We start from the raw sequence: 44966 nt of genomic DNA on the forward strand, positions 1-44966 counted from the left end.
CGGGGGTGGGGACAGGGGAGGGGGGATGCTCCCCCTCCCCTGCAACCCCTCCCCCAATTGCGATATTCCCACGGTCCACTGCATCGGGATATTTTCTCGCTTCACTCGCTTTGTTTGCCGAACAGCAAACGCCTTTGGCCTTCTCAAACTCCGGTTCTTCGCACCTGACGGTGCTCACGCTCCGGTTCTACGAACCGTCGTACGTTCCGACAGTCGGCTGCTGCGGCCTCGTGGTTGTTTTATAGGATCGTAGTTACGCCGGGAACGTCGTCTTGGTCAGTTGCGCTCCGGGACACGGATTTTCACCCTGACCATCATTTGATGCGAGTTGCGTTCAGAGTTCGTACCGCTTCAAGAACTCCCGGATCTTCCGGGACTCCGTCCACTCCCGGTCGAGCTCGCTGATCCGCGTATTGATCCGCCGGACCTGCTCCCGGAGTTTCTCCGCGACCACCTCGTCCTCGAGGAGATCCGCGACCCCCATGACCACCTGGAGCGGGTGGCGGATCCGGTCGGCAAGGAAGGCGAACTGCTCGATATTCCGCTCGGTCATATCGAACGCCTGCTCCCGGAGCCGTTCGTGCAGGATCCGCTCGGAGATGTCCCTGCCGACGACCTGGAACCCCACGATTATCTTCTTCTCGACGATCGGCGACTCGTTCAGTTCCAGTATGGCGGTCTCCCCGTTCTTTCGCCTGACCTCGATCTGGAGTCCTTCGACCTGCTCGCCCCGGAGAACTCTTCGCCGCCCCTCTTCCCAGGCCAGAAGGCTCGTCGGAAGGATGTAGTCCTCCCAGTCTGTTCCCACCATCTCTTCGGGAGAGTACCCGAGGATCCGCTCCATCGCCGGCGAGACGTAGTTCAGCCCGCCGTTCAGGTACGACGTGACGATGAGGTCGAAACTCCGCTGGGCAATCCCCCGGAACTTCTCCTCGCTCTCCTCGAGCGCCGCTTCCACCTGCAGCCGCTCGATGATCCGGCCGAGCCGCTTCGTGACGGAATCGAGCAGCATCTGTTCTTCCGGCAGGAACGGCCCTTCGCCGCCCTCAGGGATCTCCGCAAGGTACCGCACCTCGACCTCACCGACCCGTCTGCCGTGGACGACGATCGGGCTCTCCTGTTTCCAGGGGGTATCCGCCGGACCGCCCCGGTAGTAGTCCCGGCCGTCGACGGTGATCCGCACCCCGGTATACTCCGGGTACTGCCATCCCACGGGAAGGGTGTCGGCAACCGCCTGCAGGAGTTTGTCGAGCGTCATCCCGGGCGTCTCGACGAGGTGCGCAATGGTGTACAGGCACCGGAGTTCGTCCATCCGTTTCTTCAGTTCGTGCGTCTTCTCCCGGAGCGCCACCTCCACCCGGTTCCGTTCGGTCACGTCGAAGGCCGTCCCGGCAACGCCGACGATCTTTCCCTCCGCATCCCGAAGCGGTTTGAGCGTCAGGTCGCGGACACGCCGTTCGCCTGCGACGGTGAACGTCACCGCGGCCCGCACGGTCTCTCCCGTCTCAAGAACCCGCCGTTTGAGCGCGGCAAGATGCCCGGCGTTCTCGGGAAAGGCATCCTCTTCGTGCATCCCGATGATAGACGCATCCGTGGACCCCAGCTGCTGGTTGTACGACCAGATGTAACGGAGTTCTTCATCCTGCACAAACACGACCACCGGTGACTGGTCGAGCGCGGCCCTGAAATGATGCGCATTCAGATCCGCGGTGGCGTCCCGGATCTTGATGAGCCGCTGCCCGGTCACGGCGAAAGCCTGTTTGCTCGATATCGAGAGCCAGCGCCGGGTGCCGTCGGGGGTCCGGGCACGGCAGAGAAGAGAAGGCAGGTCCGCGCCGTTCTCAAGGACATGACGGAGCAGCCGCACGGAATCGTCGTCCTCGATGATCGGCAGGAAATATGCGTCGAGAAGGGAACTCATCTCCATCCCGATGGCGTCCGCATGCCGGATGCCGAGAGTCCGTGCGAGGGACGGGTTGTACCAGCTGACCTTCCGGTCGTCGCTAACCACAAGAAGTCCGTCTTCGAGAGCGTTGAGCACCGCACGATCAAAGGGTGCCCGATCCTGGTGCGAGTCCGTCATTTCCCACCGGCGCCGAGATACAGTCGCTGTAGTGGTTGTGCTCCGGGGACACTAAAAAGATTACTATCCGATTATTGGGCGAAAATCAGGTTTTCCTCGACCTCCCGGATGATTGCGCGACGCTTCCGGGTTCCCGGGGGAGTGGACTGGAGGTCCGGAGGGAGATGCCTGCAGGCGGGGGACCCGCGAGGCCCGCCTCGCCAAGGTATAAATACCCCCGGCAGGCCATAGCCGGAGTCCATGATGACGGATACCGAGCCCATCGAGATCTTCTCCGTGATCCGGGAACGCCGGAGCGTCAGGAACTATACCGACCGGGACGTCCCGGACGAGGCTCTAAGGGCGATCATCGCCGCAGGCATCCAGGCCCCGACCGCCCTCGGGCTTCAGCCCTGGCAGTTCGTGATCGTGAAGGACCGGGGCCTGATGCGGCAGGTATCCGACTACTGTAAACCGATCCTTGTGGAGAAGATCGGAGAGGAGGCTCGATCAGGGACGGAGGAGTTTCTCGCGGCGCTCAAGAGCCCCGGCTTCAACATCTTCTACAACGCCCCGGTGCTGATCCTGGTCCTCGGCGCACAGGAAGCCGTATCGAGCGTCCTCGACTGCACGCTCTGCGCGGAAAACATGATGCTTGCCGCCTGGGCGCTTGGTATCGGCAGTTGCTGGATCGGTTCGGCGGCTCTCGTCCAGCAGAACCCCGACCTCCTTGCGGCGCTGAAGGTTCCGGCCGACCACCAGATCGTGGCGCCGTTGATCTTCGGTTATCCCGGCCCCCTGTCACCGAAAGCGGTGCGCCGGGAGCCGCAGGTAACGTGGATCGCCTGACCGGGACCGGTAATGACCGCAAAGGGAAGCAGTTGTCACGGACGTCGCGCTCTTCGCACCTCGAAGCCCAAGGCTTCTCATGCTCCGGACATTGTCCGTCGCGCCTCGGAATGTCGCTCTTCGCGTCTTTCGCGGCTTCGCGTGAGATAACGTACAAGGAGAAGGACAGGTCCTCACGCGAAGAACGCGAAGCCGCGAAGACCTGTTCGGTTGTGAGTTGCGCCCCTGTTTAGCCGGTGGCAGGGCACGCGACCGCTTCCACGGGGATGATCGGGAGCGTGAGCCGCCGCCGGTCCCGGACAATCGTCAGGGTTGCCGGTTCCGCGATTGGCCAGGCGGCAAGGAACCGGTGCAGGTCGTCGACGCAGGTTACGCAGGTATCGTTGATCGCCACGATCAGATCTCCCGCCCGGAGCCCGGCCCGGCCGGCGGGGCTGGCCCGGTTCACCGAGACGACCTCGACCGCCTGGTTCGCGGCGAGGCCGAGCGCCAGAGCAACGTGCTGCGGGAGCGGCTGCGACTGGCCGGCGATACCGAGGTACCCGCGCCGTACCCTGCCGTCGGCGACCAGCTGCGGGAGAACCCACGAGGCGGTGTTCGAGGGGATCGAGAAGCAGATGCCCTGCGCCATCGGGATGATGGCCGTGTTGATCCCGATGACCCGGCCGCGGGAGTCGACCAGCGGGCCGCCGGAGTTGCCGGGGTTCAGGGGAGCGGTGTGCTGGATGATGTTCTCGATCAGGCGGCCGTCCCGGCTCCGGAACGCCCTTCCGAGAGCGCTCAGAACTCCCGTCGAGACGGTCGAGTTAAAGCCCAGCGGGTTGCCGATGGCTATCGCGAGCTGCCCGACCGCGAGCTTCCCGGAGTCGCCGAACGACGCGTAGGCGAGATCCGCGGTACCGGTGCGGAGCACGGCGAGGTCGGTCGCCGGATCCGCCCCGGCCAGGCGTGCGGGAAGAGCGGTTCCGTCCGCCGTGCGGACCTCGATCCTCCCCGCCCCCTGCACCACGTGGTTATTGGTCAGGATGTAGCCTTCCGGTGACACGGCCACGCCCGAGCCCGCTCCCGCCTGCTCGCCGCGCCGGCCGTGGGAGTTCTTCTCCACGACCACGCTCACGACCGCGGGGCCCACGGACTCGACGACCCGTACGACGGCGCGGGAGTAGGCGTCGAGGAGGTCGGCATCGGAATCCCCGGGATCGGGGATCGCAGCGTGCCTTTCCGGGACCGATTCCGAAGGAGAACCTCCGGTGTGCTGGAAGAGTCTATGTCCCATTTTATTCATCGTAGTTTATAATTTGTAATCAATAGTAATGTACTTTCCGCACGGGTCTACGAAGCAACGCTGTCGCCGTTACGCGGGATCGCTCCTCGCACGGGCGCGCGGAAACCTCCCTGCCGCAAAGGACAAATAGGCCCAATCTCTATTGCTCCCCATGCTCGGGACGGCTGCAATTGAAGTGGAGGGTGCGAGAGTCGACGTGCACCCTGCGGATGTCGGGCGGACCCGGTTCTCTCCCGTCGCTCCTCCGAGGAGATCTACCGGCGTACCGGCGAACCCCGGCGGCTGATCGTCTACGAAAGGGCGGGGCACACCCTCGACGAGGCGGCCGGGAGCCTCTACGTCGGAGGTGAAGGCGTGGCTCCTCAAGCACCTCCCGGGGACGCCTGTCTGACCGATGCATCAAGGTACCGCCGTGCAGCGCAGGGATCGTCGGTTGAGAACCCGTCGATGCCGAGCCGGAGCGCTTCACCGATATCGTCTTCCGTGTTCAAGAGCCAGGGAACGACGAGCAGCCCCGCCGCGTGTGCCTCCTTCACCAGTTCACGCGAGACCCGGTCCCATCGCGGGAGGATGAGGTCGGCCTGCACCGAGCGGGCGAGCGCTACGGGACCGCCGGTCTCCTGCGAGTAGATGAGGCCCGCCTGCGCTCCGGGAAGGAGGTTCTTTGCCGTCGCAACGCTTGCGGGGTGAAACGAGACTAAAACGAGCCGTTCCGGCATCATCTCCATGAGCGCCGAGACGATGACCGCCTCCGTCCCGGGCTCCTTGATCTCCACGACAAGCCCGGTATCGCTGTGGACGAGGTCGAGAATCTCTCGGAGCGTCGGAATCCTCTCGCCTTCGCCGGCGTCCAGTCCGGCCAGGTCTTCGACGGTATACCCCTTGACCGGCCCGGTCCCGTTCGTCGTCCGGTCGAGGGTTGCATCGTGGATCGCGACCACGATACCGTCCCGTGTGAGGCGCAGGTCGACCTCGACGAGATCGGCGCACGCCATACCTCTTCGGAGAGCCCCCAGGGTGTTCTCCGGCCCGAGAGCCCTCGCCCCCCGGTGTCCGATGATGAACATGCGACGCCATGCATCCGGGGATCAGATATAGATGGCGGGTCGCAGGCTTTTCCGGCAGAGCGGTCCATACCAAGCCTTCCAGGCACGGTGCAGCCCGGCTGCCTGCATGGCTCCCGGCACGGAGCGCCGCCCTGATAACCGGTTGCTTCAGAGGCAGGCGCCGCCTCCGGCACCTGTGTGCGGCTGAAAAAAGGGTTATTTCTGCTGGACCTTCTGAAACTCTGATTTGATGTCTTCCTGACTGTTGTACTGCTTATCTTCAAACTGGTTCAACGTGTCGAGGAGACCCTGGGGTGCTCCGCTCTCCTTCGCCTGGGAGATAAGGTTGTCCTTCGATGCGGGGAAGTTGATCCTCGAAGCGATCTGTTCGATGATCCGGGGGTCGAGTTCCTGCAGGGACCCGGCGACTTTCGACATCCCGCCCATGGCGGATTCTTTCATGCCTTTCATACTGCTCACCGTCCATATTCGCGTTCCCTTTCCGGGAGGCGGTCCCAGGGGGGTAAGATACAATAAATACCTATCGGCCATACTGCGGCGGGGATGGTTGCCCCGGTGCCGGCCGAAGGCGACCGGACCTCTCCTGCTGTGAACGCCGGAGGCTTCACCGGTCCGAGCGGAAGGGCGGCAGCAACGGCGAGAATTTGCTCCGAAACGAAAAATTCTGACGGCTGTCAGGCCAACCGCCCTATCAGGCAGGGCCAAAGCAAAAGGTTAATTTTACTCGTCAAACTAATCCCTTCCTTATGAAAAAGCATGGTATTCTCACGCTGCTCGCATGTATCGTCGCAGTGCTGGCAGTCGCAGGTGCAGGGTGCACCGGCACGACCGAACAGACCGGCGGAGCGGAACTGAAAGACTCCTACATCGTCGGTATCGACGGCGCGTATCCCCCCTTCAGCTACATCGACAAAGACGGGAACGCCCAGGGATTCGATGTCGATTCCATGAGGTGGATCGCCGAGAAGAAAGGCATCGAGGTGACGTTCATGGCGGTCGACTGGGACGCCATCATCCCGACCCTCCAGGCGGGGAAGATCGATATGGTCTATGCCGGAATGTCGATCACCCCCGAGCGGCAGGAGAAGGTCAACTTCAGCAACCCCTACTGGTCAATCAACCAGGACGTCGTGGCCCGCGAGGACTCGAACGTGACGCTTGACGACGTCCTTGCCGGAAAGGTGGTCCTCGGAGCGCAGCGGGGATGCACCGCCGCCATCTGGATCGAGGACAACCTGATCGAGACCGGGAAGTTGCCCAAAGACAACCTGAAATACTACCCCGACACGCCGGCTGCCGTCAGTGACCTCGAGATCGGCAGGATCGACGCAGTCATGTATGACGACGTCTCCATCCAGGACATCATCGCAGGCAAGCCCCTGAAGACCATCGGCTCCGTCGAGACGCAGGAGCAGGAGCAGTTCGGCGTCGCCATCAGAAAGGAGGACACCGCGCTCCTCGAGTTCATGAACGAGGGGATCGCGGAACTGCAGGCCGACCCCTACTGGGAAGAACTCAAAGAGAAGCACAACCTGAAGTAACCGGGGACGATTCGCCCCCCATTTTTCACGACATTCAATCCTCCCGGAGGCAACTCTCCTGTACCCGCGTAAACCCGCCGCTATAGAGAACGGATCCACCCTGACGCAATACCGGACACCCGTCCTCTGTGCGCTGGCGACAGCAGTCCTGATCGGCGGGAGCGCCCCGTTCACGAAACTCCTCCTCGCCGATATCGGGCCGCTCGCTCTCGCCGCACTGGTCTCGCTCGGGAGCGGCTGCGGCGCACTGCTCTTCTCCCTCGCCGGAACGGCGTTGGGAACCCGGCGGAGCCACATGGAGGCGCCGCCCGGGCGGAACGAGATCCCCTGGCTCATCGGCGTGACGCTCTTTGGGGGGCTTCTCGCGCCGGTCGCCCTGGTATACAGCCTCCCGGGAACGCCTGCGGCGACGGCGGCCCTCCTCCTGAACTTCGAGGCCGTTGCGACGACGCTGATTGCCGCGACGATATTCGGGGAGTGGGTGAGCCGCCGCGTCTGGGCTGCGCTCGGGTGCATCACCGCATCGTGTCTCCTCCTCACCTGGAACCCGGCCGCCGGACTCGGGTTATCCCTCCCGGCGCTCGGCATCCTGCTCACCTGCCTCTTCTGGGCGGTCGACAACAACCTGGGGCAGCGGCTCTCGGCAAAGGATCCCCTCCTCGTCATCTCCGTAAAAGGAATCGGCGCCGGCACCGTCACGCTCCTCATCGCGCTCGCCGCCGGGGAGCACCTCCCGGGCCCGGCCACGACTGCCGCCGCCATGGCGGTCGGGTTCCTCTGCTACGGGGGACTGACGAGCATCCTCTTCCTCCTCGCCCTCAGGGGGATCGGCGCAGCCCGGGCGGGTTCGCTCCTTGCCGTCTCCCCGTTCTTCGGCGTCCTCTTCTCGCTCCTGCTCTTCGCCGAACTTCCGGCAGGCGCCTTCTACGTCGCGCTGCCCGTCATGGCGTTCGGGGCCTGGCTGATGGTCTCCGAGGAGCACTCCCATCCCCACCGGCACCCGGCAACCGTCCACGAGCACCGCCACCGCCACGACGACCTCCATCACGACCATGACCACGAGGCCGGCGACCCGCCGCTCCCGGCGACCGGGGAGCATTCCCACGTGCACGCCCATACCGAACTCGCCCACGAGCACCCGCACCAGCCCGACATCCACCACCGGCACCTGCACCGGCGGTAGGGCCTCCGCTTACCCCCCGTAGAAGATGCTCGCGATCTTGTAGAGGTCCATATCCACCGTCTTGAGGTTCGCCACCGCCTCCTCGAGCGGGACCGCGACGATATCGTCCCCCCGGAGCGCGACCATCTTCCCGAAGTCCTCATCCCTGATGAGGTCCGCCGCCGCCACCCCGAACCGGGTCGCGAGCACCCGGTCGTGCGCCGTCGGCGAGCCGCCGCGCTGGATGTGCCCGAGCACCGTCACCCGCACCTCCATGTCGAGCCGTTTTTCGAGTTCGTCGCGCAGGAAGTTCCCGACGCCGCCGAGGGTGACGTGGCCGAACTCATCCGTCCGTGCGGACTGCGCGATCGCCTCCGCCATCCCCTTCGGCTGGGCGCCCTCGGCGACCACGACGATGCTGAACTTCTTTCCCCGCTCGTAGCGCGCCCGGAGGTGGTGGGTGACCTCGTCGAGGTCGAACGGGATCTCGGGGATGAGGATCTCGTCGGCTCCCCCCGCGATTCCGGCCACGGTCGCGATCCATCCGGCGTGCCGGCCCATCACCTCCACGACCATGACGCGATGGTGCGACTCCGCCGTGGTGTGAAGGCGGTCGATCGCCTCCGTGACGATAGAGACGGCGGTGTCGAACCCGAAGGTGTAGTCGGTCGCGCCGACGTCGTTGTCGATGGTCTTCGGGACCCCGACGACCGGGATGCCCATCTTCGAGAGTTTGTTCGCGACGCCGAGGGTATCCTCGCCGCCGATGGCGACGATCGCGTCGATCCCGAACTTCCTGATGTTGTCGCGCAGCCGCTGAACGTCAGCCTCGTTCTTGAAGGGGTTCGTCCGCGACGTCCCGAGGATCGTCCCGCCCTTCGGGAGGATACCCGTCACCGAGTAGTCGGTGAGCGGCTCGACGTTCCCGGCGACCAGCCCGAGCCATCCGTCCCGGATCCCGATCGCGTCGAACCCGTGCTTCGCCCCCGTCCGCACGACCGCCCGGATCACCGCGTTCAGGCCCGGGCAGTCTCCTCCTCCCGTCAGTATGCCGACCGTCGTCATGCCCTCACTTACCTCCCTCGTAGATCCCGACCGCCTCGGCGACGCCCGCATCGTCGAGGGTGATCGCCGATATCGCGTTGCAGAACCGGACGGCCTCGTCGAGCGGCCGCTGGTGGATGTTCCTGCCGGTCGCGTTCCCGACCGTGCCGCCGACGTGGATCTGGTCGTGGAGCTGCTGCAGGAACTCCGGCGCGTCGGCATGCGAGCCGCCCGCACAGACAACCCCCGTCCTGCCGCCGGCCGCCGCCGCCTCCCGGAGCAGCGCGGCGTCCATCGTGCCACCCGCCTTCGGCGGGTTCACCTTCACAAAATCGCTCCCGAGGGTCGCCGCGACGCCCGCCGCGCCCGCGATCAGGTGCGGATCACGCTCGTCCTTGACGGCCTTGCCCCGGGGGTACATCCAGAGCACGGTGGTGAGCCCGTTTGCGTGCGCGTTGTTGACGATCTGCGCCGCCTGGAAGAGCATCATCGGTTCGTACTCGCTCCCGAGGTAGATCGTGTAGCCGACACCGAGGATTGCAAGCCCCGTGCGGTCGCGGAGGTCGACGACCTGCCGGACGAGATGGAGTTCCGAGCTGAGCGGATCGCGCTGGGTGGTTCCGACCAGGTTGGTCTTGGAGTTGAGCTTGACGAGGTAGGGCACGTCCCGGTAATCCTCGCCGTAGCGGGCGATCATCCCGAGTTGCGTCGCAAAAACCCCGATCCTCGCCCGGCTTGCGATCCGGAAGAGGTGTTCGGGATCGGCGTCGTCGGGATGGATGCCTTCGCCGTAGAAATCGTCGTTGAGGTGCTCGACCTTCTGGTCCCCGGCAAAGAGCATCAGCCTCCCGGTGCCGTGCGTGATTGTCCGGTAGTTCTCCCGGTACCTCTCCTGCTCCTCGGAGGGCACATCGAGAGGGATCCTGATATCGGGTGCAGGTGGCATACCCCCTCTTCCCCCTCCCCCACATACTTAAGTGTTGCTGGAGCCCGCTGGAGCGTGGCGTGGAGGGTGTTTGCAGCGGATACGGTCGAATCCGCCTCCGGGGATAATAACATCCCGCTGCTGCGAGCGGTCGTCCTGCTCAACCGGGGCGGATTTGACAACGTTTATTTTGCTCTCCGTCAGATTCATGCATAGAGTACCCGGCGCCGTTCTTGCAGGAGACAGTGCCGTGCAGTGATTCAGGGATAGCCAAATGGACATTTTGCCGATTCTCATCGACTGGTTACCGTATCTCCTTTCAGGCATCGCCTCTACCCTCGGCCTTGTCCTCGCCGCTCTCGGCCTCGGAGTCCTTCTCGGACTCCCCATGGCGCTCGGCCAGGTCTACGGGGCGCGGCCGGTCCGGTGGGTCGTCGGGATCTACGTCTGGTTCTTCAGGGGCCTCCCCATCCTCGTCCTGCTCTTCCTCTTCTGGTTCGGCATATTCCCCGCGCTCGGGCTCGGTGAACTCTCGGCGTTCATCGTCGGGGCGGTCGTGCTGGGCCTCCGGGGGGCGGCATACCAGTCCCAGATCTTCCGGGGAGCCATCCAGTCGGTCGGTGAAGGACAGATGATCGCGGCGCGGTCCCTCGGGATGAGCAGGCTCACCGCCATCCGCTCCGTTATCCTCCCCCAGGCGATGCGCATAGCGCTCCCGGGCTGGTCGAACGAGTATCCCAACATCCTGACCGATTCGGCGGTCTGCTACGCGATCGGGGTCGTGGAGCTGCTCACCATTACGTCGCGGATGGTCACGCAGACCCACATAACGATGCCGATCTACCTCGCTGCGGCGGGGATCTTCATCGTCCTGAACTACGGGGGGCTCAAACTCCTGCACAGGCTGGAGAAGAGGATAGCAATCCCGGGATTCGGAACCGGAGCGATGTAGAGCATGAACAACAACGACATTGTGTTGAGAGTCGAGGACATACACAAGTCCTTCGGGGATAACGAGGTGCTGCGCGGGGTATCGTTCGACGTTCGCCGCGGCGAGACGAAGGTCTTCATCGGTCCCTCGGGGACGGGGAAGAGCACGCTTCTCCGGTGCATCAACCAGCTGACGCCGCCCGACCGCGGAAGGGTCTGGCTCGACGGGGAGGAGGTCACGAACTCGGGGGCGCGGATCAACTACTTCCGGCAGAAGATCGGGATGGTCTTCCAGAACTTCTTCCTCTTCGACCACCTCACCGCCGTCAAAAACGTCGAACTGGCGCTCCTGAAGGTCAGGGGCATGGGGAAGGCGGAGGCACGCGAGAAGGCCCTCACCGAACTCCGGCAGGTGGGGATGGAGGATTGGGCCGACCACTACCCGGCGGAACTCTCCGGCGGCCAGGCCCAGCGGGTATCCATCGCCAGGGCGCTTGCCATGGACCCGGACGTCATCCTCTTCGACGAACCGACCTCCGCGCTTGATCCCGAACTGACGAGGGAGGTGCTCGAGGTCATGAAGAAACTGGCCCGCAACGGGATGACGATGCTCGTCGTCACCCACGAGATGGGGTTTGCCTGTTCGGTTGCAAACGAGGTCCTCTTCATGGAAAACGGCGTGGTTGCCGAGCAGGGGTCGCCGGACCTGCTCCTGCATGACCCGCGGTTCACCCGGATGAAGGACTTCATCGGCCGGATCGATTCCCGGATGGATGACTGAGGAGCGGCATGGATCAGGCAGTATTCTTCTTTGAGATTCTCCTCCCGGCGCTGATGCAGGGCCTGGTCGTGACATTGCAGCTGATCGCGTGCTCCGCCCCGTTCGGTCTCGCGCTCGGGGTCGCCGTCGCGGTGGGGAGGCAGTACGGCAACCCCGTCGTATCCTGGCTCTGCAAGACGTATGTCTTTCTCATCAAGGGTACGCCGCTCCTCCTCCTCCTCTTCATCCTCTACTTCGGGCTCCCGTCGATCGGGATCACCTTCACCGCGTTCGTGGCGTCGGTGGTCGGGTTTATCCTCTGCAACGGGGCGTATAACGCCGAGTACATCCGGGGCGCCCTCATATCGATCAAGGAAGGCCAGATGGTTGCCGCCCAGGCGCTCGGGATGACCCGATGGCAGGCGATCAGAAACGTCATCCTGCCGCAGGCGCTCCGCCGGGCGATACCGGGGCTCTCGAACGAGTTTATCTACCTGATCAAGTACTCGTCGCTTGCCTACATGATCACGGTGATCGAACTCTCCGGGGCGGGAAAACTGGTGGCGACGAAGTACTTCACCTACACGGAGTCGTTTGCGGCCGTCGGCATCGTCTACCTCGTGCTGGTCTCGATCACGACCATCGCCGTCACCATTCTTGAAAAGAGAGTGGCCGTTCCCGGGACGGTCAGGGCGACCCCCTCGGCCCAGTTGTAACTTTTTTCCGGGACGGTTCCGGACATTCCGGTGCGGCCCGCCCCGACCTCCCGGGCGCAGGTATTATACGGCAGAACGGTATGGAACTGCAACGGAGACCCGGCAAAAGACCGGAGGCCGCTCCTCAACAGGACCCATACCATGAGCATAGCAGACTGCTGCAGGCGAACCGTCGCCTTCACCCGGGATATCATGCGCCAGCCGGCGACGGCGAGGAGCGATCTCGGGTTCTCCGACCTCGCCTTCTTCCTCCGGTTCGCCCGGCCGATCAGGATGGTGGGCGTGCTGGCCCTCGCGGCGACCGCTCTCGTCTCGGCAGCAAAGACCGTGCTCCCGCTCAGCATCAAGTTCTTCATCGACAACATCCTGCTCGGCGGGACGGAGGCCTCCGGCGCCGCCCTCGCAGGGGCCGGTGGACTCCTCTCGTCGCTCGACACCCTCATCGCCGCCCTCCTGGCGCTCGGGCTTTTCACCGGCGGCATGGACCTCGTCCGGAACTACTGGACGGCCCGGTTCCGGGAAGGCTATGCCTTCAATCTCCAGACCGCCCTCGTCGAGCACGTCCTGAGTTTCCCGCTCTCGTATTTCAAGTCGCAGCAGACCGGCTACATCATGTCCCGCCTCTCCGACGACGTCCAGATCCTGCAGTACACCGTCTCCCAGTATCTCCCCCTGATCATCGCAAACGCCCTCTACGTCACCTTCACCCTCGCCGTTCTCTGCATCTTAAGCCTCAGGCTGACCCTCGTCGTCGCCGCCTTCATCCCGCTCTACCTGCTGGTCAACGCCGTCTTCATCCGGCGGATCCGCGCCGCCACCCACCGGGAGCGCGAACGGCAGGCCCACGTCTCCCGCGACATCCAGGAGGTGATCTCCGGCATCGACACGGTAAAGACGCACGCCGCGGAGGACCGGGAGGCGCACCGGGTCTCCACGACGCTTGCAAAGGTGGTCGATGCCCGGATCAGGAACACGATGCTCTCGGCGTTCTCGGAGTACTTCAGGATCGGCACGATGTCGCTCATGCTGATCGCCGTCTTCTGGGTCGGGGGGAACGAGGTGCTCGCCGGGGGCATGACCGTCGGGGACTTCGTCGCGTTCGCGGTCTACGTCGTGACGTTCGCCCCTACCGTCAACACCTTCTTCGCCTTCCCCGTCGTCATGCAGCCGGCGGCGACGTCCGCCGCCCGCCTGGGCGAACTCTTCTCGATGCACGGGGAGCCGGCCGGCGGCGGGGTCGTGCCCGCCGCGGTGCAGGGCAGGATAGAGTTCTCCGGCGTCCGGTTCGGGTATACGGAGTCGGAGCCGGTTCTCGCGGACGCAAACCTCGTCATCCGTCCCGGCGAGGTGGTCGCCGTCGTCGGGAGAACGGGTGCCGGGAAGACGACGCTCGTGAACCTGATCCTCCGGGGGTTCTCGCCGCAGGAAGGCACGATCACCCTCGACGGCCGCGATCTCGCGGCGCTCGACCCCCGCTGGCTGCGGCGGCAGGTGTCGCTGGTCTCGCAGGATCTCTTCCTCTTCCACACCACCATCGAGGAGAACATCCGCTACAGCAGGCCCGGCGCCACCTTCGAAGAGATCGTCAATGCCGCACGGAAAGCGCAGATCCACGACGACATCACGGGGTTTCCGGACGGATACCGGACGGTCGTCGGGGAGCGCGGAACCCAGCTCTCCGTCGGTCAGCGGCAGCGGGTCGCCATTGCGAGAGCGTTCCTCAAAGACGCGCCCATCCTCATCCTCGACGAGCCCACGTCCGCGCTCGACATGCAGACCGAGGAGCAGATTCGCCGGACGCTCCGGCTCCTGGTCCGGAACCGGACGACCATCCTCGTCTCCCACCGTCCGTCGCTCCTGACGCTCGCCGACCGCGTCCTCGCGATCGAAGGCGGGCAGGTGCGGGAACAGCAGGGAACGGATCTCCCGCCGGGACCCGATACCGGGCGCATACACCGCCCCGGCCAATCCGCGGCCACCTGATTCACCGGGCCAGAGGATTATGGGATACGGCGACACACCCTATGGCATGGAGCATAAGGCAGGATGCCTGATCTGCGGCAGGGATCTCGTATACGGCGAGGAGCCCCGCGACCTTGCGTGCGCCGTCTGCGGGGAGGTCATGGGTACTGCGGTCGCCTGCGAAGCCGGGCACTTCGTCTGCGACCGGTGCCACGGCCTGGAGGCGCTCGACCTCATCGAACAGTTCTGCATCGCAACGGATCTCGAGGACCCGCTTGCCATCGCCTGTATCCTGATGCGGTATCCGGCGGTCAGGATGCACGGGCCGGAGCACCATTTTCTCGTGCCCGCATCCCTCATCGCCGCCTACTGCAACCACCAGGGGGAGCCGGGGCGAAAAGGGGAACTGCTTGAGCGGGCCCGCACGAGGGCCGGCATGGTTCCGGGCGGGGCCTGCGGAACTCACGGCACCTGCGGGGCGGCGGTCGGCACCGGCATCTTCGTGAGTCTGATCACCGGGTCAACGCCCTTAAAAAAGCAGGAATGGTCGCTTGCAAACCAGATGACCGCACGGAGCCTGATGACAATAGCCCGGCACGGCGGCCCCCGGTGCTGCAAACGCGACTCGTGGCTTGCCATCCGCACCGCGATCACGTTTCTTGCCGAGCGGTTCGGAGTAGACCTCCCGGTAGAGGAGACGGTACGGTGCGAATTCAGCGATATCAACCGCGAATGCCTGCGGGAGGAGTGCCCCTTCCACGCGGGCTACCCGACGGGGTGACCCGCAACCCGGAGAACGGTTACGATGATAAGGTAGCCGGCAACGGTTCCGGCAAGCGTCGCGGCGACTGCGATCAGGCCGTCGCCCCAGTGCATGCGGCTCCACCACCCCGCCGCGCTGCCGATGAGGAACGAGGCGAAGATGATGAGGATCTCCTGCCGATCAAGCGTTGCCATAACCCGGAGAGTTATCGTCGCTCTCCGGCCATATCGTTTGCCCCACCCCGAACAGCAGGAATATAACCACCGGCATCGTCTTCATGAAAAGTGTTCGTCGCCTGCCACCTCTTCCTCGGCCTCATCCTGGGCCTCGCGATCGCCGGACGCCTGGACGACCGGCGTCTCATCGGCTTCTGTGCTCTCGGGGCAGTTCTCCCCGACCTCATCGATAAACCGGTCGGCCACATTCTTCTTGCAGGCACCCTCAATTCCGGGCGAATATTCGGGCACGGGCTGCTCTTTCTCGCGCTCCTCGCGGTTGCGGGCATCGTCCTGTACCGGAGACGGGAATCTTTCGCCCTCCTCGCCGTCGCCGCCGGCGCACTCTCCCACCGGTCCTCGACGCGATGTGGGCGATGCCCGTCACCTGGTACTTCCCGCTCCTCGGCCCGTACGAGGCTTACGAGTACACCGGCTACTTCGGCGGCGCCGTCATGGCGGAAGTGTCGTCGCTCTCCGAATGGATATTTCTCGCGGCATCGACCGGGATCGCCCTCGCCGCCTGCAGGGGCTTTTGTTCCGGCACTTCCAGGATCGCCGCGGCGCTCGTCCGCATCTCCGTCCCGCTCCTCGGAGTCCTTGCCCTCGTCTCCTTCCTCGCCTGGGCGGCCTGCATCCCGGAGAGCATCCTGATGGCCGGGGCAGGCCCGGAAGATTACCTGCTGCTTGCAGTGGTGAGTGCTGTCGGGATCATCGGGGTGATGCGGCACCGGAAGATCCTGGATGCCGGGTAGAGACGTCAGTCGAGACGGGTGAACGTGGTGATGCTGCCCGGCACCGTCCTCTCCACCCGGAGCACCGGCCTCCCTGCCGGCTTGATCTCGATGGCAAACGTCCGGTACGACCTGCAATCCGACCGGTTGACCGGCGAGATGTTCAGTACGTACTGTTCGCCGGCCTCCAGAAGATGATCGGAATCGGCGTTCAACCGCTCCTGGACACTCCAGCGCCCGATTGTGGGAACGGCGTCGATGAGAGGATCGTTCTGGTAAATCGTCTCCTTGTGCGCGGGACCGATCAGGCGGACGGAGACCGTGGTGATGTCGATCGGCTCGCTGCCGGCGGCGAGACCGACCGGGACGATGATGGAATCTATCCTTCCGGGAGTGTTGCTGATGCCGTATACGCCGCCGGTCACGGTGAGGCTCGACCCGGCCTCCTGGATGCCCTGGTGAACGACGGATCGGCTCTCCTCGGAGAAGAGGATACCCGCCCCCAGGACGACGTACGCAAAGACGGCTGCAACGACGACGAATGCTATGAGCACGATCGCAGCCTCGAGTCCGGTGAACCCGGCTTCAGAAGAGTTCGACGTAGACATTCTTTCCAATACCGGCGGGAACGTTTCTGGTCAACGCAGCGGTCTCCCCGCCTGCGGCGGTCATCTGGATCGTGAACGTGTCTCCGCGCCCGATCTCAACACTTTCCATCTCCAGTCTTACCGTGACGACCTCACCCGTCTCAAGGAGGGGGCCGCCATCTTCCGGATACCGCCAGGTGACGTTTATGGCGGGGTCGCCGGGGGGGAACGTGATGAGGGTCTCCTTCGTGGCGATGGTGTAGGTCATGCTCCCCATATCGATGACGGCGAGATCGGTCGCGGTCTCGAGATCGAACTCTATGAAATCGAGAAAACCCTGATCGTTATCCAGCTTGGCAATGACCGATTGTCCCGGGCGGAGGGCGGATCCGGCTTCCCCGAGAGCAGCATACATCGTCTCCTGGCTCTTCTGCGACGTGGTCATGCCCACCCCGAGAACGACGTACGCAAAGACCGCTGCGACGACGATAAAGGCGATGAAGACGATGGCCGCTTCCAGTCCGGTGAACGCCCGATCGTCCCAGTCTTTCCGGGGCATATGAATGCGGGTTTGTCGCGCTTCGATTAAAAGGTGCTGATTTTTCCCGCAGTCCCGTCTTCATGGGCTCCAGGAGTCCGTATCCCCCAAACAGGCCCTCACCGGAGAACCTATTTATACCATGGCTTTTTATGGGGTAACAGAATGACAGCCGAAACCACCGCAGGCCTTCTCATCGGTTCCCTGGATCCCCGCACCATCCCGCTGGACTTAAAAGGCGTCTATCTCTGGGCCCTCCTCGCCCTTGCCGGCATTTACGTCCCGATCATCAGCGAGAGCCCCCTTCGTGTGGTCGTCGTCCTGCCGTTCATCCTCTTCATCCCCGGCTATCTCCTGACCGCGGCCCTCTTCCCGGCAAGAGACGACCTCGACGGAATAGAGCGCATCGCCCTCTCGCTCGGGGTCTCCATCGCCGCCGTGCCGCTCTTCAGCTTCGCGCTCAACTACACGCCCTGGGGTATCCGGCTCGACTCCATCGCCGTCACCCTCCTGGCGTTCAGTCTTGTCGCCGGCCTTATCGCGCAGTTCCAACGCCGCAAGCTGCCAGAAGAGAGCCGATTTGCGGTTCCTTTCGGCACGTGCCTCGCCGCGATAAAGGAGGAATTTTCCGGCGGTTCTCCATCCCGGTTCGACCGGGTCCTGAGCGTCGTCCTCATCGCCGCCGTCCTCGTGGCCATCGCAACGACGATCTTCGTCACCGCGGTCCCGAAAGAGGGAGAGAAGTTCACCGAGTTCTACATCCTCGGACCGCGAGGAAAAGCAGCCGATTACCCGACCGAGTTCATGTCCGGAACGCCGCAGACGGTCATCATCGGGATCGGGAACCACGAATACCAGGATATCACCTACACGGTGGAGACGTTTGCCGTGGAGAGCAGGTTCAATAACGCGACGAACCGGTCGACGATCGTCTCGGCGACGCTTCTCGACCGGTTCTCCGTCACGGTGCCGCACAACCGGACCGTCGAGCAGCCCTACTCCTTCCGGATCATGGACCCGGATACGAACCGGCTTGAGTTCCTCCTCTTCAAGGAGGCGCCACCCGACAACATCGCCAGGAACAATCTCACCGGCGCCGGCTACCGCAACCTGCACCTCTGGCTGCGGGTGCATTGACCGGAAACGGGCTGCACGCGGGAGTTTCTGCGCCGGGTCACGGGAGGCGAAACACCCATGATCCCGGAGATACCCCTCACCCGGATCTTTCGAGATTCTCTATTTTCAGAAGAATGCAGCATGAAAATCAGTTATCGAGTTGTTAGACCCAGAGAAGGTTTTCCAAATGATTAAATATCCAAACAGTATATGGTTCACCGAGGTACACGAATGAGACGCGGAATTCCGGTCGCCTCCCTCCTGGTCCTGGCTCTTATGGCGGCACCTGCCGGGGCATTCACCACGGATAACCTTCTGATAGCTGTGGACGAGGACGGAAGCGCAGATATCACCATTAACTACACCCTCTCGTGGATCGAGAGGATCGCAGTCTTCTTCAAGATCGCCGATCCGGAGCGGGAGCTGAAGTCCGCGCTCGAGGATGCGCTGGGGGTTCCCGTAACGGTGGTCTCGGCCGAGAGCGATGTCGCTATATTCTCCGTTCAGGAGTTTGCGGAGATCGACGGCACCGACGGAGGACGGGTCTACTCGACACCGGGACTCGACTTCACCGGGGCGCAGGAGGTAATCGACGGCTACTGGTTTGCATCGCTGGTCGAGACGGACCTCTCCCCGGGCCTGACGGTGGTCCGGTTCCCGGACGGCCACGAGGAGACGTTCTCCGACCAGAGCGCAATCCCGCCCCTCTCCCACACGGTTCCGTGAACGGGGCTTATCTCTCTTTTTTCGCACGGAAAATCGTAGTTAAACCGGAAGCAGGCTACACTCATTCACATTCCCTGATGCGGGTTCCTGCCTGCCATCAGGGAGAGGGGATGCAATAAAACGAGCCGCCGGCAGCCATACCGGACTTCGCGCGTGTCGCGGCTCAAAGACCTGTGGTCTTCTCACGCTTCGCTAACCATCCACCAATGCCGGAGAGCCATCGCTAACCGGTCGCAGCCTGCTAAAAAAAGGGAGAGATTTCTCCTTACTCGAAGATGTTGAAGATCTGGTCGCTGCCGGTGTCGGAGAGACGCTTGCGTTCCGTCTGTTCCTCGACGAGCGCGAGCACCGGGAGCTCCATGTCCACACCCGGGGTGTGGCCGAACATCTCCTCGAGATCGACCTGCAGAGCGTGCATGAAGAGCGCGTTCGGGATATCCATCGCGCAGTTCTCCTCGCACTGGCCGCAGTTGATACACGAGTCCGAGATGTGGGCGTAGCGGATCAGGTGGAACATGAAGGGCGGCGGGACCTGACCGGGCTCGACCAGGTAGGCCTTCTTCGTGCTGCACTCCACGCAGTAGCAGATCGGGCAGTTCTCGATGCAGGCGTAGCACTTGATGCACCGGCTCGTCGCGTCCATGATCTCCTTCAGGCGGTCCTTGCCCTCGCCGAGCGCCTCGAAGTCCTTCTTCCGCCACTTGTCGCCGAGTTTCAGCATCGCGTTCTCGACCTTGCCGCGGATCTCGATACCCTTCGGGTTCGCGGCCTCGGTCTTGAGTTCTCCGGCCTTTATGGCTGCATCAAGGAGGTTTGCACCCTTCTCGGAGCAGACCTCGACGAAGGTGGCCTTGCCGGCCTTGTCGCCAATGACGCCCCAGTTGCCGCAGGCGAGATCCGCCTGGCGCGGGACTTTCATCTTGCAGCGGCGGCAGTTGCTGCGGCGGCCGTAGCCTGCCTCCTCGAGTTCGTCCATCGAGATGCCCTTGTGCTGGCCGTCCTTCGTGACGATGATGAACTGACCCTTGTCGATCTCTTCCTTGACGACCGAATCGGGGTCGACCTCGAACTTCTCGGCGATCATCTTGCGGGCGGCGACCGGGCTGACGGACCCACCGCAGTTGAGACCGATCAGCAGGAGGTTGTCCAGGTTGACCTGGTTGCGCTTCGCGAGCTCGTAGAGGCCCATCGCGTCGCAGCCTTTCACCGGAACGGCGATCCGCATATTCTCGGCGCCGTCCAGGTACTTCTTGACCAGTTTCGAGAGCAGGAGCGTTCCGCAGTGGAGCGAGCCTGCCGTCTGTGCGATCTCGGCCGGGTCGGTGATGAGTGTGGGGACGGCATCGTAGAGATCCTGTCCCTTCTTTACGGCAAGGACAGCGTCCACCATGCCGGACTTGAGCGCGTGCGTCAGCAGAGCGGTGACCGCTCCGCCGCACTCGCCCTTCTCCTGGCAGGCGGCGTCGGCTGCCCATGCGTAGACCATATCGCCAATTGCAGCCATCTTCAGGCCTCCGTAATCTTCTCGACCTTCACAGCACAGGCCTTGAACTCGGGGATCTTTGCGATCGGGTCGAGCGCGTTGTTCGTCAGGACGTTCGCTGCACACTCGGCGAAGTGGAACGGCATGAACATGACGCCCTTCTTGATCTCGTCGGTCACTTTCGCTTCGACTTCGACCGATCCGCGGCGGCTGCTTGCCCTGACCATTTCCTTGTTCGCTATGCCGAGTTCTTTTGCGTCCTCGGTGTTGATCTCGATCCAGCCGGTCGGAACCTCGTTATCGAGCGTCTCGGAGCGGCGGGTCATGGACCCGGTGTGCCAGTGCCAGATGCACCGTCCGGTGGTGAGGATGTAGGGGTACTCCGCGTCCGGGACTTCCGCCGGGGGTTTCCACTCGATGGGGTGCATCACGCCCATTCCATCGGGGTGCGAACACTTGCCGATGTGCAGGATAGGCGTGCCGGGGTGGTCAACGGACGGGCAGGGCCAGTGGAGTGCTTCGGGCCGGTTGAGCCGCTCGTAGTTCATGCCGGCATAGGACGGGGTGACCTTCGCGATCTCGTTGAAGATCTCCTCGGCGCTCTGGTAGGGGAACTGGGCGGCGTAGCCCATGGCGGCTGCCACTTCGCAGAGGATCTGCCAGTCGACCTTTGCCTCGCCGGGCGGGTCCTGGGCCGTGCGCCACATCTGGACGCGCCGCTCGGTGCTGGTCTGGGTGCCTTCCTTCTCTGCGTAGCAGGAAGCGGGCAGCACGACGTCCGCGTGCTGGGCGGTCTCGGTCAGGAAGATGTCCTGCACCACCAGGAACTCGAGCTGCTCGAGTGCGTGCTCCGCGTGGGTGAGGTCCGGGTCGGAGAGCATCGGGTTCTCGCCCATGATGTACATCGCCTTGAGCTCGCCGGGGTTGTCGGTGAGGACGTTGAACATGACGGTGACCTCGTAGCCGTTCTTCGGCTCGCAGATGCCGTCGGGGAAGCCCCAGGCGTCGGCGAACTTCTTGTGGACGGCCTCGTCGATGACCTTCTGGTAGCCGGTGAAGACGACGGGGAGACATCCCATGTCGCAGGCGCCCTGCACGTTGTTCTGGCCACGGAGCGCGTTCACGCCACCGCCACGCTTGCCGATGTTTCCGGTAAGCATCTGGAGGTTTGCGGTCGACTTGACGTTGTCGACGCCGACGGTGTGCTGGGTGATGCCCATCGAGTAGAGGAGCGCGGTGGACTCGGCGTTACCGATCCATTCGGCTGCGGTCTTGAGGTCCGCAGCGGGAATACCGGAGATCTTCTCGACGTTCTCGGGGAGATAATCGTCCTTGAGTACCGTCGCTTTGAGTTCCTCGTATCCCTTTGCACGCTTCGAAACCCATTCCTTGTCCTCCCATCCGTTCCTGATGATCTCTCCCATCAGGCAGTTGAGGATGGCCACATCGGTGCCGGAGTAGAAGGATGCATAGAGATCCGCCTGCTTCGCGGTCGGCGTGTAGCGCGGGTCGAATACGATGACCTTTGCGCCGTTCAACTTGGCCTGAACGATCTTGCGGCCGATGAGCGGGTGCTGCTCGAATGTGTTGGACCCGATGACGAAGACGCACTTCGACTCGGCGATGTCGAGGATGGAGTTGGTCATCGCGCCGGAGCCGAACGAGGCGGCGAGGCCAGCGACGGTGGACGCGTGGCAGAGCCGGGCGCAGTGGTCGACGTGGCGCGTCTTGAAGACGCCGCGTGCCAGTTTCATCAGCAGGTAGTTCTCTTCGTTCGAGACACGGGCTGAGGAGAGGCAGGCGATCTCATCGGGCTTATACGACTTGAACTTCTGTGCGATCAGGTCGTAGGCCTCGTCCCAGGTCGCCTCGACGAACTTGCCGTCCTTCTTGATGAGCGGCTTTGTGAGGCGGTCCGGGCTGTTCACGAATTCGTGAGCGTAAGTGCCCTTGGGGCAGACTTTTCCCTCGTTGACCGGAGAACGCTTGTAAGGTTGTGTGCCGACAACCTTCCCGTCCTTCACGACGAGGTTGAAGCTGCACCCCGTACCGCAGTACGGGCATGTAGTCTGTACATACTTGAGATCCATGGTAAAAACCTCGGATACATAGAAATACGAGGTCCAGGATATTTAACTATAGTGATTAACACCCACATTTTTGATGAATAAGTGTGGGCCAGGGCCTGCCTTTTGCCGGGAGCCCGGTACGATATCGACCCTTCTTGCCCGAACAGGCATTCCGGAGCATGGAACCAGCCTGATCCCGGATGCGCTCAGGAATAATGCATCAGGCAAAAAATGGTTAGTTGGTATAGGGCGCCTTCCCGAGCTTGGGTTCGAACGCGGTGTCGCCCTCGGATCTGACGGCGTGGGAGAAGAGCGCAAGCGGGATATCCATCGGGCAGAGTTCCTCGCACTGGCCGCAGTTGATGCAGGAGTCCGAGATGTGCGCGAACCGCCGCAGGTGGAACATCGGGTTCGGCGGAACCTCTCCCGAGACGACCATCCGGGACTTTCCCTTGAGTTCGTCCGCTGCCGGGAAGCAGACCGGACAGTTCTCGATGCAGGAGTAGCACTTGATGCACCGGCCGGTCTCGCGGGCGATGGTTCCCCAGAGGTCGGAGGCGAGCGCTTCGAAGTCCTTCTTCCGCCACTTGTTACCGAGGTTCAGCATGGCGCCTTCGACCTTGCCGCGGATCTCGATACCCTTCGGGTTCGCAGGCTCCGTGGCGACGGCTCCGGCTTTTGCTGCCGCATCCAGGAGTTTTGCCCCCTTCTCGGAGCAGACTTCGACGAACGTGGCGTTGCCGGCTTTTTCCCCGATGACGCCCCAGTTCCCGCAGGCGAGATCCGCCTGGCGCGGGACCTTGTAGAGGCACCGGCGACAGTTGCTGCGGCGGCCGTAGCCCTCGTCCTCGAGGTCGTCGATCTTGATCCCTTTATGACCGCCCTCGTACTCGATGATGAACTGGCCCTTGTCGATCTCCTCTTTGTGGACCGCATCGGGGTCGACCTCGAACTTCTCGGCGATCATCTTGCGGGCCAGGACCGGACTGACGGAGCCGCCGCAGTTCACGCCGAGCAGGAGGAGGCGATCCATATCGACCGCATTCCGCTTCGCGAGCTCGATAAGGCCCATCGTGTCGCAGCCTTTGACGGTGACGCCGAGCTTTGCGGTCTTATTGGCATCAAGGTAGTCCTTCACCAGCTTCGAGAGCAGGAGCGTTCCGCAGTGGAGCGAGCCTGCCGTCTCTGCGATCTCCGCAGGATCGGTGATCACGGTCGGGACCGCGTCGTAGAGGTCCGCACCCTTCCTGACGGCAAGGACAGCGTCCACCATGCCGGACTTCAGGGCATACTGCTGCAGGGCGGTGATCGCACCCCCGCACTCTCCCTTCTTCAGCACGTCGGCATCCGCCGCCCACGTGTAGAACATATCGCCAATCGCCGCCATCTTCAGGCCTCCGTAATCTTCTCGACCTTCACAGCACAGGCCTTGAACTCGGGGATCTTTGCTATGGGATCGAGTGCGTTGTTCGTCAGGATGTTCGCTGCGCACTCCTTGAAGTGGAACGGCATGAACATGATGCCCTTCATGATGTCACCGGTCACCCTCGCGGGGACGTCGACCGACCCGCGGCGGGTGACGGCACGGACCTTCTCCTTGTCCCTGATGCCGAGCGCCTTTGCGTCCTCGGGGTTGATCTCGATCCAGCCGGTCGGGACTTCCGCATCGAGGGTCGCGGAGCGGCGGGTCATCGTGCCGGTGTGCCAGTGCCAGAGGACACGGCCGGTCGTGAGCACGAACGGATACTCCGCGTCCGGGACTTCCGCCGGAGGTTTCCACTCGATGGGGGCAAAGACCCCGAGCCCGTCAGGGTGGGCGAACTTCGCCGTGTGGAGGATCGGGGTTCCCGGGTGGTCGGCGGCGGGGCAGGGCCAGTGGAGTGCTTCGGGCCGGTTGAGCCGCTCGTAGTTCATGCCGGCATAGGACGGGGTGACCTTCGCAACCTCGTCGAAGATCTCCTCGGCGCTCCGGTAGGGGAACTGGGCGGCATAGCCCATCTTCGCGGCGAGTTCGCTGATGATCTTCCAGTCTTCCTTCGCCTCGCCGGGCGGGTTCTGGGCCGTGCGCCACATCTGGACGCGCCGCTCGGTGCTGGTCTGGGTGCCGTCGCGCTCCGCGTAGCATGCCGCAGGCAGAACGACGTCGGCGAGTTCGGCGGTCTCGGTCAGGAAGATGTCCTGGACGACCAGGAACTCCAGGCTCTCGATGGCGTGCCTGACGTGGTTGAGGTCCGGGTCGGAGAGCATCGGGTTCTCGCCCATGATGTACATGCACTTGAGTTCGCCGGGGTTGTCGGTGAGGACATCCATCATGACGGTGACCTCGTAGCCGTTCTTCGGCTCGCAGATGCCGTCGGGGAAGCCCCAGGCGTCGGCGAACTTCTTGTGGGCGGCCTCGTCGACGACCTTCTGGTAGCCGGTGAAGACGACCGGGAGCGCGCCCATGTCGCAGGCGCCCTGGACGTTGTTCTGGCCGCGGAGCGCGTTCACGCCGCTGCCGGGTTTGCCCAGGTTGCCGAGCAGCATCTGGATGTTCGCCACCGACTTGACGTTGTCGACGCCGACGGTGTGCTGGGTGATGCCCATCGAGTAGAGGATCGCGCCGGGCTTGTTGGTGCCGAGCCACTCGGCCGCGGTCCTGAGGCTCTCGACGGGGATGCCGGAGATCTTCGAGACGCTCTCAAGGCTGTAGGCGTCCTTCATGACGACTTCCTTGAGTTTCTCGTAGTCCTTCGTGCGGTTGGCGACGAACTCCCTGTCCTCCCAGCCGTTTTTGATGATCTCCTGCATCAGGCCGTTCAGGATCGCGACGTCGCTGCCGGAGACGAACGGCATGTAGAGGTCGGCCTGCTTCGCGGTCGCGGTGTAGCGCGGGTCGGCGTAGATGATCTTCGCGCCGCTCTTCTTCGCCTGCATCACCCTGCGCCCGATGAGCGGGTGCTGCTCGAATGTGTTGGACCCGAGAATGAAGACGCACTTCGACTCGGCGATGTCGAGAATGGAGTTGGTCATCGCACCGGAGCCGAACGCCGCCGCAAGGCCCGCGACGGTGGAGGCGTGGCAGAGCCGGGCGCAGTGGTCGATGTGGCGGGACTTCATGACCCCGCGGGCGAACTTCATCAGCAGGTAGTTCTCTTCGTTCGAGACACGGGCCGATGCAAGCGCCGCGAACTCGTCGGGCTTGTACGACTTGAACTTCCTGGCGATCAGGTCGTAGGCCTCGTCCCAGGTTGCTTCCTCGAATTTGCCGTTCTTCTTGATGAGCGGCTTTGTAAGGCGGTCCGGACTGTTCACGAACTCGTGAGCGTAGGTCCCCTTGGGGCAGACCTTCCCCTCGTTTACGGGTGAGCGGCGGTACGGTGCCGTTCCGACAACTTTGCCGTCCTGGACGACAAGGTTGAAACTGCACCCCGTACCGCAGTAAGGGCACGTTGTGGCAACATATTTCATCGTCATGTTTTTGTCACCTCTGTGACAAACCGACTATCAGGCGTTAAGTTACTTAAATTATGTTAGTTAACTAACTTTATCCGCCCTTTGCCGGCAGAATATAGGGGCAAACAACAATTCGCACCAGTTATTTAGGTTTTTACGTACGTGAGAAGTACCGGAACATCGACCCCAATCGGGATCAAGACCAGGCATAAGTGCTGAACCGATGCCCGGGCGGCAGCATCTCCGGGCGCACAAGGGTCAGGTTACCCCGGGCCGAAGCCAGGACGGCGGAACAGGCAAAAACCGGCGCTTTCCGGGACACTCTCCTGCGGGCTGCAACCACCCCCATGCCGTCCGTTCCCGTTTGACGGGAGAGGTTATTATCGGTGGACGCATACCCCTCCCATACAACTGCACGGGAGAGAGTTGCCATAGCAAAGAAGACAGTGCCAATCCCACCGATGCTCGTCGACCTGGTGGGAAACGCCCTCGCGTCGATGGACGGCGTGATATTCGCCGACCTCGACGCCTGCCCGTCGTGCGGGGGCCAGGTGATCGGGCACGACATGCGGGCAAAACGGTTCGCCGTCATACTCGATAATGAAAAAGAACGCACCATCCGGGTCTTCGTGAAGCGTTTCTACTGCCAGGACTGCAGCGGCCTCTGTTATGCGGACGCCCCGTTCTATCCCGACACCCGTCTCGCGTCGCCCATCGTCGATCTCTGCCATCTCCTCTCACGGCAGATGCCCTTCAACCAGGTGGCGCAGCACCTCCGGGCGATGGGGATCGTCGTCGACCGGGGGACGATCCGGAACTACGCCTCCCGCGACTTCGGGACGATCCCCGCGACCGACATCTTCGGTTTCCTGTTACCGCTCTCCCTCTTAAACCTCGCCACCTTCACCCTCGACCGTGAGCGGCGTCCCATCGTAGGGGCAGAAGCGCTCGTTGCCTGCGGTTTCCCACCCGCAGGCAGGGCATCGTTTCGCAACAGGGGGGCGCCCGAAGAGCGGGATCAGCGGGATGAGCAGAAAGAGAAAGAAGAACGGGAATCCTAGCGCAAGCGATACGGCCGTGACGGCGACCGATACCGCGAGCAGAAGAAGGGTCAGGTTCCACCGGCTCGCCGTAGCGCCACCTCCCTGACAGAGTATGCCGGCAGTGCATCCGAGACCTCTCCGATCTCCTCCTCAAGCGTAACGCCGCCGAGTTCCCGGGCAAAGAGGTTTGCTCCGATCCCGGCCGTGATCACCCGCCCGGCGCCGCTCCGGGATACTGCATGCTCCACTGCGCGGGCGATCAGCGTTCTCTGGGTGTCCCAGAACTGCCGGGCGACCGCTAACGCCCCGTCCCGCCCAATCTCGTCGAGATCGGCGCAGACCACCCGGGCAAGTCTCCGGAGCGCCGCATCAGGGGTTTTTTCGCCGTCGTCGGGTGCAGGGGAGGTGTAGTCCTCCGGGGCGATGTGGCCGAGCGCGAGGTGGGCGTCGGCGCTTGCGGCGAAGTATTCGGTGCTCACCGGGGTCGCCGTCCCGTCGAGCGTGACCGACGATACCAGCGTCGCGACGTTCGTCCGGAGCATACCGGTATAGACAAGGTACCGCTCCTGGAGCCTCCGGGTGTCCGTCAGACCTTTCAGTTCCTCAAAACGGTTCAGGGGGATGACGTCGGCGGTAGTGCTCCCGACGTCGAGGAGCACCGCGTCGGCGTAGTTCTCCCGCAGGTAGTCGGCCGACGCCAGCCAGTTCGCGGCGGCAAGGGCCGGAACCGGCCGCGTATGGAACGCCGCGTCGGTGCCGTAGAAGACGGCGCCGGGGATGACTTCCTGAACCGCCCCGACGATCCACCGGATGCCGTCCATCTTGCTTGCAAAACAGTCGGCGAGCTCCCCGCTCATCACCACGGCGGCGGGCTTTCCGGCATAGGGTTTGAGAAGATCGGCGAGCGGCGCGCCCTGCCAGAGGGGACAGTAGTGGATATGCACGCCGGTATCGTCGACGACCTTGAGGTTCGCGCCGCCGATATCGATCCCGATCATAGCCGGTGAAGCCCCCCGTCCTTGTCGAACCGCACCCTCCCGGAGAGGTGCACCTCCACCGGCGCCTCGCCGTGCGACGCTCTGACGAGTACGTCGGCGATCTCCTCCTCCATGACGGCCGAAATACCGACCAGGCTGGTCGTGGGCCTCGGGTTGACGTCCACGACGTAGATCCGCTTCCCGACGACGACGTCGATCCCGGCATACCCCTGGCACCCGAGGACGTTCATCGCCCGGACGGCGGCATCGACGATCTCCTCCTCGCGATCGGGATGGACGGGCGTCTCTCCCCCGAGGTAGAGGAACCTCCCGTCGTCCGCGACGGCGATCTCCTGTTGGTTGACGGCGAGCAGGAGCGGCGGGGCGCCCGAGTAGAACTCGCAGACGTTGCCGGTCACCCGGCTCCCCACCAGGCTCACGCTCAACGCCTCTCCTTCGACGTAGGCCTGTGCAAACTCGCCGGCTCCCGGCTCCTCATCCGTCAGCCGGACTCCGAGGGCGCCGCAGCCCATGATCGGCTTGACGACTCGCCTCCCTTCCCCGGCAGCGGGGGGGACGGCTATCCCGTTCCTGGAAAGGATATCCGCCGTCCGCTGCTTGTTGGCGCAGACCGCCGCGTTCATGCTTCCGCACCCGATGTTGTGGGTCAACCCTTCGAGGAGGTGCGTGTACCGGAAGAGGAGGTGATCCGGTGCGATGACCATGCCCACGTCGCACTCCGGCGCGAGTCTTTTGATCTCGCCCTCGAAGTCGGGGCGCTCGGGCGTCACCACCTCGTAGCCGCACCGCTCAAAACTCCCGTGTATGGCGGCGAGCATGGCGGCGCCCTCGGGCGCGAGCTCGGGGTCGTTGCATACGGAGTATTCGGCGAGAAAGACCTTCATTGCAGTAGAGGTCAGCTGCAAAGGACTTGACCCTGACGATCGGGCAGGTTTTTGATGCGCGGGGACCATCCCTATAGACAAGGATGAAGCCCAAGATTCTGCTCACCAACGACGATGGGATAACCTCTACGGGACTCTGGGCGGCATACGACGCGCTCGCGCCGATCGCCGACGTCACCGTGGTCGCGCCCGCCACCCAGCAGAGCGCCGTAGGAAGGTCCATCTCCATCTTCGAGCCTATCCGTGCGAACCAGGTGACGATGAACGGCGTGACCGCCTACTCGGTCGGCGGGAAACCGACCGATGCCGTGATCATCGGGCTGTTCGCGCTGCACCTCAACCCCGACCTCGTGGTCAGCGGGGTCAACATCGGCGAGAACCTCTCGTTCGAATCGATCATGACCTCGGGCACCGTCGGGGCCGCGCTCGAGGCGTCCAACCAGGGTGTGCCGTCCCTTGCCTTCTCGCTCCAGGTGGAGGACCAGGGCGACAAGTTCGACGACCCCTCGCGGATCACCGACCGGTACTTCGACGCGAAACGGGTGATCCGCGAGATCTGCGAGAAGGTTCTTGCAAACGGGTTTCCCGGAAAGGCTCACGTCATCAACGTGAATATCCCGGCGCAGGTGCGCGGCGGATACGAGATCACCCGTCTTGCCGAGAAACTCTTCTACACCGGCGTGGAGGAGCGCCTCGACCCGCGCGGCCGTCCCTACTACTGGATCGACGGGCCGCTGTACGAGGATGCGGAAGAGGGAACCGACGTGCACGCGGTGCAGAGGGGCAACGTCTCCATCACGCCGATCACCCTCGACTGCACGGCGTATGCCGCCGCGGACGAACTCAAGGAAGTCTTCGACGGCATGCATATCTGAACGGGAGGAGAAGAGTACAGCATGAGTGCAGCAGAACAGGCGGCATCGAAGCGGAACGCAGGCTACCGCGCGGCAGAAGAGGTCGAGGACGGGATGAACGTCGGGCTCGGCACCGGGTCGACCGTCTTCTTCGCGATGGAGCGGCTGGGCGAGCGGATAGCAAAGGACGGGCTCTCCATCGCCGGCGTCCCGACCTCCTACCAGGCGGCCATCCGGGCACGCCGGTACGGCATCCCCCTCACGAGCCTCGACGAGCACCCCGAACTCGATATCGCCATCGACGGCGCCGACCAGGTCGATCCGGCTCTCCGCCTGATCAAGGGGCGCGGAGCCGCGCTTCTGCGGGAGAAGTGCGTCTGCGACGCGGCAAGGAGGGCGGTCGTCGTCGTCGACGGGACAAAGATGGTGGAGACCCTGGACGCGCCCGTGCCGGTCGAGGTGCTCCCGTTCGCCGTGGAAGCGGTCTCCCGCCGGCTTGCGGCGCTCGGTGCCGATCCGGTTCTCCGGGAAGGGGTGAAGAAAGACGGCCCCGTCGTCACCGACAACGGCAACTTCATCGTCGACTGCGGTTTCGGGACGATCGCGGATCCCGGGCGCCTGGAGACGGAGATCGCCTCGATCCCCGGTGTACTGGAGTGCGGCCTGTTCTGTGCCTACACGGAAAAAATAACGGTTATTGTCGGTGAGGAGAAAGGTTGCAGCGTCGTATCACTGCATTGAGATGCATTCCCGCATCTTCTGGATAAGGTCTAACTGATGCCGGGCTTCTTTCTTCTTTTCTTTCTCGATTGTATCCATGATCTCCGTTATTGAGCGCGAGAGCGTGTAGATCTTCACCGGCCTTCCTTTGCTCTCCGACTTGCTCTCGCGGGTATCGATCCAGTCGCATTCTTTGAGGTAGCGCATGGCGATGCTGACTTCGGGCTGGCGGAGATCGGTGCCGCGCTCGATGTCCCGGGATGTCGCTTCCTCGGTATTTGCCAGATATACGAGCACTTTGGAGACGTTTCGCTTGATACCGATACCCATCAGGAGCTCGGCGAGTTCTTCATCGCGTGGCGTAAAATACCGTACCTTATCGGACCTCATCCATTCACCATCAGATAGTTATCTATTGTTTTAAATCTGACTATAAAAATATTATTATTTCAATGGGAGATCCGGCGATTGTGATTGTTTTAAGTGAATAGATGAAGCATCAAACCCATGAGAACGCTCTTTTCTTCACCGGATCACGCTTCCACCGGCAGCAAGAGAGTGCTCTCCGGCAGGAAGATCGGAAGACGGCGGCCATGCCATCGGCCGGGGTACCTGCGGCTGCCCAGGTTGCACCGGAGATTCGAAACGGCCCTTACGGGTAGCCGACGGCCCCAGGGCGCTTATGGTCTTTTAGAAAAAGAGAAGGTCAGACGGGTTTCAGATGAGACCGAGACTGGATAGTTCGGAGAGAATCCGCTGTACCGCACGCTGGGCATCCTCGGGCACCTTGCCGCCCGTGATGATCAGTTTGCCGGACCCGAACAGGAGGACGACCACCTTGGGGTCGTCGAGCCGGTATACAAGCCCGGGGAACTGCTCGGGCTCGTACTCGATCTTGTCCAGATTGAAGCCCACGGCAATCTTATTGAGATTGATCGGCGTCCCGAGGTCTGCGGACGTAACGATGTTCTGGATCTTATACTCCGGGTTCTCGGGGATGTCGATGCCGAGCGCCCGCAACTGGTCGGCGAGGATCTGCAGGCCCCGCGAGAGGCTGTCGATGCTCTTTGCGCCCGTCAGGACGACCTTGCCGGAACCGAAGACGAGCGCGGCGATCTTCGGATCCTGCATCCGGAGAACGACGCCGGGGAACCGCTTCTTATTGTATTCCGCGTCCTTCAGCCGGGACGCAAGAGAAGGCAGATCAAGAGAATCCGTCACTTTCGCGGAAGCGACGATATTTTCTATCTTGAGGGACTCCTCTGGTCTGTGCTCATTCATATATATAGCATGCTTAAAAAAGGTATATAAATAGTTGGTTTTCTACTCCTCCAATGTCGAGATATCACCGGGGTCCATACCCAGCTCCTGTGCTTTCAGGACCCGCCTCATGATCTTGCCGCTCCGGGTCTTTGGGAGCGACTCGACGAAGTCAATCTCGGAGGGGATGGCGATGGGACCGAGCGTCATCCTGACGTGGTAAACGAGATCGTTTCTCAGTTTCTCACCGGGCTTCTGGCCGTTCCGGAGGATGACGAAGGCTTTGATGGTGTTCCCCTTCAGGGCGTCGGGTTTGCCGATGACGGCGGCCTCCGCCACGGCCTCGTGGGAGACGAGCGCGCTCTCGACCTCGGCCGTCCCGATGTTGTGCCCGGCAACGACGATCAGGTCGTCGGACCGCCCGATGACCATGATGTAGCCGTCCTTGTCCTTCACCGCGAGGTCGGCCGCGGTGTAGCAGCCGGAGATGGTGTTCCAGTACTTGCAGTACCGCTCGTCGTCGTTCCAGATCGTCCGCATCATCGACGGCCAGGGCTCCTTGACGACCAGGAGGCCGCCCGTCCCCGGCGGACACGGGTTGCCCGCCATATCGACGACGTCCGCGACGACGCCCGGGATCGGCTTCCCGGCGAATCCGGGGCGCATCGGCTCGCCGATCATCGTGGTCACCATGTGCATCCCGGTCTCGGTCTGCCACCAGGTGTCCACGATCGGGCACCGGTCTTTGCCGATGGTGCGGTAGAACCACTCGAACGCCTCGGGATTGAGCGGTTCGCCGACCGACCCGAGGATGCGGAGCGACGAGAGGTTGTAGCGGTCCGGCCACTCTTCACCCACCCGCATGAACATCCGGATGGCGGTCGGTGCGGTGTAGAAGATGGTGACGCCGTACTCCTCGATGAGGTTCCAGTAGGTGCCCGGGTCCGGGTAGTCGGGGGTTGCCTCGGCGATGAGGCAGGTGGCGCCGTTCAGGAGGGGGCCGTAGACGCCGTAACTGTGGCCGGTGATCCACCCGGGGTCGGCGGTGCACCAGTAGATGTCGTTGTCCTTGACGTCGAAGACGTGGCGGGTGGTGTAGTACGTCCCGACCATGTAGCCGCCGCAGGTGTGCACGATGCCCTTCGGGGACCCGGTGGTGCCGCTCGTGTACAGGATGAAGAGCGGATCTTCCGCATCCATCGGCTCGGCCGGGCACTCCCGCTCGACGCCCTCCATCAGGTCGTAGTAGTCCACCTCCATCTCGGGGTGGAGTTCGACGGGCTTGTCGAGGTCCCGCCGGAGGATGACGATCCGCTCGACGGAGGGCGCGTTGACGACCGCCTCCTCGACGATGTTCTTGAGCGGGATTGCCTTGCCGCGCCGGTAGGTGACGTCGGCGGTGACGACCACCTTCGCATCGGTGCCCGTGATGCGCTGGTTGAGCGCGCTGACGCCGAACCCGCCGAAGACGACCGAGTGGATCGCCCCGATACGGGCGCAGGCGAGCATGGCGACGATCTGCTCGGGCACCACCGGCATGTAGATGCAGACCCGGTCGCCCTTCCCGACGCCGAGACGCTTCAGGCCGTTTGCGAACCGGCAGACGGCCTGGAAGAGCTGGCGGTAGGTGAAGATCCGCTCCTCCTCCTCGGTCTCCCCCCGCCACATGATCGCGACCTTGTTGCGCCGCTGGTTGTGGACGTGGCGGTCCAGGCAGTTGTGGGTGATGTTGAGTTTGCCGTTCAGGAACCACCTGGCGTAGGGGTAGTTCCACTCCTTCACCCGGTCCCAGGGCTGGAACCACTCAAGCTCTCTGGCGACGCCGTCCCAGAACCCGTCGGGGTCCGCAAGGAACTCACGGTAGGCCCGGTTGTAGTCCCCGACCCAGGACTGTTCCCTGCAGTGGGCCTGGGGGGTATAGTACTTCGCCTCCTCGAGTTTGACATCAAAGTTTTCCGCCATCCGTGTACCTCGATTATACATTATTAATAATGAATATTGTATATCAACATTCTGGTTGAGGGGCCGGATTCGCCTGAAGGTAAACGGCAGGGAACAGTTGCCGATACCGCACCGAAAGGACCGGCGACTGCGCCGGGGCATCCGACTCCCGCGCCGTTATGGGGAATCGAAGCCCGGAGAGGCAGGACCGCCGGGCTGGTGCCGGGACGGGATTGAGGTTTTGCCGGGGACGGTGCCGCGCAACGAGGGGGGCCCGTATGGCCGCCGCAGTATGAGAGGCACCCGCCGGATCGCGAAATCGTCAACGGCGGCCTTCGATACGAAAGGATAAATGCCAACATTTTTGCCGGGCTCTTTTCCATATTCCATTGATCGCCATGCCCACCAGGGTGATTTCAAAGATCCTCTCCTTCCGGCACCACGACCGCACGGCTACCTTTGCGGAACAGATGCCCGGCCGGAATACGCGCCTCGCGGCGGCGAAGACCGCGCACGAGCGCGGGGCGCTCGCCGGGATGAGCGATGCGGCCGACCGGCAGAACGACAGGCAGGTCTACGGGCTCGCGGGGGCAAAGGAATGAAGGACATGGAAGGAATCGGGCGAACGATAAACGATCTTGAGACCGCTGCAATTGAAATTGAAAAGACTGTAATCGGACTACTCCGAACCGTGGAACTGATTCAACGCCCGGATCCCATGGGAGTAGTATTCTTCGCCCCAAATAACCATTGGGACGGACTGTCCGGTCAGGCTCAGCAAAAGCAGCGGGACGCGTTACAAAAGTATCAACGGTGGTACACGGTCGCCCACCGATATGTCCGGGAATATGTCCCCGAAAGGATCGATGAGTTCAATCGATGCTATTGTGGCGATACGCAAGGCAAGTATGGCGTCATCGATTACATCCAGCTGGAACGGCCGCAATGGTCACGCAACAAGTCAAGGATCATCGATGATTTCTGGCGTGTCTTCGAGATTCAACGGAGCATCCTCCTCTCCGTATCGGACGTGACCGAGATAGAGCGAATAAACTTCCGGGAACTCATATCGTCGGAATTCATCGACCGGGAGATCGATGAAGCCGAGGGTCTCTGCATGCTGGGCCACTATCGTGCCGCGGGAGCCCTTGCAGGGCTTGCACTTGAGCGGCAACTGAAAATGTTATGCGACAGGTACGGCCTTGAATACCAAAAGGGGGATGCCGCCGAACTTCTGGCTCAACGATTGCATGAAAACGACTGTATCAATCCCGGGCAACTTGGAGCCATCCGACACCTTGCCGAGATCGTGAAGAAGTGCTGCCATCCGGACGATATCGCCGCCGAAGAGGTCAAAGAGTCGATTGAACGGTTAAAAGAACTGATACGACAGAGTTCTCCGGCCGACCCCGTGCGGCCACCGGATACGATAGCGTAGCGGAGACGGAACTTCGCCACCATCCGTCGGCCCGTCTCCGGCCGTGCGGTCAGGGGTCCCCGCACCGCAAAGGCACGGGGTATACGGGCATGAATGCGAGAGGATGGGGATAGGACCTCGTGGAGTGGAAAAGAACCCGCTAAAAAAACAACAGAAAGAAATGCGCCCCGAAGGGACACCAGAACAGTAAACCTGACGAATCAATCGTACTCGCGCCAGGTCTTGCCGCAGGCGGTGCACCGGAAGAACCTGACTTCGCTCTCATCCGCCGCACGCAGCTGCCGCAGCCACCAGAATGCCGTCGTGCAGTCGCAATCCGGGCACTTGATGGTCGCGGTCGGGAGGGTCGCTATCTTGTCCTCCTCGTCGACGATGGTGATCTCTTTCTCCACGCGTTTGTCTGTCTTCTTTAACCGGTCTGTTTCATTGATCTCCCGGATATAGCCACATTTTTTGCATTTCAGCTGACCACCGGACGATATCATCAGACCTTTACACTGCGGACAGAACATCATTGTAATGAATGGGGTGCCGATCGCAATTAATTCTTGGTCGTGGCGCATGATCCATTCGCATGGCACGTGGCCCGGATCGAACGTGCGCACAAATAATTATAGCCGGATACGCCGAAGGGTAAAGGATGAAGGATTACCTGGTGCTGATCTCCTGCATCTGCTTTCTCGTCTTTCTCATCCCGGGCAGGTTCAGGAGATACTTCGCACTTGGCGGATGGGCAAGCATCGTCGGATACCTCTTTCTCGAGCTGCCCTACTACTTCTCAATCAATAACTTCATGTACCCGGCGATAGCCTTCCTCTCGCTGCCTTTCCTCTATATCACCGCAAAATACCTGCTCCGCGACGACCCCCGCGTGATGCAGATCTCGATGATAGCGGCCGTCGCATTCCTGATTTACGCTCCCTTCGGCTACATACCCGCACTCGGGAACTGGCTGATTGCAGCCGTCGCCGATCAGACCTCCGCGGCGCTCGCGGCAGTCGGCTATCCCGTAACCTTCCAGGCCTGGAACCTGATGGAGCGCAACGGACTCCAGACCGAGATCATCCTCGCCTGCACCGGCATCCAGAGCATCGCGATCATGCTCGGGGTCGCCTGGGGCGTGCAGTCGACGCTGAAGCAGAAGATCGCCGGCTTCTTCGTCGTCTTTCCGACGATCTACATCCTCAATATCGTGCGGAACGTCTTCGTGATAACGGCCTACACCGAACAGTGGTTCCCCTACCTCCCCGAGATTGCCGGCAACGGCGAATTCGGTTACGAGAGCTTCTTCTGGGCGCACAACGTCATGGCGGAACTCGGGGCGCTCGTCCTTCTCGTGATCCTCGCGTACGCTCTCTTCACGATCGTGCCCGGGCTCGGCACCCTCGCCGACAGTCTCTACCGGCTCTACCGCGGCGAGATCGAGCAGGTCGTCCGACCGAACGCCGGAAAGACCGAACGTTGACGCCGGGCGGGAAGTGCCCGGTAGTCGCACTCCAGAGTGTCGTTCTTCGAAGACCTTCTGTCTTCTCATGCTCCTGCCGTTCCGGCAGTCGCACCCTTCGGCCAGTCGCACTTCGCGTGAGACTTCAGCACAGAGTGAGTTCAGGGGCTCACGCGAAGCCGAGAAGGGGAGTTGATCTCAGATAAACCGATCTTCGCGTCCTTCGCGGCTTCGCGTGAGCTAACAGTTTATAGGCGATGATACGGCCTCACGCGAAGAACGCGAAGCCGCGAAGGCCGAAGGGCACAGATTGAGCACCGTCAGGATGCGGGCTGCAACGCCCATCCGCCACGCTTCCTCAAGGCCAAAAAAAGATCTGCGAGCCGGTCAGGAATACCGCCGGTAGAGGTAGAAGACCCGCTGGACCGCGGAGAGGTTCGTGCAGACCGCGATGAGGAGCACCGAAACCCAGAGGAGTCCGGTCACGCCGCCGAGCACCAGCACGAGGATCGTCTCCGGTCTGCCGAAGAAGCCGACTCCTTCGAGGGGGTCCTCGATCTTCCCGGCGACCCTCTCGGAGTAACCGATCTCCGCGTAGGTGACGGGCTTGATGAAGGTGTTCATCAGCGATCCCGCGAGCGCCAGCCCAACGACACCGAAGTCGGCGACCGGCGGGACGTCGATGAGATGGCTGACGATAGGGATGCCGGAGAACCCCACGCCGAGGATGACCGCCGCGTCGACGTATTTGTCGGCGATCCAGTCGAAGACCGCCCCGAACCGGCTCTCGGCGTGATTCTTCCGGGCGACGTTGCCGTCCACCAGGTCGAGGATCGCCGAGACGAACAGGAGCAGGCTGCCCGCGAGGAAGTGCCGACCGGCGAAGGCAAGTGCGCACGAAAAACCGAAGAGCACGGAGAGTACCGAGACCTGATTCGGCGTAACGCCCAGGCGTATAAAAAACGACGCGATTGGCTCCGTATATTTGATGAATTTCGGCCGCAGGGAGGTTATATTCATCGCATATTTTATCTGCCCGAAAGGAGTTTAACCTTTGCTCTGATGGACGAGGGCGCAACACTTCACCCGGAATACCGTTTACGGGCTAAAATCACCAGATTCATAAATGCTCCCGCCAGATAGATCACCGGGAACGAATTCCAATGCCAGAACACGACAGGCCGCACGTGCTCATGATGTCGGAGATCACCGTCGATGGGAAACTCACCCTGAAACGCGGGGCTTCGAGCAAGATTCTCATGAAGTACATGGCCCCCGAAACCGAACTCCTCCTCCACCGGACCCGGGCGGAATACGACGCCATCATGGTCGGGGCAAACACCATCAGGATCGACAACTCCTTCCTGACGGTCAGGCTGGTCGAGGGAAAAAGCCCGCTCCGCGTCATTCCGAGCAGCCGGGCGGATATCCCGCCGGAAGCAAACGTCCTCGGACCTGACGCGAGAACCGTCATCGCCGTCAGCAAGGCCGCGCCGGCGGAAAATGTCGCCCGGCTCCGGGAAAGCGGCGTCGACGTCGTCGTCGCGGGCGAGAGAGAGGTCGATCTGCCGGAACTGATGGGTATTCTCTCGAGGGACTACGGCGTCGACCGGATGATGATCGAGGGGGGGCCGACGCTGAACTGGGCGATGCTGAACCACCGGCTCGTGGACGAGATCCGCCTGATCCATCTGCCGTTCATCGTCGGCGGCGCCGATACCCCGTCGCTCGTCGGCGGCATGCATATCGAGACCGAGGAGGAGATGTTCCGGCTCTCCTTAAAGCGCCACTTCATGTGCGGGAGCAACCTGGTCACCGAGTGGAACGTGCTCTACCAGCCCGGAAATTAACCACTTTTCATCGCCGACCCCCTAGATCATCATGTAGGGGTCGGCCTTCATGTATTCCCGGCAGACCGTCGTCGCGTAGTGGCCGGGAGGGAGCGTGAATTTGAGCCGGACGTCCGCACCGGATACGTCCGTTTCCACGTCGGCGGAGAGGCTGATCGGCCGGAGCACCCCGGAAAACGCAGTCTCCACGAACCGGGAGGCGCGCTCGAAGTCCCCGGCGTCGATACCCGACTCAGTCATCAGTTCCTGCATCATCTCATCCATCGGCCCGTGCGACGCCACGGTCCCGGCTCCCGGGATGAACAGGGCGATTCGGCACCGGTCGCGGCGAATCTGCATCAGGGCCGCCTGCCGGTTCCGCGCGGAGACGATATCCTCGCGGCCGCCTGAAAAGAGGAGCCGGTCGCCGATCTCGGGCTCGGTGAGCGACATGCCGGCATCGATGCGGGAGGAGAGTGCGCAGTTGAAGAGGTAGGACTGGTATGCGCTCACGAGGAGCGAGAGGAGTTTCGGGGGGAGCGCCCGGAGCGCGCCGGCGTAATCGCCGGGGTTCGCGACGAGGTGGTTCGCCATCGCCCGCTCGTAGGTCATCCGGACAGGGAGATCGGCGAGCGCCGCCCGTGCATCGCGGGTCTCGGCGAAGTGAGTCCGGGCGCGCTCGACCTCCTCCGGCTCCCGGGGGTAGGCCCGGCCGATATAGGTGGCCACGGCGCCTTCGTAGTCGCCCTTGAGGATCCTCTCGCCGACGAGGTGCGTGACCGGCCGGACGACGCCGAACCGCTGCAGCCCGTAGTAGTTCGGTATCCCGGCGGACGCCACCTCCGTCGCCGCCTGCACCCGTGCCGAAAGGCCGTCTTCGATGCAGTTGCGGATGACGATATCGAACCGGTTGCCGGCGAGGCTGCCGAGGGCGAGCGGGTGCTGCGACCGCCCGACGACCTCGAGCGAGATGTCCGCAAGATGCACCTGCTCCACGGCCTCCGGCGGGACGTCGTAGATCGATATGAACTGCGTGGTCACCGCGTTCTTGTCCTTCGTCCCCGCCCAGGCGATCCGCCGGTGGCTGACGCCGAGCCGTTTTGCAATCTCCTTGACCGCCCGCTGGAGTTCCCAGTTCGTCTTGGTGAGCCGGCAGATGAGATACGGGCCGTTCTGGTCGCTGATCGGGAGCGGGAGTTCCTCGACGACAAAGTCTTCCGGGCTTGCACGGAGCCGCCCGCCGATGCCGGGAGCGTCGGACGCGTAGTAGCGCATCCCGAGTTCCTGCTCGAGGGGGTGGGGCGAGGGCATCATAATAGCGAGAGGTCTCCGGTGATCCGGTCGAGGTCTTCGGAGCGGGAGGGGCCGAGGCCGAGCGCCGTCACGGTTCCCGGCGGGATCTCGGTCATCCCGGCGTCCTGGATGATCGATGCAGGGATACCCGCCCGTTCCGCGATCGTCTTGAGTTCAAAGAGCTGCCGCTCGGACGAAGCCTTCAGCACCACCTTCTTCTGTCCTTCGTCGAGCCAGGCCTTCCTCGCCAGCTTGTCGGCCTTCTCGTAGGCCCCGATGGCGGCGTGGGCGATCTGCGCGCACTTCTTGCCGCAGCTCATCTTGATGTCGGCGCGCACGACCAGGCACTGCTTCCACTTGAACTCCCGTGTATCAGGCATTTCGTACTATCTGGGGCATGATCCGTCAAATACGCAGCTGTGGGGTGCGACGTTCCTCTGAAATGCGACGGGCTGAAGGGTGCGACCGCCGGAACGGCAGGAGCATGAGAAAACGCGAAGCGTTTTCGGGGCCGGAGCATGAGCACCGATAGGTGCGAGGGCGGGGGGCGATACGTTGCCGGCCTTGCGGGGAGGGGCGCGAGGTGGGGAAGGGGGTTTGGGGAATTTGGATATCGCGGCCGCCGTCCCCCAGGATACTATGAACCCACACACGGATTTGCAGTGGATATCGCGACTGGGGGAGGGGCTGACGGGGAGTGCGATGGGCGGAACGCGACTGGCCGGAGGGCAGGAGCGTGAGCACCGTTAGGTGCGAACGCCCGGAGCTCGACCACCGTCAGGTGGGGAGGGGGCATGCCCCCTCCCCTGTCTCCAACTCACATCATTGTTGCTCAAACTCGCTATGCCTGCATCCCCTATTACCCCCACCCCTCCCGCGCTTTGCGCTCCTCCCCCGCACCTTCGGTGCTTCAACTCCACTCCTAACGGAGCGTCGTTCCCCGCCCCTCGGGGCGGGGGCAGTGCGTGGCGATATGCGACTGTCGAAGGGCAGGAGCAGGAGCAACGCCAGGTGTAATAGGAAACGGGCCGGAGGGCAGGAGAACGGGCAGCGGAGGTGGGAGGTGCACAGTCCCCCAAACTCCTGTCCTCCAGCCGCTCATCACCGATGACTCTTACTCCCATCATCCACCCCCTTTTATACCGCCGAACGTCCACTCTACTCAAGAACCGGACCGCCACCGGCGGCCGGAAACGAACTCGTGCGAGGCATGATACTCTGGTCTGGGATGTTGTCGTTGTGGGCGCGGGGCCTGCCGGGAGCGCCGCGGCGCGGGCGTGCGCGGAGAAGGGGCTCAAGACGCTCTGTATCGAGGAGCACGGAACGATCGGCTACCCGGTGCAGTGCGCGGGACTGCTCTCGGTCTCGGCGTTTACCGAGTGCGATGTCTCGGACCGCTCGGTCCTGAACGAAGTGAGCGGCGCACGCATGGTCTCGGGTCTCGGGGGGGAACTCCTCTTCGATGCGGGGATCACGAAGGCTTACGTCGTCGACCGGGGCCTCCTCGACCGGGAGATGGCACAGAAGGCGGCGGACGCCGGGGCGGAGTTCCGCTTGAAGACCAGCGTATCAGGCATCAGCGGCTCCTCACTCCTGACCAGGGGGGTCCGCGGGAGGGAGGAGATCCCCTTCCACCTTCTCGTCGCCGCCGACGGGCCGCGGAGTTCCGTCGCCCGCATGCTCGGCCTGCAGCGCCCTGCGCTCTACTTCGCCGGGATTCAGGCGGAGATACCATACGAGATGGACCCGCGCTACGTGGAACTCCACCCCAACGCCTCGCCCGACTTCTTCGGGTGGGTGATCCCGGTCTCGGCGACCCGGGCGCGTGTCGGCCTCTGCGCCCGGGAGCACGCAAAAGACCACTTCGACCGGTTCACCGCCCGCTACGGGCAAAACTCGCTCCACCTCGTGAGCGGGGTCATCCCGCTCGGGGTCATGCCCCGGACCTACGGCCGCCGGACGCTCGTCGTCGGCGACGCAGCGGGGTTCGCGAAGCCCACATCGGGAGGGGGCATCTACACCGGCGTCCGATCGGCAAAACACGCGGCCGCCGTTGCCGCGGCGTGCTGCGCGCGCGGGGAGTTCGACGATGAACGCCTCCGGGACTATGAGCGCTGCTGGAAGGAAGACTTCGGGAAAGAACTCGATATCGGGATGAAAGCGCTTCATATGCGGCAGAGGATGACGCCGGAAGAGATCGATCGCCTCTGCCGGGCTCTCGACGACCCGGATCTCATCGCGACGATCGTGGAGCACGGCGACATGGACAGGCCGGGCACCCTGCTCCGCAAACTGGCCCTGAAACCCGCGCTGGCCCGGGCAATGGGCATACTTTTCGCATCGGGAGTACGCCGGATTCTTACGGGATGAGATATTCGATGTGGTTAGTAACACATTTATACGAATAAATAATACAATCGCATCAGGTGTGCTATGCATATACCTGATGCATTTATACCGATGGGGCAGGCCCTGATCTACTGGGTCATCGCCCTGATCTTCATTGTTCTCGCCCTCCGGTGGGCGCGGCGTTCGATGGGAGAGGAGAAGATACCGCTGGTCGCCGTGCTCGCCGCCGGCATCTTCGCCATCCAGGCGTTGAACATCCCCATTCCCTGGGGAACGAGCGGCCACATGGTCGGCGCGGCGCTCGCGGCAATCGTCCTCGGGTCGCCGTTTGCAGGGGTCTTCGTCCTGACGCTGGTGCTGCTCGTGCAGGGCATCATCTTCGGTGACGGCGGCATCACCGTCATGGGCGCGAACATCGTCAACATGGGCGTCATCGGCGGATTCATCGGCTACTACGGGTATACCGCCATCAAACGCGTGATAGGGAATGCGTATGCCGCCGCCTTCATCGCCGCATGGGCGGCGCTCTTCGTCTCCGCAATCCTCTGTGCGGTCGAACTCGCGATCGCCGGCACCTTCCCGCTCATCCCCGGGCTCACCATGATGGGCACCTATCATGCAGTCATCGGGCTCATCGAAGGAGGCATCACCGCGGGCGCCCTCTACCTGATAGCCTCGGCACGCCCCGACATCCTCGAACACCCGGCAGGGGTGAGCGCGTAATGGAGACCAAACAGTTCGTCGTCATCGGTATCGCGATCGCCCTCGTGATCGCGGTTGCCGCACCGTTCCTTGCGTCCGGAGATCCTGACGGGCTCGAGAGCGCGTTCTTCAGCATTTACGGCGCAAAGCCGTTCATGGGCAGCGAACTCGACGAAGACGCCGCCGGCGCTGCGGAGGAGCAGGCAATCGTTACGACCGGGAACGACTTTTCGTACGAGGCGCTCATGCCGGACTACAGCATCCCCGGCATGGATAAGGCCGGAGAGGTGGTTGCAGTCGTGCTCGGCACGCTTCTCATGCTGGTGCTGGTATTCGCCGTCGCGAAGGTCTCCGCGCGGCCCGATAACTAGATACCCGAAAAACCCTCATTTTGTCATCATGCACCTGCTCGAGACCCGCGACCTTACCCATATCTATCGCGGCGACGTCCGTGCCCTCGAGGACGTGAACTTCGTTGCCGAGAGAAAGTCCCGCATCGCCGTCATCGGGCCGAACGGTGCCGGGAAGAGCACGCTCTTCAAGCACTTCAACGGCATCCTCAAACCCACGTCGGGCGAGGTGCTGATCAGGGGCGAACCGATCACGAACGCGAACGTCCGCGAGGTCAGGAAGTTCGTCGGGATCGTCTTCCAGAACCCCGACGACCAGATCTTCTCCCCCACCGTGGAGCAGGACATCGCGTTCGGCCCGATCAACCTCGGCCTCGACGAGACGACGGTCGCCCACCGCGTCGAGGAGGCCCTGCGCCTCCTCGGGATCGAGGACCTGCGCGAGCGCGTGCCGCACCACCTCTCGGGCGGCGAGAAGAAACGGGTCGCCATCGCCGGCATCCTTGCGATGGAGCCGCAGGTTCTGGTGCTCGACGAGCCGACCGCGGGGCTCGATCCCCAGGGCGTCGCCGACCTCGTTCGCTTCGTCAACCGGCTCCCCGAGGAGTACGGCATGACGGTGGTCTTCTCGACCCACCATCTCGACCTCGTTGCGGAGATGGCGGACTTTGTCTACGTGATGGATAGGGGAAGGGTCGTGGGCACCGGGACGGTCGAGGAGGTCTTCGCCCGGCCGGAACTGCTCACCCAAACAAGGCTCGACGTGCCGCCGATACCGAAACTGATCCGGTCGCTCCAGGAGAACGGCGTCGCCATCGATATGGCCTACACCTACGAGGACGCGAAGAAGGCGTTCCTCGACGCCTACGCGGGACGAAGATGATCGACGACCTCTACTTCATCGAGAAGTATGCTTATCGAACGAGCATCGTCCACCGGCTGGACGCGAGGGTTAAACTCCTCATAGCCCTCGCCGCCATCGTGGCCATCGTAGCCGTGCCGTACTCGACGAGGGTCTACGAGCTCGGCGCCGTCCTCTTCGCTCTCGTCGCCGCGCTCTGGGCCGCTTCAAGCCTCCCGCCGACGGTCTACTTAAAGCGGCTCGCGCTCATCCTGCCGTTCGGGATCTTCCTGATCGCGTTCCAGGTCTTCGTGAAAAATCCCTACTACGAGGTCTTTCACACGATTGCGACCCTGCCGTTCGGGATCGAGGTCTACGCGGAGTCTGTGGAGTTCGCCTCGATCCTCCTCGTGAAGTTCGTCGTCAGCGTATCGTTCATCATCCTGCTCTCGTCGACGACGAAGATGCAGGATATGATCGAGGCGGCGGGAAGGCTCGGCCTGCCCCGGGAGTTCACCCTCACGCTCGCGATGATGGTTCGCTACATCTTCGTCTTTGCCGAGATGTTCACCCGGATACGGACCGCGATGGCGACCCGGTGCTTCGACCCCCTCGACCGCACCCTCCCCTACCGCTACCGGCTGAACCAGCTCGGCTACACGGTCGGGACGATCTTCATCCGGTCCTACGAGCAGGGCGAGCGCACCTACACGAGCATGCTCTGCCGGGGATACGGGGCGAATGCCGGCCTGTATGTCAGGAAAAAACCTCTCCGCACCGGAGAGACCATATTCTTCGCCATGACGCTCGGCTTCATCGTCCTCTCTGCGGCTCTGATCTATGGGCAGGCGTAGGTGAGTGCGATGTTACCTTGCCAATCAAATTCTGTCCCTGTTGAAGCGTCCAGAGCCTGAAATGGCTTACTTGCGTGTTGCAGGCATTACCTCTTCTCGTCAAAGCGATTCCGGGATACCAACGACAACAATGCAACTATAGCGAGGAAAAGCCCGATCCAGTGGACCGTGGTGGCTATCGCCACGCAGGGGGGTGG

At 62.8% G+C, this 44966-nt stretch carries 45 protein-coding genes and 1 pseudogene; 24 read left to right on the top strand and 22 right to left on the bottom strand.

Translation table 11 applies throughout. From position 1 onward, the window contains the following. Positions 1–334: 334 nt before the first annotated feature. Entirely contained in the window at positions 335–2083 is a 1749-nt protein-coding gene (locus tag SZ63_RS10575; RefSeq protein ID WP_048185186.1) for a PAS domain S-box protein, read from the bottom strand. Positions 2084–2323: 240 nt separating this feature from the next. Between SZ63_RS10575 and SZ63_RS10580 the strand changes: the two genes are divergently transcribed. Next, positions 2324–2911: a nitroreductase family protein gene (locus SZ63_RS10580; RefSeq protein WP_241481322.1), complete on the top strand. Its 588-nt coding sequence runs from the start codon at positions 2324–2326 to the stop codon at positions 2909–2911. A gap of 229 nt (positions 2912–3140) precedes the next feature. Here SZ63_RS10580 and SZ63_RS10585 read toward each other — a convergent pair whose 3' ends face one another. From SZ63_RS10585 to SZ63_RS10595, 3 genes are all read right to left on the bottom strand, one after another. Further along, on the bottom strand, positions 3141–4187 hold the full coding sequence (locus SZ63_RS10585; RefSeq protein ID WP_241481323.1) for a S1C family serine protease: 1047 nt from the start codon (positions 4185–4187) through the stop codon (positions 3141–3143). 371 nt (positions 4188–4558) lie between these two features. Continuing rightward, a complete protein-coding gene (locus SZ63_RS10590) occupies positions 4559–5263 on the bottom strand; it encodes a glycerophosphodiester phosphodiesterase (RefSeq protein WP_048185189.1) in 705 nt (234 codons plus the stop codon). 195 nt (positions 5264–5458) lie between these two features. Then, complete coding sequence (locus tag SZ63_RS10595) at positions 5459–5704, bottom strand: DUF2795 domain-containing protein (protein WP_241481324.1); 246 nt, start codon at positions 5702–5704, stop codon at positions 5459–5461. 305 nt (positions 5705–6009) lie between these two features. On the opposite strand from SZ63_RS10595, the gene SZ63_RS10600 reads away from it, so the two are divergent. Beyond that, positions 6010–6804 carry an ABC transporter substrate-binding protein gene (locus SZ63_RS10600; protein ID WP_048185192.1) on the top strand — a complete coding sequence of 265 codons (795 nt, stop codon included), beginning with the start codon at positions 6010–6012 and terminating at the stop codon, positions 6802–6804. Positions 6805–6937: 133 nt separating this feature from the next. After that, positions 6938–7987, top strand: coding sequence for a DMT family transporter (locus tag SZ63_RS10605; RefSeq protein ID WP_082122759.1), 1050 nt, complete (start codon positions 6938–6940; stop codon positions 7985–7987). A 9-nt stretch (positions 7988–7996) separates the two neighbouring features. Here the strand turns inward: SZ63_RS10605 and SZ63_RS10610 are convergent, their stop codons facing one another. After that, positions 7997–9031: a 6-phosphofructokinase gene (locus SZ63_RS10610; RefSeq protein ID WP_048185196.1), complete on the bottom strand. Its 1035-nt coding sequence runs from the start codon at positions 9029–9031 to the stop codon at positions 7997–7999. 4 nt (positions 9032–9035) lie between these two features. Beyond that, the gene (locus SZ63_RS10615; protein ID WP_048185198.1) at positions 9036–9956 is read right to left on the bottom strand and encodes a beta/alpha barrel domain-containing protein; all 921 of its coding nucleotides are present in this window, start codon (positions 9954–9956) and stop codon (positions 9036–9038) included. Between the two features lie 253 nt (positions 9957–10209). On the opposite strand from SZ63_RS10615, the gene SZ63_RS10620 reads away from it, so the two are divergent. From SZ63_RS10620 to SZ63_RS10640, 5 genes are all read left to right on the top strand, one after another. Then, complete coding sequence (locus SZ63_RS10620) at positions 10210–10887, top strand: amino acid ABC transporter permease (protein ID WP_048185201.1); 678 nt, start codon at positions 10210–10212, stop codon at positions 10885–10887. Positions 10888–10890: 3 nt separating this feature from the next. Then, entirely contained in the window at positions 10891–11646 is a 756-nt protein-coding gene (locus SZ63_RS10625) for an amino acid ABC transporter ATP-binding protein (RefSeq protein ID WP_048185202.1), read from the top strand. Positions 11647–11654: 8 nt separating this feature from the next. Beyond that, positions 11655–12341: an amino acid ABC transporter permease gene (locus SZ63_RS10630; protein WP_048185203.1), complete on the top strand. Its 687-nt coding sequence runs from the start codon at positions 11655–11657 to the stop codon at positions 12339–12341. A gap of 141 nt (positions 12342–12482) precedes the next feature. Continuing rightward, positions 12483–14324 carry an ABC transporter ATP-binding protein gene (locus SZ63_RS10635; protein WP_048185289.1) on the top strand — a complete coding sequence of 614 codons (1842 nt, stop codon included), beginning with the start codon at positions 12483–12485 and terminating at the stop codon, positions 14322–14324. 46 nt (positions 14325–14370) lie between these two features. Next, a complete protein-coding gene (locus SZ63_RS10640) occupies positions 14371–15084 on the top strand; it encodes a DUF5714 domain-containing protein (RefSeq protein WP_052959133.1) in 714 nt (237 codons plus the stop codon). Here SZ63_RS10640 and SZ63_RS10645 read toward each other — a convergent pair. After that, a complete protein-coding gene (locus SZ63_RS10645) occupies positions 15069–15260 on the bottom strand; it encodes a hypothetical protein (RefSeq protein WP_048185206.1) in 192 nt (63 codons plus the stop codon). The genes SZ63_RS10640 and SZ63_RS10645 overlap by 16 nt on opposite strands. Before the next feature lie 90 nt (positions 15261–15350). Between SZ63_RS10645 and SZ63_RS13200 the strand changes: the two are divergent. Beyond that, positions 15351–15575, top strand: a pseudogene (locus SZ63_RS13200) (metal-dependent hydrolase); the annotation flags it as partial. An 83-nt stretch (positions 15576–15658) separates the two neighbouring features. After that, on the top strand, positions 15659–16036 hold the full coding sequence (locus tag SZ63_RS13205) for a hypothetical protein (RefSeq protein WP_241481328.1): 378 nt from the start codon (positions 15659–15661) through the stop codon (positions 16034–16036). Between the two features lie 5 nt (positions 16037–16041). Here the strand turns inward: SZ63_RS13205 and SZ63_RS10655 are convergent, their stop codons facing one another. Beyond that, a complete protein-coding gene (locus tag SZ63_RS10655; RefSeq protein ID WP_048185209.1) occupies positions 16042–16623 on the bottom strand; it encodes an archaellin/type IV pilin N-terminal domain-containing protein in 582 nt (193 codons plus the stop codon). Continuing rightward, positions 16601–17161, bottom strand: coding sequence for an archaellin/type IV pilin N-terminal domain-containing protein (locus SZ63_RS10660; RefSeq protein WP_048185213.1), 561 nt, complete (start codon positions 17159–17161; stop codon positions 16601–16603). The genes SZ63_RS10655 and SZ63_RS10660 overlap by 23 nt, the downstream gene beginning before the upstream one ends. Positions 17162–17305: 144 nt before the next feature. On the opposite strand from SZ63_RS10660, the gene SZ63_RS10665 reads away from it, so the two are divergent. Together SZ63_RS10665 and SZ63_RS10670 are read left to right on the top strand one after the other, a co-directional pair. After that, positions 17306–18277 (top strand): DUF1616 domain-containing protein, encoded by a 972-nt coding sequence (locus tag SZ63_RS10665; RefSeq protein WP_048185215.1) that lies wholly within the window; start codon positions 17306–17308, stop codon positions 18275–18277. Between the two features lie 210 nt (positions 18278–18487). After that, positions 18488–18982 (top strand): hypothetical protein, encoded by a 495-nt coding sequence (locus SZ63_RS10670; RefSeq protein ID WP_048185219.1) that lies wholly within the window; start codon positions 18488–18490, stop codon positions 18980–18982. 265 nt (positions 18983–19247) lie between these two features. Here the strand turns inward: SZ63_RS10670 and SZ63_RS10675 are convergent, their stop codons facing one another. The 4 genes from SZ63_RS10675 to fdhF (SZ63_RS10690) all read right to left on the bottom strand — a co-directional run bounded on the left by SZ63_RS10675 (position 19248) and on the right by fdhF (SZ63_RS10690) (position 25990). Then, positions 19248–20486, bottom strand: coding sequence for a Coenzyme F420 hydrogenase/dehydrogenase, beta subunit C-terminal domain (locus SZ63_RS10675; protein WP_048185222.1), 1239 nt, complete (start codon positions 20484–20486; stop codon positions 19248–19250). Positions 20487–20488: 2 nt separating this feature from the next. Continuing rightward, a complete protein-coding gene (gene fdhF / locus SZ63_RS10680; RefSeq protein ID WP_048185225.1) occupies positions 20489–22555 on the bottom strand; it encodes a formate dehydrogenase subunit alpha in 2067 nt (688 codons plus the stop codon). Between the two features lie 214 nt (positions 22556–22769). Then, a complete protein-coding gene (locus SZ63_RS10685) occupies positions 22770–23921 on the bottom strand; it encodes a Coenzyme F420 hydrogenase/dehydrogenase, beta subunit C-terminal domain (protein WP_048185227.1) in 1152 nt (383 codons plus the stop codon). 2 nt (positions 23922–23923) lie between these two features. Continuing rightward, on the bottom strand, positions 23924–25990 hold the full coding sequence (gene fdhF, locus SZ63_RS10690; RefSeq protein WP_048185231.1) for a formate dehydrogenase subunit alpha: 2067 nt from the start codon (positions 25988–25990) through the stop codon (positions 23924–23926). Between the two features lie 425 nt (positions 25991–26415). On the opposite strand from fdhF (SZ63_RS10690), the gene SZ63_RS10695 reads away from it, so the two are divergent. Then, positions 26416–27030 carry a hypothetical protein gene (locus tag SZ63_RS10695; protein WP_241481325.1) on the top strand — a complete coding sequence of 205 codons (615 nt, stop codon included), beginning with the start codon at positions 26416–26418 and terminating at the stop codon, positions 27028–27030. A 50-nt stretch (positions 27031–27080) separates the two neighbouring features. Here SZ63_RS10695 and SZ63_RS10700 read toward each other — a convergent pair whose 3' ends face one another. Together SZ63_RS10700 and SZ63_RS10705 are read right to left on the bottom strand one after the other, a co-directional pair. Next, positions 27081–28010: a hydantoinase/oxoprolinase family protein gene (locus SZ63_RS10700; protein WP_048185235.1), complete on the bottom strand. Its 930-nt coding sequence runs from the start codon at positions 28008–28010 to the stop codon at positions 27081–27083. After that, a complete protein-coding gene (locus SZ63_RS10705; protein ID WP_048185237.1) occupies positions 28007–28894 on the bottom strand; it encodes an ATP-grasp domain-containing protein in 888 nt (295 codons plus the stop codon). Before SZ63_RS10705 ends, SZ63_RS10700 begins: the two co-directional genes overlap by 4 nt. An 83-nt stretch (positions 28895–28977) precedes the next feature. On the opposite strand from SZ63_RS10705, the gene surE reads away from it, so the two are divergent. After that, positions 28978–29769, top strand: a complete 792-nt coding sequence (gene surE, locus SZ63_RS10710) for a 5'/3'-nucleotidase SurE (protein ID WP_048185239.1) — start codon at positions 28978–28980, stop codon at positions 29767–29769. A 21-nt stretch (positions 29770–29790) separates the two neighbouring features. Continuing rightward, entirely contained in the window at positions 29791–30489 is a 699-nt protein-coding gene (rpiA, locus tag SZ63_RS10715) for a ribose-5-phosphate isomerase RpiA (RefSeq protein ID WP_048185242.1), read from the top strand. On the opposite strand, the gene SZ63_RS10720 is transcribed toward rpiA, so the two are convergent. From SZ63_RS10720 to acs, 3 genes are all read right to left on the bottom strand, one after another. After that, a complete protein-coding gene (locus SZ63_RS10720) occupies positions 30478–30858 on the bottom strand; it encodes an ArsR family transcriptional regulator (RefSeq protein WP_048113275.1) in 381 nt (126 codons plus the stop codon). The genes rpiA and SZ63_RS10720 overlap by 12 nt on opposite strands. A 327-nt stretch (positions 30859–31185) precedes the next feature. Continuing rightward, the gene (locus tag SZ63_RS10725) at positions 31186–31749 is read right to left on the bottom strand and encodes a TATA-box-binding protein (protein WP_048185244.1); all 564 of its coding nucleotides are present in this window, start codon (positions 31747–31749) and stop codon (positions 31186–31188) included. A gap of 42 nt (positions 31750–31791) precedes the next feature. Next, a complete protein-coding gene (gene acs, locus SZ63_RS10730; protein WP_048185246.1) occupies positions 31792–33690 on the bottom strand; it encodes an acetate--CoA ligase in 1899 nt (632 codons plus the stop codon). A 389-nt stretch (positions 33691–34079) separates the two neighbouring features. Between acs and SZ63_RS10735 the strand changes: the two genes are divergently transcribed. Both SZ63_RS10735 and SZ63_RS10740 read left to right on the top strand, forming a co-directional pair. Further along, positions 34080–34271, top strand: a complete 192-nt coding sequence (locus SZ63_RS10735) for a hypothetical protein (protein ID WP_156168477.1) — start codon at positions 34080–34082, stop codon at positions 34269–34271. Continuing rightward, a complete protein-coding gene (locus SZ63_RS10740) occupies positions 34268–35107 on the top strand; it encodes a hypothetical protein (protein WP_048185249.1) in 840 nt (279 codons plus the stop codon). Before SZ63_RS10735 ends, SZ63_RS10740 begins: the two co-directional genes overlap by 4 nt. 200 nt (positions 35108–35307) lie before the next feature. Here SZ63_RS10740 and SZ63_RS10745 read toward each other — a convergent pair whose 3' ends face one another. After that, a complete protein-coding gene (locus tag SZ63_RS10745) occupies positions 35308–35622 on the bottom strand; it encodes a transcription factor S (protein WP_048185290.1) in 315 nt (104 codons plus the stop codon). Positions 35623–35747: 125 nt separating this feature from the next. Here SZ63_RS10745 and artA point away from each other — a divergent pair, with 125 nt between their 5' ends. Next, a complete protein-coding gene (gene artA / locus SZ63_RS10750; RefSeq protein WP_048185251.1) occupies positions 35748–36572 on the top strand; it encodes an archaeosortase A in 825 nt (274 codons plus the stop codon). Positions 36573–36938: 366 nt separating this feature from the next. On the opposite strand, the gene SZ63_RS10755 is transcribed toward artA, so the two are convergent. Next, on the bottom strand, positions 36939–37571 hold the full coding sequence (locus SZ63_RS10755) for a CDP-alcohol phosphatidyltransferase family protein (protein WP_048185253.1): 633 nt from the start codon (positions 37569–37571) through the stop codon (positions 36939–36941). Between the two features lie 143 nt (positions 37572–37714). Here SZ63_RS10755 and SZ63_RS10760 point away from each other — a divergent pair, with 143 nt between their 5' ends. After that, positions 37715–38401: a RibD family protein gene (locus SZ63_RS10760; protein WP_048185254.1), complete on the top strand. Its 687-nt coding sequence runs from the start codon at positions 37715–37717 to the stop codon at positions 38399–38401. Positions 38402–38422: 21 nt separating this feature from the next. Here the strand turns inward: SZ63_RS10760 and truD are convergent, their stop codons facing one another. Together truD and pth2 are read right to left on the bottom strand one after the other, a co-directional pair. Further along, entirely contained in the window at positions 38423–39694 is a 1272-nt protein-coding gene (truD, locus tag SZ63_RS10765) for a tRNA pseudouridine(13) synthase TruD (RefSeq protein WP_048185256.1), read from the bottom strand. Further along, positions 39691–40053 carry a peptidyl-tRNA hydrolase Pth2 gene (gene pth2 / locus SZ63_RS10770; RefSeq protein ID WP_048185258.1) on the bottom strand — a complete coding sequence of 121 codons (363 nt, stop codon included), beginning with the start codon at positions 40051–40053 and terminating at the stop codon, positions 39691–39693. Before pth2 ends, truD begins: the two co-directional genes overlap by 4 nt. Before the next feature lie 838 nt (positions 40054–40891). On the opposite strand from pth2, the gene SZ63_RS10775 reads away from it, so the two are divergent. From SZ63_RS10775 to cbiQ, 5 genes are all read left to right on the top strand, one after another. Next, a complete protein-coding gene (locus SZ63_RS10775; RefSeq protein ID WP_048185292.1) occupies positions 40892–42043 on the top strand; it encodes an NAD(P)/FAD-dependent oxidoreductase in 1152 nt (383 codons plus the stop codon). 63 nt (positions 42044–42106) lie between these two features. Then, positions 42107–42745: a cobalt transporter CbiM gene (cbiM, locus tag SZ63_RS10780; protein ID WP_048185260.1), complete on the top strand. Its 639-nt coding sequence runs from the start codon at positions 42107–42109 to the stop codon at positions 42743–42745. After that, positions 42745–43095 carry a PDGLE domain-containing protein gene (locus SZ63_RS10785; protein WP_048185263.1) on the top strand — a complete coding sequence of 117 codons (351 nt, stop codon included), beginning with the start codon at positions 42745–42747 and terminating at the stop codon, positions 43093–43095. The genes cbiM and SZ63_RS10785 overlap by 1 nt, the downstream gene beginning before the upstream one ends. A 28-nt stretch (positions 43096–43123) precedes the next feature. Beyond that, positions 43124–43957, top strand: a complete 834-nt coding sequence (locus tag SZ63_RS10790) for an ATP-binding cassette domain-containing protein (protein WP_048185265.1) — start codon at positions 43124–43126, stop codon at positions 43955–43957. Further along, positions 43954–44769: a cobalt ECF transporter T component CbiQ gene (gene cbiQ / locus SZ63_RS10795; RefSeq protein WP_048185267.1), complete on the top strand. Its 816-nt coding sequence runs from the start codon at positions 43954–43956 to the stop codon at positions 44767–44769. Before SZ63_RS10790 ends, cbiQ begins: the two co-directional genes overlap by 4 nt. Positions 44770–44966: the final 197 nt, after the last annotated feature.

Origin of the sequence: Methanoculleus sediminis, assembly GCF_001017125.1 — an archaeon.
GTDB classification, from domain to species: Archaea; Halobacteriota; Methanomicrobia; order Methanomicrobiales; family Methanoculleaceae; genus Methanoculleus; species Methanoculleus sediminis.

Bases quoted from the DNA above. Each gene is read 5' to 3' on its own strand.
- SZ63_RS10790 (WP_048185265.1), top strand. From the start codon at position 43,124: ATGCACCTGCTCGAGACCCGCGACCTTACCCATATCTATCGCGGCGAC.
- cbiM (WP_048185260.1), top strand. From the start codon at position 42,107: ATGCATATACCTGATGCATTTATACCGATGGGGCAGGCCCTGATCTAC.
- cbiQ (WP_048185267.1), top strand. From the start codon at position 43,954: ATGATCGACGACCTCTACTTCATCGAGAAGTATGCTTATCGAACGAGC.
- SZ63_RS10665 (WP_048185215.1), top strand. From the start codon at position 17,306: ATGACAGCCGAAACCACCGCAGGCCTTCTCATCGGTTCCCTGGATCCC.
- SZ63_RS10630 (WP_048185203.1), top strand. From the start codon at position 11,655: ATGGATCAGGCAGTATTCTTCTTTGAGATTCTCCTCCCGGCGCTGATG.
- SZ63_RS10660 (WP_048185213.1), bottom strand. From the start codon at position 17,161: ATGCCCCGGAAAGACTGGGACGATCGGGCGTTCACCGGACTGGAAGCG.
- SZ63_RS10720 (WP_048113275.1), bottom strand. From the start codon at position 30,858: ATGAGGTCCGATAAGGTACGGTATTTTACGCCACGCGATGAAGAACTC.
- fdhF (WP_048185231.1), bottom strand. From the start codon at position 25,990: ATGACGATGAAATATGTTGCCACAACGTGCCCTTACTGCGGTACGGGG.
- fdhF (WP_048185225.1), bottom strand. From the start codon at position 22,555: ATGGATCTCAAGTATGTACAGACTACATGCCCGTACTGCGGTACGGGG.
- SZ63_RS10685 (WP_048185227.1), bottom strand. From the start codon at position 23,921: ATGGCGGCGATTGGCGATATGTTCTACACGTGGGCGGCGGATGCCGAC.
- SZ63_RS10725 (WP_048185244.1), bottom strand. From the start codon at position 31,749: ATGAATGAGCACAGACCAGAGGAGTCCCTCAAGATAGAAAATATCGTC.
- SZ63_RS10760 (WP_048185254.1), top strand. From the start codon at position 37,715: ATGCCAGAACACGACAGGCCGCACGTGCTCATGATGTCGGAGATCACC.
- SZ63_RS10600 (WP_048185192.1), top strand. From the start codon at position 6,010: ATGAAAAAGCATGGTATTCTCACGCTGCTCGCATGTATCGTCGCAGTG.
- SZ63_RS10705 (WP_048185237.1), bottom strand. From the start codon at position 28,894: ATGAAGGTCTTTCTCGCCGAATACTCCGTATGCAACGACCCCGAGCTC.
- surE (WP_048185239.1), top strand. From the start codon at position 28,978: ATGAAGCCCAAGATTCTGCTCACCAACGACGATGGGATAACCTCTACG.
- SZ63_RS10595 (WP_241481324.1), bottom strand. From the start codon at position 5,704: ATGAAAGAATCCGCCATGGGCGGGATGTCGAAAGTCGCCGGGTCCCTG.
- SZ63_RS10670 (WP_048185219.1), top strand. From the start codon at position 18,488: ATGAGACGCGGAATTCCGGTCGCCTCCCTCCTGGTCCTGGCTCTTATG.
- SZ63_RS10785 (WP_048185263.1), top strand. From the start codon at position 42,745: ATGGAGACCAAACAGTTCGTCGTCATCGGTATCGCGATCGCCCTCGTG.
- SZ63_RS10675 (WP_048185222.1), bottom strand. From the start codon at position 20,486: ATGGCTGCAATTGGCGATATGGTCTACGCATGGGCAGCCGACGCCGCC.
- pth2 (WP_048185258.1), bottom strand. From the start codon at position 40,053: ATGCCTGATACACGGGAGTTCAAGTGGAAGCAGTGCCTGGTCGTGCGC.
- SZ63_RS10620 (WP_048185201.1), top strand. From the start codon at position 10,210: ATGGACATTTTGCCGATTCTCATCGACTGGTTACCGTATCTCCTTTCA.
- acs (WP_048185246.1), bottom strand. From the start codon at position 33,690: ATGGCGGAAAACTTTGATGTCAAACTCGAGGAGGCGAAGTACTATACC.
- SZ63_RS10745 (WP_048185290.1), bottom strand. From the start codon at position 35,622: ATGATGTTCTGTCCGCAGTGTAAAGGTCTGATGATATCGTCCGGTGGT.
- SZ63_RS10740 (WP_048185249.1), top strand. From the start codon at position 34,268: ATGAAGGACATGGAAGGAATCGGGCGAACGATAAACGATCTTGAGACC.
- SZ63_RS10610 (WP_048185196.1), bottom strand. From the start codon at position 9,031: ATGACGACGGTCGGCATACTGACGGGAGGAGGAGACTGCCCGGGCCTG.
- truD (WP_048185256.1), bottom strand. From the start codon at position 39,694: ATGATGCCCTCGCCCCACCCCCTCGAGCAGGAACTCGGGATGCGCTAC.
- SZ63_RS10645 (WP_048185206.1), bottom strand. From the start codon at position 15,260: ATGGCAACGCTTGATCGGCAGGAGATCCTCATCATCTTCGCCTCGTTC.
- SZ63_RS10575 (WP_048185186.1), bottom strand. From the start codon at position 2,083: ATGACGGACTCGCACCAGGATCGGGCACCCTTTGATCGTGCGGTGCTC.
- rpiA (WP_048185242.1), top strand. From the start codon at position 29,791: ATGAGTGCAGCAGAACAGGCGGCATCGAAGCGGAACGCAGGCTACCGC.
- SZ63_RS10590 (WP_048185189.1), bottom strand. From the start codon at position 5,263: ATGTTCATCATCGGACACCGGGGGGCGAGGGCTCTCGGGCCGGAGAAC.
- SZ63_RS10625 (WP_048185202.1), top strand. From the start codon at position 10,891: ATGAACAACAACGACATTGTGTTGAGAGTCGAGGACATACACAAGTCC.
- SZ63_RS10585 (WP_241481323.1), bottom strand. From the start codon at position 4,187: ATGGGACATAGACTCTTCCAGCACACCGGAGGTTCTCCTTCGGAATCG.
- SZ63_RS10655 (WP_048185209.1), bottom strand. From the start codon at position 16,623: ATGTCTACGTCGAACTCTTCTGAAGCCGGGTTCACCGGACTCGAGGCT.
- SZ63_RS13205 (WP_241481328.1), top strand. From the start codon at position 15,659: ATGCCCGTCACCTGGTACTTCCCGCTCCTCGGCCCGTACGAGGCTTAC.
- SZ63_RS10640 (WP_052959133.1), top strand. From the start codon at position 14,371: ATGGAGCATAAGGCAGGATGCCTGATCTGCGGCAGGGATCTCGTATAC.
- SZ63_RS10755 (WP_048185253.1), bottom strand. From the start codon at position 37,571: ATGAATATAACCTCCCTGCGGCCGAAATTCATCAAATATACGGAGCCA.
- SZ63_RS10615 (WP_048185198.1), bottom strand. From the start codon at position 9,956: ATGCCACCTGCACCCGATATCAGGATCCCTCTCGATGTGCCCTCCGAG.
- artA (WP_048185251.1), top strand. From the start codon at position 35,748: ATGAAGGATTACCTGGTGCTGATCTCCTGCATCTGCTTTCTCGTCTTT.
- SZ63_RS10635 (WP_048185289.1), top strand. From the start codon at position 12,483: ATGAGCATAGCAGACTGCTGCAGGCGAACCGTCGCCTTCACCCGGGAT.
- SZ63_RS10700 (WP_048185235.1), bottom strand. From the start codon at position 28,010: ATGATCGGGATCGATATCGGCGGCGCGAACCTCAAGGTCGTCGACGAT.
- SZ63_RS10580 (WP_241481322.1), top strand. From the start codon at position 2,324: ATGATGACGGATACCGAGCCCATCGAGATCTTCTCCGTGATCCGGGAA.